Below are 51,328 nucleotides of genomic sequence, written 5' to 3'. Positions count from 1 at the left end.
CTCGAGTGACTTTGGACGGTCTCTCGAAGAATCACGCGATGACCCTTATCTAGCCGGCTGCGACACGCCGGTCCTCAACTCACGGCCCGACTGATACACCACTTTGGTGGACGCAACCTTGAGCCCGATTCGTTGCGCAGGTGGGCTTCGTTCGCCAACGGCCGACGCTCAGATAGAACCGCGGCGTTTCTGGCGCTTCATGCGATGGCCCGCAGTGACGGTCGAGCTGACTGAACGGCGACGGAGCCCTGTTCGCTTACGGCGCCGGCCGGCACTCGATTAAGTAGCTCGCTACTTAAACAGGTGACGCCGCCACCCGCGAGGCTGATTAGGCGATGTCCAGTCACCTCGATAGCGGGGGTACCTATGTCCTACTTGATAGCGGCGCCGGAATTAATCAGCGCGGCCGCATCGAATCTGGCAACCCTTGAAGCGGCGATCGAGGCAGCTAATAGCGCAGTCACCGCTGCGACCACGGTAGTGCTGGCCGCGGGGGCCGACGAGGTGTCGGCGATCATCGCCGGGTTGTTTTCCGCGCACGGCAGGTCCTATCAGGTGCTGAGCGCCCAGGCGGCGGGTTTCCATCAACAGTTCGTGCGGGCGTTGGTTGCGGGCGTGGATTCCTACATCGGCGTCGAGGCTGCCGCCGCACGGTCTTTGCCCGCCGCCAGCCTGCAGGAGACGCTGATGAATCTCGGCATCGGGAACAAGGGCACGATGAATCTCGGCGGCGGCAACACCGGCAACGGCAATGTGGGCAACGGGAACATCGGCAGTCAGAATTTTGGGGGTGGCAACGCCGGCGACGGCAACGTTGGCAGTGGAAATTACGGCGGCGGCAACATAGGTTCTGGCAACTTCGGTAGCAACAACATCGGCTTCGGCAACATCGGCAACGGCATCTTTGAGCCGGGCTATCGCAACATCGGCATAGGCAACACCGGCAACGATAACGTCGGGCTCGGCAACACCGGCGTCGGCAACCACGGCGGTGGAAATTTCGGCAATTTCAACACCGGAGCGGGCAATACCGGCAATGGAAATTTCGGCTTCGGGAACACGGGCAACAACAACATCGGGATCGGGCTCACCGGCGATAACAAAGTGGGCGTGAATCTTCTTGGCTTGCTGAACTCGGGGAACGGCAACATCGGTTTCGGGAACTCCGGGACCAACAACATCGGCCTCTTCAACTCAGGCACCGGGAACGTCGGCATCTTCAACAGCGGCATGCCGGACCCGCAACTTCCCGGAGTGCACAACAACTTTGGCATCGGGAACTCCGGTATAGACAACTTCGGCATTGGCAACGCGGGGGTGCTCAACACCGGCGCCGGGAATTCCGGTTCCGTTAACACCGGCTTTGCCAACGCCGGCAGTTACAACACCGGCACGGGTAACGCCGGCTCCGCCAACTCCGGTTCCTGGAATGCCGGCTACTACAACACCGGAGACGGGAACTCGGGCGACACAAATACTGGGTGGTTGAACTCGGGCAGCGTAAACACCGCGATCGGATCGTCGACAAATACCGGACTGGCTAACTCGGGATTCAACAACTCGGGTAACCAGGTCTCGGGCATCGGGAACACCGGGGAGCAAATGTCCGGCCTGTTCAATACGGCCAAAGGTGGCGGGGTGAACAACGGCGCCATCTCGGGAATCTCCAACCTTGCCGTCGGCGGCTCAGGCATCAACGGTGGCGTGTCTGGGTTCTTCAACACCACCGTCACCGCGGCGGTCCTCGGCAAACCAATCGGCTATTACAGTGCGTTCGCCTCCGGGTTCCTCAACTTGGCCTCTGGTGTGGCCGGTCTGTTCAACATCGGGCGCCTTTAGCCGTCACTCCGAGGGAGCAATCGTTGATGCGGTGCGGCCGCACCGAACTCAATGAGGGACCCCGACACCACCGTGCGAGGCGCCACGGCGCGGTAGCAGCGCCGCGAGCTCCTCGCGCGTCGTTGTTCCGGTCTTTGCCATCGCCCGATAAATGTGGCTTTCCACGGTGCGGACAGAAAGGGTCAGCCGCTCGGCGACGGCGCGGTTGGACAGCCCCTCCCCGATCAGCATGACAATCTCGCGTTCGCGATCCGTGAACGGCACGGGCTCACTGACCTGGCGCAGCGCCGGAGTCGTGATCCCTCCGCACTGCTCGGCCAGCACACCGGCCCGCGTCGCGCATCCCAGGGCGGACCCCCGTAAACCTTGGCTGCGATACACATTGGCGGCATGGGCGGCGGCATCAAGGGCTGCGACGATATCGCCCATCGACTCGAATGCCTTTGAGATGTCACTCAATTGAGCGCCATCACCGTCGGCCAAAGCAGCTGAGAAGCGTGCCGCAAGACCCGCGCGCGGTCCTTCCACGACGCATTCGACCTCGCGTAACCTGGCCGTCCCGGACCGGTCGCCGAACTGCGCAGCGGTCTGCAAGCACAGCACTTCGGCAGCGAATTGCCCCTTCGCCCGGGCATCTTCCGCACCGTCGGACAAGATGGTGATGGCCTGGCTGACGGCACCCTGTCCAGCGCACACCCACGCCCGGGCCAGAGTCCGTTCATAGGCCAGCGAGCGGAACGGGCGTTGCTGCTCATCGATGACATCTAGGATGTCGGTTGCCTCGGCCAGGGAGCCACGCATTCCGAGCGCGATCGCAAGCGCGATCTGATAGCGGTACCCCCAACCCAGGGCATGCGTAGCGGAAAGTCCCACTGCTGTCTGTTGGAGCCATTCGCTCGCGGCGTTCAGCTGCCCGCCGGCCAGGGCAGCGCGACCTGCGACCGCGGCGCCGAGCAACTGAGCCGCCCCTGGCAGGTCGCCCGCCTGGCGACGCACCTGCGCGGCGACATCGAAGGCCTCGGCAATGCGCCCGGACAGCATGAGCGCGCTGACGTGTGAATCGGCGATGTTGAAACCCATGTGCGGCGGATCAAGTGAGCGCGCGACCGCGCGATACCCCCACTCCGCCACCGCGACGGCGTCTGCGGTGCGTCCGGCATCGGCGGCGATGGTGGCAAGCACCCAGGCGATCTCGGCGCCGACGACGGCTGGAAGTTCTTCCAGGACGAGGCTTTTCGACGCTTGTTCCGCGCGCTCCGGCTGATCGGTGGCGAACCAGTAAACGGTGAGAAACGCGTCGATGTAGCGACGGCCCTGCGGCGCGGTGATGTGCGACGCCTCGTCGATGATCACCTTGGCGCCTGCGGGATCACCGAGTGCCCACAGCAGGTTGCTGGCCCGAAGGAACGCAAGCTGGGCACGCTCGGTCTCCGTCAACAATCCTTGATCCAGCGCAGCCAATACTGAGTCGGCCTCCTCCCCCCGCCCCGACCACGACAGTGCATGTGCGCGTATCAAACTCGCCTCGACTCCCGCTCCCGCCCGAACCGCCGCTTCGGCAAGACGATCCGCAAGGGGGAGGTTTGCCAGCCACACGGCGCCGTGTGCCGCCCTCACCATAAGTTCCGCGTCCGCGTTCAAATCGGAGTCAAGCATCAGCGTCGCGCGTCGCACCACGAGGTGGATGTCGTCATGATCGGGGCCGGCCGCCAGCTCGGCAGCGACGAGACCACGCAACCGGCGCAGGCGGGTGGGTGCAGCGCGCCGGCGCCGCACCTCGCCGTACAGCGGATGCGCCAGGCGCACTTGGACACCCCCGTCTGATGGCTCGAGCGTGATCAAGGCACGCGTGTCGGCCTCCTCGATGGCCGCCGGCTCGGCCAGACGTCTCAGACAACCCAATTCGACCGGTTCCGCCACTGCCACCGCGTCGACGACATCGCTCAACCCCGGCGGCAGGGCTCCGATCCGACACTCGATCAGCTCGACCAGGCCCGGAGGCATTTCGGGATCACCGATCCACCGCCAATATCCCTGTCGTTGTGCGAGTCGGCCGTCGGCGACCGCCTGTTCGACAATGTTCCGCAGGTACAACGTGTTGCCCCGAGTGAGTTCCCAAAGCCGTTGGTTCACACTGGGTTCCACTGGGCCGGCCAAGGCGGCCGAAAGGAGGTCCCCGGATTGGCCAAGAGTCAGCGGTTGCAGGTCTAACCGGTCGAATTGACCACCGGACCATATCTCCTGCGCTGCAGCCGAGATGGGCTCACCATCGCGGGCGGTGAGTATCACCTTCGCCGCGCCTCGGTGCACGATCTGATGCAAAACGAAGATGGACAAGTCGTCGAGCAGCTGCACGTCGTCAACGGCCAGCACCACGGTGACGCCGGGAGGGGCGGCCGTCACCGCGTCGATCACTCCGCGCAGCAGCGGCAGCGTGCCGCTCACCCCCGGTGGCGCCCACGCGGTGAAAGCCCCCAGCGGTATCGCCCGTGCAGTCGATGTGCCGACCACCCATCGGCCTTCGCAGCCTCGGGCGACGGCCGCCGCTAAAGCGTCCCGGGCGATCCGACTCTTACCCACGCCGGCTACACCGAAGATAACGACTCCGGCAACGTCCGAAGCCGCGAGCGCGGCCTCGATGATGTTGATTTCCTTCGAGCGGCTCACCAGTGGCCACGACAAGCGCACGTCCGCAGCGTACTGGCGATCACCTCACGTGCTGGGCACATCGGCGAAACGATCAAAGGCCGCTACCCAGGAATCATCCCGATGGCCTCCAAAACGATCGCTGAGAATAGCGCATGCCCAAAGGCAGCAAGCAAAGCCAGAAGTATGGGGGCATACACGTAGGTTCGCAAGGGGCCGGGTACGAAGTTTATCCAGGATTCTGACCAGACCAGGTACGCGGCCAACGCGTTGAGAATGGCGTTTTGTCCCTGGTGAAAAAGCGCCTCGAAGCCCTGCAGCAACGCACCGTTGACACTTTCGGCGCTGGCATATGTCATCGCGCTTGCACTCAGAGTCTGAGCGAATTGCTCCTGATACGTCGCGGCCCGCTGAGCCGTCGCGAAATAGTCCTCGGCGTGGCCGGAGAACAGGTGCGCGATATTCACCGACACCTCGTCGGCGGCCGCCGGTGCGACTGTAAGCGTCATAGGCGCCGTTGCGAGATGGGCCGCGTCGACCGTATCGGCCAGGGTTTCCAGATCCGCTACCGCGGCCGCCACCACATCGGGCGCAACTATCACGTGAGACACATTCGTCCCTCCCCACTGTCCAGGCGAGACCGGCAAGTACTCGCCGGCACCTTGAGCGTGGCCCGAATCCCAGGATGAGACTGCAGTAAGTGCCTACGTAATCCGATCCGATTTCGCTATGCCCGGGAGTATGGCACTTTTACTCGACCTTGACCGTGCGTTGAATCTTTTCCCCGACGATTGCGGACGTGGTTACGCTTCAAGACGTGGAACTGGGGGTTTTGGGACCTCTCCAAGTTCGGCAACGCGGCGCGTCCGTTTCGATACCGGGTGCCAAGCCGCGGGCCCTCCTCACCATGCTCGGCCTGCACGGCGGCTCGGTGGTTTCGGCTGAAGCGCTCGCCGAGATGCTTTGGGGAGAAAATCCCCCGCGCACCGCCGCGAAGGCCCTGCAGACGCACATCTCCCTGTTGCGCCGCATCTTGGGCGACGGCTTCGTGTTAACCGAGGGGGCGGGATGGGTCCTTTTGGGCAGCGAGATCGACGCCGTACGGCACCGGGCGGCCGCGCGGAAGGGACGCGAGGCCGTCGCCGCCGGTGACATCCGCCAAGCGGTTACCCACTTTGATGAAGCCGTGGCGCTGTGGCGCGCAATTCCGGAACTGCCCGACAGCCCACGAGGAACGGCCGAGAAGACGCGATGGATCGAGGCCCACGCCGCACTGGTGGAGGACCGCGCCGATGCGCTGCTCGCGACCGGTCGTGCCGCAGAGATCGTCGGTGAGCTCGAGGCCGCGGTGGCGGAAGCACCGCTGCGCGAAAGGCGTTGGGCGCAGCTGATGCTCGCGCTGTACCGTGCCGGGCGGCAGGGCGAGGCACTAGGCGCCTTCCAGAGAGCGCGCGCGCTGCTGGCCGATGAGTTGGGAGTCGACCCCGGGCACAACCTCCGGCGCCTCGAGGCAGCGATCGTTGCTCAGGATCCCGCCTTGGAAATCCCTGCGGCGCAACATTCTTCAGCCGTGACGCGAACGGTGACGTTCCTGCTGACCGACATCGAAGGGTCAACCGCTGCCTGGGAGGCAGAGCCCGACGCGATGGCACTAGCACTGGCGCGACACGATGAACTGGTCGAACAAGTCGTCACCGCACGCGGCGGACGTTTGATCAAGACCCGCGGCGAGGGCGATGCGACGTTCTCCGTGTTCGACCGCCCGTCAGCGGCGGCGGCCGCCGCAATCGAACTGCAGGAAGCTATCGCCCACGAGCCGTGGGCGCTGGCCGAACCCCTGCGGATCCGGGTCGCGTTGCACACCGGAGAAGTCGAACTCCGCGACGGCGACTACTTCGGGCGAGCGGTCAACCGCGCCGCCCGATTGCGGTCGCTGGCGGAAGGCGGGCAGATTCTGTGCTCGGGAGCCAGCGCGGAACTCGTCGTCGACTCACTGCCAGAGGACGTCGCACTAACCGACCTCGGCATGCGTCAACTACGCAATCTGGCGCGACCGGAGCACGTCTTCGAACTTCGGCTGGACCTTGATCGCTGCGAGGAAACCACTTCCGAGGCGCCGATAGACCGGCCCGCTCTGCCGTCGGTATTGATCGGACCCGGGCCATTCGTCGGCCGGGGCCCGGAACTGGAACACCTACTCTCCGCCGGGCAGACCGCCGGCACGCATGCGGTCCTCATCGCCGGGGAACCGGGCGTCGGCAAGACACGCCTGGCCGGTGAATGGTCCCAACGGGCCTATGAACAGGGCGCGATCGTCCTCTACGGCCGGTGCGACGAGGACCTCGGGGCGCCCTATCAACCCTTCGCGGAATCCCTGCGTTCCCTGGTGCCGTGCGTCGGCGCGGACCGGCTGCGAGGGTTGCGCGGCGCGGAAGCACTCCTGCCCCTGGTCCCCGGGTTGCCGGACGTCGTACCGGATTTGGCTTCACCTGCCCGCGCGGATCCGGACACCGAACGCTACGCGTTGTTCGACGCGGTCGTCGCGCTGCTCGAAATAGCTTCCGCCGCTTCGCAAGTCGTGCTGGTTCTCGATGATCTGCATTGGGCGGCCAAACCGACGCTGCTCCTCTTGCGGCACCTGCTGCGCTTCGGCGACCGCGCCCGGGTGCAGGTCGTCGGCACCTACCGCAGCACTGATCTGGACCGCTCCCACCCCCTGGCGGCGATGCTGGCTGATTTGCACCGTGACGGTACGGCCGACCGCGTGCACCTCAACGGACTCGACGCAGACGATGTGACCGCGTACGTCGCCGAGGCCGGCTACGACGACGAAGAACTTGCGCACGCGTTGGCTTCGGTTACGGGCGGAAACCCGTTCTTTTTGATCGAGGCCTTGCGCCACGTCGATGAAAGCGGCGGTGTGTGGGATCAGAGCACCCTACCGCAGGGTGTGCGAGAGGCGGTGAGCCGCCGGCTTTCTCGGCTTTCTCCGGAGGCCAACACAGCCCTGTCGGCGGCTGCGGTCGTCGGCAGTCGGTTCGAGCTGCAATTGGTCGAAGAGGTGATCGGCAGCGACCTCATCGACGCGTTCGACGAGGCGCGCCAAGCGGGACTGGTGCTTGAAGAGCATGGTGGCCGTTACCGATTCAACCACGCTATCGTCCGCCAGTCGTTGCTGGCCGAGCTCGCGTCGGTACGCCGGATGCGGTTGCACCAGCGGATCGCCACGACGCTGGAGGCCCTGCGCGGCGCCCAGGAGGAGCTACTGGCGGAACTCGCACACCACTACTTCGAATGCGCCTGGGCCGGCAACGCGGCCAAGGCCGTCGAGTACTGCCGTCGCGCCGCAGACCAGGCGATGGCCCGCCTGGCCTATGAGGGCGCGGCCGACCTGTACGACCGTGCTCTGCACGCGTTGGGAGATCTCGACGACGAGTTGTCCGACCGAGCGGGTCAAGCCACGGCATTGCTTGTCGCCCGCTGTGAGGCGCTGCTCGCCGCGGGCGACGTGACGTCGGCCACCGGAGCTGTCGCCCAATTGCACCAGGCGACAGTCAATTCGGCCAGATTGCGAGCATGGGCGACTTGTTTCGATGGCGAGCTGTCGATGCTGATTCACCCCGATCGACTCGACGAAATCGAGGTAGCGCTGAGTACGGCCGCCGAAGAACTCGCCGGTTTGGATGATGCCGCCGGCGAAGCCAAGGCGCACACCGTCCGCGCCGGATGCCTGGCGCGCCTCGGCCGTATCGGTGACTGTGAGGCGGCACTGGATGAGGCGCTGACAGCGGCGCGGCGTGCACGTGACCACCGCCGGGTGAACGCGGTTCTTGCTAATGCGCCGCTGGCGGCGCTCTGGGGACCCAACCCGGTGCCGCGTGCTGGTGGACGGTGCCTCGATGTCGTACGGCTGCTGCGAATCACGACCGACTCGCCCTCGGTCGAGGCCACCTCGACGCGATGTCAGGCCGTGCTGGAGGCCTTCCGCGGTCGCGCGCCCGCGGCCCGGCGGATGATCGATTCGGCCAGGCGCACGGTCACCGAGCTCGGCCTGCGTCACGCGCTGCTCGAGGTCGAGCAGTTCGCCGGCATCGTCGAGCTCGTCGCCGACAATGCCGCCGGCGCCGAGCCGCACCTTCGTCAGGCCTACAACGGCTTTCGGCGAATGCACCTCGACGCGGACACCGCTGAGACGGCGGCGCTGCTCGGACGGACCTGTCTGATGCTCGATCGAGACGCCGAGGCGGACGAATTATGCGTCGAGAGTGAACGTCTCGCGGGCCACGCATTGAAGCCCTCGATTGCATGGCGCACGCTGCGTGGACACTTGTTGTCACGCTGTCACGAACATGACGAGGCCCGTCAGGTCGCCGAGGATGCGATCCGCCTCGCCGAGCGCACCGACCTGCTGGTCGACCACGCCGACGCATGCCTGGGACTGGCAACGGTTTTGAACGCCGCCGGCGATGCCTTGGGAGCGCGCGCGGCCGCCGCGCACGCGGAGAGCCTGTACGAACAGAAAGGGGCCGCGGTACTGGCGGAGTTGGCGCGCACGTTCGTCGGCGAACGTGCTGTCACGCCGTCAACGATGGTGCCCGAACCGCCTAGCGAGGTCGTGGACAACGCATGCGTGCAGGTGGCGAAACGCCTGGCGCTCGCAGTCGAGCGGGCGGACTGGGACGAGTTCGACCGACTCTTCACACCCCACGTCGTCGTCGAGAGCCGACGAAAGATATTGAGGTTCACGCAAAGTGACCTTGCCGCTTCCGATTGGACCGATGCGCAAAAGCGCATGTTCGAGCACGGCAATGTCCGGTTCGACCAGAAAGTGCTGGCCGTGCGGGGTGAGCACCTGGCTCTCGCGCGACTGACCGTGCGGACTGTCGACGTGAGCCCTGGGGCGCCGGTTGACGAGTTCCTGCTGGTCTACGGAATAGATGAAGCGGGCCGACTGACCCTGGAGGTGTCATTCGACCTCGCAGACATCGACGCCGCATACGCCGAACTCGATGCCGCACACAGCCGTTTGGGGGAGCCTTCGCCGTCGAAACTGAAGAACGCAGCGAGCGGAGTAAGCCGACGCGTCGCGTCTTATTTCGTCGCCGACAACTGGGCAGCCGTCGCCGAGACGCTGGCCGACGACGTCATCCAGGATGACCGTCGGAAGGTGGTGGGCTCGGGATTTCGACAGGGCCGCGAAGCCGTGATGACAGAAATCTCGGTTGTGGCCAGGGCTGGCGTTAAGAGCATGGTTACCGACACCTTGGCAGTCCGCGGAGGCAGGCTCGCCATGAATCGCGTCCAATCCTCGTTCCGCGACGAGGATGCAGATGCTTTCGGCATAGATGTGCTGGACGTCGTCGAAGTCGATTCCGCCGAACGAGTGACCGCGCGTGTGGTGTTCGACCTCGAGGATTTCGATGCCGCAGTCGCCGAACTCGATCGCCGGTATCTGTCGGGCGAAGCCGCCAGCCACGCACGCACGTGGGCGGTGATCATCGCCGGCCCAGCCGCGCTCAACCGGGGCGAGACACCTCCGACCATGACAGACTGCGTCAGCGTCGACCACCGCCGGGGGGCGGCGGCGTTTGCACCCGGCGACCTGATCCCGTACCTGAGTTCCGGACTGGCCCACCTGACGTACAGCCGACTATACATCGAAGCCGTACACCGCCTTACGGACCAGGGTGCGGTGTGTACCCATGCGGCTCACGGCATTTCATCTCAGGGCTTTGGTGCCGAGTGGCGCAGTGTCGACCTGCAGATCATCGATGGCGACCGCGTCAAACACCTCGAGATCTTCGATGAGGCAGACCTCGACGTCGCGCTGGCCACGTTCGATCAGGTCGACCATGGGGTGCGGAGCCTGACAAACGCGGCAAGCATGGCAATTGACCGTTTCTTGACACATTTCCGGCATCGCGATTGGACCGCGATCGGTGAGATGCTGACCGATGACAGCTTCATCGACGATCGTCATGACCTCATGAATTCCGGCCTGTGGGCGGGCCGCGATGCCGTGATCGCGAACCTGAAGGCATTGGCGGAGGGGGCGCCGACGACCACGGACGTGATTGCCACTCGTGGCGAACGCCTCGTCCTTACCCGGATCTCTTCTCCCAACCGCGATCCGCGGCAGGGAGAATTCAGCGTTGAGATGCTGATCGTCGCCGAGGTCGACGCCGACGGGCGTGTTGCGGCGCAGGTAGCGTTCAATGCCGACGACTTCGGCACGGCTTTGGCGGAACTCGAAAGCCGGTACCTGGCCGGCGAGGCGGCACCTTATGCCGACACCTGGCGGGTCATCGTGGGAAGTTATGCATCTATCGGGCTCGACGAACTCCCCTCTCTGGCAGACGATCTTGTGGCGGTTGACCATCGCCGGGTGACAGCGTTCGCGGCCGGGGAGATGGTCGCGTACATGCGTGCCGGGTGGGATCTCGATCAACACGTTCGGCCCTACATCGAGACCGTGCATCGGCTGAGCAATCTCGGCGCAGTGGTCTCCTATACAGCCCAGGGAACTTCGCACGACGGCTTCGAGGGCGAGTGGCGAGGAGTTGTCGTTTCAATGGTCGACGGTGAAATGGTCAATCGTTTCGAGTTGTTCGACGAGGCAGACCTAGACGCCGCTCTCACGAGATTCGACGAATTGCACTCTCGAACAGTGCGGCTGGACAATGCCGCCAGCGGGTTGGCCGAGCGGTTCCGCACCTGCTTCATGACCCGTGATTGGGTTGCCATGACAGACCTACTCGCCGAAGACATCCGCACCGACGATCGCCGTCATGTCGTGGGCGCCGAAGGCGACCGTGGTCGAGATGTTGTCATGCGGCACTTAATGTCTGGTTACACCGACCCCGGCAATGGACGGGCCTCTGCCGATGTCGGCGTTACGAATATGGCGACAACGCTTATCGCAACCCGCGGAAACCACCTCGCGCTTAGCCGTTCCCGCATGTCGGGCCGCGATCAGGCACCCGCGGCCTTCCGCACCGATCTTCTGCACATAGTCGAAAGCAACGACGACGACCGAATCACCGCGCTCGCAATATTCGATCCCGACGACATGGACGCCGCGTTCGCGGAACTCGACGCGCGGTACCTGGCAGGCGAAGCGGCCACCCACGCGCACACGTGGTCGTTAATTGCACGGGAGTGCACCGACTTCAACCGGCGCGAAAGTCCCGCGGCGGACTGGACAATGGTCGACCACCGCAAATTCGCGATCATTGAAGCCGCTGATCTGCCGGCAGCCGTCCGCGGCATCTGGGACGTCACGCCAGACCTCGTCATGCGCATAGAGGCGGTGCATCACCTCTGCGACCTCGGGGCGATCGTTACCTATAGCGCGCTGGGGAGCTCGCCAGACGGCGTCGACGCCGAATGGCACGTCATCAACCTCCTCACGATCGAAGCGGGGCGGATCGATCGCTGCGAGATCTTCGACGAGGCAGACCTCGATGCAGCGCTCACCCGCTTCGACGAGCTCACGGCTCGGCAGGCGAGCTAGGTCCCCGATACCGGATGAAGGCCGGCGCAATAAGCGCCGCCACCACCACCCCGATCACGACCAGCACTCCACCGCCGGCCGCGGCCGCCGAGGTACCGACGACGGCAGCGGCGGCACCATGCAGCGTGTCGGCCAGCCGGGGACCGCCGCCCACCACCACGGCGAATACGCCTTGCAACCGTCCGATGACGTCGTCGGAGGCTGCCGTCTGCAAGATGGTGGACCGGAACGCCGCGGACACCATGTCCGCCGCGCCACCAAATGCCAGAAACGCCAATGCAATCCACAGCATTGGCCCGGCCCGACCGTGCGCCATCCCGCTGACCAGTCCAAAACCCACCATCGCCAGACCCCAGGCCAAGATCGCGACGACGATGGTCAGGCCCTGCCGCCGGATCCTCGGGAGCCACCCGGAGAACACCCCGCCGGCCACCGCGCCGACGGCGATGGCCGCCGACAACAGCGCCATCGCTGAGCCACCTTCGATCGGACCACCGAAGCTCTGGTGCGCCATCTGGGGGAACAACGCCCGCGGCATGCCCAGAATCATCGCGATCAGATCGACGACGAACGACATCAACACCACCGTGTTGCCGGCCAGGTAGCGGAAGCCCTCCAGCACCGCACCGATCCCCCATCGTCTGCCCTCGTCCGACTCCACCGCAGGCATCGGGGTCAGCCGTACGGTCGCCCAGATCGGCAACAGGCATGTCAGCGCGTCGAGCAGGTACAGCGTGGACAGGTCCACCCAGTTCAGCAGCACACCGGCCAGCAGCGGGCCGGCGATCGCACCGAACTGGCCCACGGTCATGTTCAGCGCGTTAGCGGCCGGCAGTTGCTCGCCGGGCACCATGCGCGGGATCGCCGCGGAGCGCGCAGGTGAGTTGACGGCGAAGAACGCCTGCTGAACCGCCAGCAGGCACAGCACCACCCACACGTCGTTCACCGCCAGCACGGCCTGCAACCACAACAGCAAGGACGCCAGCGCCAGCCCGCAGGAGGCGACGATCAACAGCGACCGCCGATCCATCGCGTCCGCCCAGGCGCCGCCCAGCAGGCCGAACACCACCAGCGGAACCAGCGAGAACAACCCCGCCAGACCGACATAGCCCGAGTTCTGGGTCAGCGCGTAGATCTGCACGGGAACCGCGAAGATCGTCAGATTGGCACCGATGACGGTCGGGATGCCGGCGACCCAGAGCCTGCGAAAATCGGGTGTGCGCAGCGGAGTGGTATCCGCGAAGAGAGACATCCCGGACGAGCGTAGTGGCTGGCGGGGCGACCCGAGGGTCAGGGCTGCAGGCGCTCTACCTGGCCGCCGATCACCCGAATCCGGTTGTGCACCCGGTCTTCCCGGCCCTGCCAGAATTCCACGACCTCGGGGGCGATCAGATAGCCGCCCCAGTTCGGCGGCACCGGCACCTGCTCGGAGTCGGCGAAGCGAGCGGTCACCTCGGCCAGTTGCTCGAGTAGCGCCGCGCGTGAGGCGATCGGCCGGGACTGGTGTGACGCCCAGGCACCCAGCTGCGAGCCCCGCGGGCGCTTGGACCAGTAATCCTTGGTGACCTGACGATCGACCCGGCTAACCGGTCCCCGGATATGTATCTGGCGGCCGAGCAGGTACCACGGAAAGGTGACCGCCGCGTACGGCGTCGCCGCCAACTCGAGCCCCTTGGCCGAGTCGTAGTTGGTGAAGAACGTGATGCCGGTTTCGTCCGCGTTCTTGCACAACACCGAGCGGCTGACGGGTCTGCCTTCTGCGACGGTGGCCAGCACCATGGCGTTGGGTTCGGCGATGCCCGCCCGCTCGGCGTCGGCCATCCAGGCCCGGAACAGCGCAAGCCAGCCATCGGCGAGCCAGTCCGCGTCGAGGTCGGGGCTACCGTCTTTCTCGGCGGATCCGTACTCGACCCGCATCCCGGCCAGGTGCCGCGCGTCAGGTCCCGTCACCGTCCCTAGGTTACTCGGCGGTCGGTTACCGGCCGGTAGCAGACGGCCCAGGGCCGGGTGCAACAATCTGCCCATGACTGTGGTCCCGGAGGATTTTGTCCCAGGCCTGGAAGGCGTGGTGGCGTTCACCACCAAGATTGCCGAGCCCGACAAGGACGGCGGTGCGCTGCGCTATCGGGGCGTCGACATCGAGGACCTGGTAGGTCGCGGCGTCACGTTCGGCGATGTGTGGGCGCTTTTGGTTGACGGTGATTTCGGTCGCGGTTTGCCGCCCGCCGAGCCGTTCCCGCTGCCGATCCACACCGGCGATGTGCGAGTCGATGTGCAAGCCGGCCTGGCCATGCTGGCACCCATCTGGGGCTACAAGCCGTTGTTGGACACCAACGAACCCACTGCCCGCGACCAACTCGCCCGGGCTTCGGTGATGGCGCTGTCCTATGTCGCGCAGTCCGGACGCGGCATCTACCAGCCCGCCGTCCCGCAGCGCATGATCGATGAGTGCCCCACCGTGACAGCACGTTTCATGACGCGCTGGAAGGGTGAGCCGGACCCCAAGCACATCGAGGCGATCGACGCCTACTGGGTGTCGGCGGCCGAGCACGGGATGAACGCCTCGACCTTCACCGCGCGGGTGATCGCCTCGACCGGAGCCGACGTGGCCGCGGCCCTGTCCGGGGCGATCGGGGCGATGAGCGGCCCGCTGCACGGCGGGGCTCCGGCACGTGTGCTGCCGATGATCGAAGAAGTCGAGCGCACCGACGATGCCCGCGGCCTGGTCAAGGGCATCTTGGACCGCAAAGAAAAGCTGATGGGCTTCGGGCACCGGGTCTATCGCGCCGAAGACCCGCGCGCCCGGGTCCTGCGGGCGACCGCCAAGCGGCTGGGCGCGCCGCGCTACGAGGTCGCTGCCGCCGTCGAGCAGGCCGCCCTGGCCGAGTTGCGGGAGCGGCGTCCGGACCGCGCGATCGAGACCAACGTCGAGTTCTGGGCCGCGGTCATCCTGGACTTCGCCGGAGTGCCGGCCAGCATGATGCCGGCCATGTTCACCTGTGGACGCACCGCCGGATGGTGTGCACACATCCTGGAACAGAAGCGCCTCGGCAAGCTGGTGCGCCCATCGGCGATCTACGTCGGCCCAGGTCCGCGCAGCCCGGAGTCCGTTTCGGGCTGGGACCACGTGGTCACTTCTGCGTAACCACCGCCATCGGCCGCTTATAGGTGCCAAACAGTCTGTCGCCGTAGGTCATTACCACCGATAGGTTTGTGGGCCGCTTCTCGGAGTGGTGCAGTTCGTGACCGGACGCGGCCGGCAGCAGCCAGCGTGGGTAGAGCTTCATGTCGTACCCGCTGTGCGTGATCACCATCGCCGTCGTGTTCAACACCGCGTACGCGACCACCACCAGCGGGTGTGCCCCGACGACCAACGGCGGAACGTAGAGGCACAGCATCACCATCAAACCCTCGACGGGATGCACGACGAAGTTGGTCCAGATGGTCAGTGGCGAGTGGACGCGATGATGCATGAAGTGCACCTTCTGGAAAACCCAGCGGCTGCCGTGCTCCAGCCGGTGCCACCAGTAGGTCAGGAACTCACCGATAACCATGAAGCAGACCAGCTGAGCGACGAAGGCGACCAAGGTGGGTGCCGCGGTGGGAACCTCGGCCACCCATGGTCGAAGCACACGGTGCAGCAAAAAGAACAAGACCGCGGCACCGACATATGTCGACATGATGCGCAGACCGAGTTTGGTAGCCGCTCTTGCCGAGATCCGTTGATAGACAGCGACGTCGAAGATCGAGTAGATGACTCCGGTCACCAGGACGACCGCGACGACGACGGGCAGGAAATATAATGGGAATTCGAAAAATCCCACCCCGAGGGTATCCCGCAGCCAGTCCCAAACCGGTTGCAGCGCTGTTTGATTCATTGTTCCTCCTGGTGGTCCCGGGACGGCAGCAGGCGCGACGCAGCCAGCCGAAGCTCGGTGATGCATTGTTCGACGGTGATGTCGCCGACTCCGAGCAACGCCAGATCGGCGAAGAAAACCCGACCCAGCACCGTCAGCGCCGGGTCGAGGGACAACGAGGGCGGCGCGTCGTCGACGGCACCGCCGACGAGGTCCAGAAACATCTGACGCACACCCATGCGGAACTGCTCGGCGACTGGGCCCTGGGCAAGGACCGAGGCCATGGTGGCGCGGACCATCGCCAGATCCGATGCTGCTTCCCGGACCACCTGCTCGATGGCCACGTCGATCGCCGCCGTCGGTTCCGCTGATGCGATCGCCTGCGGAATGCGCTGGGCAACCTGCTGCCCCCAGGCCAGGGCCGCTTCGCAGACCACGTGTTCCTTCGAGGCGAAATAGCGATAGGTGGTGGCCCTGGATACGCCGGCGGCCCCGGCGACCTGCTCCATCCGCACCACCTCGTGACCGTGTTCGCGGATCAGCTGGCGTGCCGCCTCCAGCAGTCGCTCACGCACATCGCGCTGGCGCGCGTCCAGCGTGCGGTGAATCGTCAGCGTCGTCCCGCCCACGCGAACTCCTTCACGGTCAGTGACTCGAGACGGCTGGTGAGACAGCTGTCTCGTCTCTAGTTGCGACGACTGTATCAGCAGCTATCTCGTTGCACAATGCCCGCTGAGGTGAGTGATCTGCCGCCTGTCGGTAGGTGGGTCTACCGTCCTGGTGTACGACCGAGTGCCGGCCCGCGATGAGAAATGCGGCCGGCCCCAGTCAGTACTCGTGAGCCCTGGGCGGGCACTACCAACAACAGAGGAGTAGATGATGGCCATCAACGTCGAACCTGCACTGTCCCCGCACCTCGTGGTCGACAATGCCGCGGCTGCGATCGACTTCTACGTCAAGGCGTTCGACGCAGTCGAGTTGGGCCGGGTGCCCGGCCCGGACGGTCGGCTTATCCATGCTGCGCTGCAGATCAACGGCTCCACGGTCATGCTCAACGACGACTTCCCCGAGACGTGCGGCGGCCGGTCGATGACGCCGAAGGCGCTCGGGGGCACACCGGTCACCATCCACCTCACCGTCACCGACGTCGAGACCAAGTTCCAACGGGCGATCGATGCGGGAGCCACGGTGGTCATGCCCCTGGAGGACCAGTTCTGGGGTGACCGCTACGGCGTGCTTGCCGATCCATTCGGACACAACTGGTCGTTGGGTCAGCCGGTGCGGGAGGTCAGCATGGAGGAATTGCGAGAGGCGATGTCCGCCCAGGCCGGCTAGACCAGCTCACGCAGCCGCGCCAGCAGGCGTCGTCCCTTGGTCGGCGCCTGCGGGGCGGTGGCCGCGACGGCGAGCATCTCGGTGGTGTCGGTGAACTTGTTGCGTGGGCGGCCGTCGATACCGCCGCGCGCAACTTCGGCGGAATCGATGGCGCGCCAGCCCGCGGAATCCACGACATTGGGCTGGCGGGCGGCGATCAATTCGGCCAACGCCGCAGGCTCGGCCGCCGGGTCGGTCAGTTTGCCCGCGTTGAAGTCGGCCACCAGCGCTTGAACGGTCTCGAAGGAGCACGACTTGTTGGTGCCGATGAAACCGGTCGGCCCGCGTTTGATCCAGCCGGCGACGTAGGTTCCGGTGACCGGTTCGCCGCTGCCAGGGTTGATGACGCGACCGCCGTCGTTGGGGACGACGGCTGCCGACTCGTCGAACGGTAGATCACCAATAGCTTTGCCGCGGTAGCCGATCGAGGTCAGCACCAGGCCGGCGTCGATCCGGTGCAGCTCGTCGGTGCCGGTGACCGAGAACTCCACCCCGCCGGCCCGCTGCCCACCCAGCACACGCTGCGGAGTCAATTCGAAGGCCAGCCGGATGCGTGGCCGCGTCACCGGCGCCGAACCGTCGCCCAGCGTGCTGAGGATCTCCAGCTTCTTCTTGCACAACGGGTCCGACACCGTCGCCAGGTCCCGACGCACGCGTTGGTGATCTTCGGGATCCAGCACCACGTCGGCGGCACCCGTCAGCCCGATCAACTCGGGCAAGGTGAAGGCCGCGTGGGCCGGACCACGGCGGGCGGCGATCACCACCTCACCTACCGCCGACTTGCGGAATGCTTTGAGGGCGTGATCGGCAATGTCGGTGCGCGCCAGAGCATCCGGGTCGGCGGTCAGCACGCGCGCAACATCGAGAGCGACGTTTCCGTTGCCGATGACCACGACCCGCTCGTGACTCAGATCGACCGCCAGCCCGGCGTAGTCGGGGTGACCGTTGATCCAGGCGACCAGCTCGGTGGCCGTACCAGTGCCCGGCATGCCCATGCCGTCGACTTCGAGCCGCCGGTCGTCGGGGGCGCCGACCGCGTACAGCACGGCATGATGATGAGCCAACAGTTCGGCGTGCGTCACGTGCTTGCCGACCTCGACGTTGAGGTAGAACCGGAACCGGCGGTGGCCGGTCACCCGATCGAACAGCCGGATGACCTTCTTGGTGTGCTGGTGGTCCGGAGCCACCCCCGAACGCACCAAACCGTAAGGCGTGGGCAACTTTTCGAAGACATTGACCCGCACACCGTGCTGAATGAGCAGCTCGTCGGCGGCATACATCGCCGCCGGGCCCGAGCCGACAATCGCCACCGTCAGCGGATGCCGGTGCGGGCGCAGCTCCGCGGCCGGGATCACCGGCGCGAGTTTTGATGTCGGCGGCAGCTTCACACCGGCCGGCCGCTCCGGGTAGAATGACGCATTGATCTCGACGAAGGGCAGCTGCCGGATGTCCAGTCGGCTGTCGGGAACGATCGCGCCGACGGGGCAGGCGCTCACACACGCGCCGCAGTCCACGCACGCCTCAGGGTCGATGTACAGCATCTCCGATGTGGCATAGCCCGGTTCGTCCGGTGACGGATGGATGCAATTGACCGGACATGCGAAGACGCAGGACCCGTCATTGCAGCACGACTGAGTTATCACGTGCGGCATGTGAACTAACCCTTCAAGGCCCGCCAGGGGCCGATTGACGTTACGCCGCGGTAACCGGAGCCAGGTGCTGGCGCTGCGGCTCGCTGCGGTAGCGCGACGGCTTGCCGTTGATCTTGCAGAGGCGCCACATCAGCCGAGCCGAGCGGTTCTCCATCAGCCCGGTGTCGTAGGCCAGCATGCGGACGTCGGAAAACATGTCGCGCAGCCACTTTCGTGATTCCGGCGACCGGAAGAAGAGCTCCTTCTTCACTGAGCGTGGGATGTCGAACTCGTCCCAGAAAGCCTTGGGCGGGATCAGGATCGCGTTGCACAAGCTCCGCATCGTCAGTGGGAAGTACAGCGAAACCCAGAACCGCTGCCATTTGGTCAAGTGCGGCAACCGCTTCCGAAGGAACTCATGGGCAAAGGAGATGTGTCGCGCTTCCTCGGCAACGTGAATGGCCATGACCCGCTCCATAATCGGGTGCAGCGACTTGCCTTCGCGCAGAACCTGTTTCTGAGTGTGGTCAATCGGCTCCTCACCGGCGAGCACACCGATGAAGAATGCCACCGGCAACGGCCCGGCCACCAGCGGAACCAGCGGCGAGACCCAGCGCAGCCGCCGCGGCATCCCCGGCACGTCGGCCCCCACCCGGTTCACCATCTCCTGGAACATCATGGTGTGGTTGCACTCTTCGACCGATTCGTGCAGGCAGTACCGGTACTCCGGCGACCCGTTGGGCACCCAGAAGGTGTAATTCATCAGTCCGCGGATCAGAATGGACTCGAAATGCAGCCCGACCTTGGCGACGTTGGCCTGCCGCCACATCCCGATCCTGATCTTTTTCTCGTCCGGTTGCGCCTGGTACCACGGGTGCCGGCCCAGCGGGTCGGTCGCCGGCAGGATCCACCGGGGATCATCGTCGGTGACCGCGAACTCCGGTGCATCCCAGTCGATGTCGGTGTAGGGGTTGAAATTGCGCCGCACCGACCCCTCAGACAGCGTGGCGAGCATCTCCACGTATTCGGTGTCGTCCCGCACTTCCATGTTGCGGCGCCACCGGCGAACCATGCGCGTCCTGGCCATTCAGAGCCTCCCCAGTGAGGTGTACATCGGACGGTTGAGAAATACGGTACCGGCGGTACTGGGAATTATCTAGACCTCCGGCCGCGGCTGTGGCCTGCGCAGCATCCATGCGACGAGTGTGGCCCACGTCACAGCACCGGCCCGTTCAGCTGGCGCGCAGCCTGGCTCACTACCCTGATCACCATGGCTGACCAGCTCCAGATCCCCGCCGACCTGAAACCTCGCGATGGCCGCTTCGGCTGCGGCCCCTCGAAGGTCCGACCCGAACAGCTGCAGGCGCTGACCACCAGCGCCGCCGAACTGTTCGGCACCTCACATCGGCAAGCGCCGGTAAAGAACCTGGTAGGACGGGTTCGCTCGGGGCTGGCTGAGCTGTTTTCGGCGCCGGACGGCTACGAGGTGGTACTGGGCAACGGCGGCGCGACCGCCTTCTGGGACGCGGCCGCCTTCGGCTTGATCGACAAGCGATCGCTGCACCTGACCTACGGCGAATTCAGCTCGAAGTTCGCTTCGGGCGTCGCCAAGAACCCCTTCGTCGGCGACCCGATCATCGTCAAGGCGGACCCGGGCAGCGCGCCCGAACCGCAGTCAGACCCATCGGTCGACGTGATCGCTTGGGCGCACAACGAGACGTCGACTGGGGTCGCCGTGCCAGTGCGGCGCCCCGCCAACTCCGGTGATGCGTTGGTCGTCATCGACGCCACATCGGGCGCGGGCGGCTTGCCGGTCGACATCACCGACGTCGACGCCTACTACTTCGCCCCGCAGAAGAACTTCGCCAGTGACGGCGGGCTGTGGCTGGCCGTCATGAGCCCGGCGGCGCTGGCTCGCGTCGAGGCCATCGCGGCGTCTGGGCGCTGGGTTCCGGATTTCTTGTCGCTGCCGATCGCGATCGAGAACAGCGTGAAGAACCAGACCTACAACACGCCGGCGATCGCGACGCTGGCGCTGATGGCCGAGCAGGTCGACTGGCTGCTCAGCAACGGTGGCCTGGATTGGGCGGTCAAGCGGACGGCGGATTCGTCGCAGCGGTTGTATTCGTGGGCCGAGGAGCGGTCCTACACCACCCCGTTCGTCGCCGACCCGGCACTGCGCTCGCAGGTTGTGGGCACCATCGACTTCGTCGACGACGTCGATGCCGGCGCCGTCGCCAAGACGCTGCGGGCAAACGGCATCGTCGACACCGAGCCCTACCGCAAGCTGGGCCGCAACCAGTTGCGGATCGCGATGTTCCCGGCCGTCGACCCCGATGACATCAGCGCGCTCATCGAGTGCATCGACTGGGTGGTCGAGCGGCTTTAACCGGCCCGTTATCAGCCCGCAACCATCCAGCGTGTCAGCACGGGTTGCGGGGGTTTGCTGCATTAAAGTGCGCACGTAACGGGTCCGGCGCTGATTGCTCGGAGCCTGCGAGGAGAAGCCATGCGGGAACTCAAAGTGGTTGGGCTCGACCCCGACGGCAAATACGTCCTCTGCGAGGGTGCCAGTTCTGCCGAGAAGTTCCGGTTACCGAACGACGAACGGTTGCGGGCCGTGCTGGCCGGCGAGCCGATCCCGCCGGAGCAACCGGCGCTGGACATCGTCGTCACGAACATGCTCAGCCCGAAAGAGATCCAAGCCAAGATCCGGGCCGGCGCTTCGGTCGAACAGGTGGCCGCCGCATCGGGCTCGGATGTGGCCCGCATCCAGCGGTTCGCCAACCCGGTACTGCTCGAACGCTTCCGGGCTGCCGAGCTCGCGACCGCCGCGCACCCCGTCCTGGCGGACGGTCCGGCGGTGCTGACCCTGCTGGAAACGGTCACCGCGGCGCTGGTGGCACGCGGCCTGAGCGGCGACAAGCTCAGCTGGGACGCCTGGCGCAACGAGGACAGCCGGTGGACGGTGCAGCTGGGATGGCAGGCCGGACGCTCGGACAACGTCGCGCATTTCCGGTTCACCCCGGGCGCGCACGGCGGCACGGTCACCGCGATCGACGACGCCGCCAGCGAGCTGATCGACCCTGACTTCAAGCCCAGGCAACTGGCGCCGGTGGCACGGCTGGCCTTCGAAACTCCGGACGCGGTCGCCGAACCGGCACCCCCGGCCGAACCCCCGGCACCGGCCGCTCCCACCCCGCCACCGGCCCAGCCCGAGCAGCCGGCCAGCCGGCGCGGCAAGCCGGCCATCCCCGCGTGGGAGGACGTGCTGCTCGGCGTGCGCTCAAGCGGTCAGCGCTAGCCACCCACCAGCGTCATTGCGAGCAGGGCCAGCCATGCCCCGGCGACACCGACCCCGGCGCCCAGCACAAACCACCGCAGCACCAATTTGCGTCGCCAGCCCCAGAACGTCGGCGCCAGCCCCCCGACCGCCACGACGTTGAGGCCCACCGCCAGCAGCGGGTGAACCCGGATCAGGCCGAGGCTCAACACCACGATCGCCGCGCCGGTGACCGCGGCGACGAAGCCGGCCACGGCCAAACCCGTTGCCCAAGGGACGGACTCGTCGTTCACCACACCCGACCCTAACCCGTCATCAGCGAGCGGGCCCGCTCGTAGAACGCGACCGCTGCCGCGGTCGCGACATTGAGCGAGTCGGTGCCACGCGACATCGGGATGCGTACCCGCATGTCGCTGATCCGCAGCGCGGCCCTGGTCAAGCCCGGTCCCTCCGCGCCGACCAGCAACGCGATGGGTTGGTCCCGTGCGGCGGCCACCGCCTGCGGCAGATCCAGGGCATCACCCTGGGGCGTCATCGCCAGCAGCCGAAACCCGCGGTCCTTCAGCTGCACGAGATCGGCGGGCCAGTCGCCGGCCCGGGCATAGGGAACCAGCAACGCGTGACCCATCGACACCCGCACGGCACGCCGGTAGAGCGGATCGGCGCAGCCGCTGCCGAACACCACGGCGTCCACCCCCAGGCCGGCGGCGTTGCGGAAGATCGACCCCAGATTCTCGTGGTCGTTCACGCCCTCGAGTACGGCGACGGTGCGGGCACCCTCGACCACTTCGACGACGCTGGGCTCCGGCACCCGGCTCGCGGCGGCCAACACGCCTCGGTTGAGGTGAAATCCCACGGCCTGCGCCATCACGTCGGCCGAGGTCCGGTAGTAGGGCACCGACACCCCGGCCAGGTCGTCCCTGAGCTCTTGCAGCCTGCGGTCGGTGCCCAACAGCGCGCGCGGATTGAACCGCGACGCCAGCATGCGCTGCACCACCAGCACACCCTCGGCGATCACCAGTCCCTTGCCGGTCGGCAGGTCGGGCCGGCGGTCGACGCTGTTCAGGTCTCGGAAATCATCGAGGCGTGGGTCGTCGGGATCGGTGACGTCCTGAACGTCGAGGTCGGGAGGAGATGCGGTCACGGGCTTTCGTCGACCAGGGCCGAGATCAGGTCGGCCGCATTGCGCAGGGTGTCGCGTTGCTCGTCGTTCAGGGTCGCCAACCGCTCGGCCAGCCACTCCTGCCGGGCCCGGCGGGCGGCTTTGACCAGCTCGGCGCCCGACTCGGACACCGAAACCAGCACCTGCCGGCCATCGACGGGGTGCGGGGCGCGATCGACCAAACCCTCGTCGGCCAGCGACGCGATCACCCGCGTCATCGACGGCGGGCGCACCCGTTCCCGGATCGCCAGCGCGCCGGGGGTCATGGCGCCCTCGTTGGCCAGCGTCGTCAATGCCGACAACTGCGACAACGACACCGGCGCCGACGGGTTGCGGAACCGGAGCTGGCGGGCCAACCGCATGACCGCCAACGACAAATCGGCAGCTAACCGCGCATCGCTGTCAGGCACAGCGCGAATCTACAACGGAAATTCGGAAACTTGGCTAAGAAACGGCGAACACCGCCGCTGTCGGCGCCGCCGGGCATCGGGACGCTGCGCTGCGGCGGCGGGCTATGTTGAAACGCGATGAGTGACCAGCCCGCGCCCGAACCACCGCCCCTGCCGGCTGCCCTACTGGCGGTCTGGCCGGTCATCGCGGTCGGCGCGCTGGGTTGGTTGGTCGCCGTCGCTGCCGCCTTCTTGATACCGAGCTTGCAGACGTGGCGACCGGTGTCGGTCGCCGGACTCGGGGTGGGCGTGCTGGGTACCAGCATCTTCGTCTGGCAGCTCGCCGCCGCCCGGCGCGGAGCCCGCGGCGCGCAATCCGGACTGGAAACGTATCTCGACAAGAAATGACATCTAGCAACGCGTAGGAGGACACATGGGGGCAGCCCCGCTGCTTCAGGCTTCGATCGATATCGACGCACCACCCGCGAAGGTCTGGAAGTTGATCTCAGACCTGCAACGCATGCCGGAGTGGAGCCCGCAGTGCCGCTGGCTACGCCAGTTCGGTCCGCTGCGCACCGGCACGCGGACGCTGAACATGAACCGGCGCAACCGGTTGTTCTGGCCCACCACCAGCACCGTCGTGGAGGTGATCCCCGAGCAGAAGCTGGCGTTCCGGGTGGACGTCAACCGAACCATTTGGAGCTATGAGCTCGAACCTCACGGGCAGGGCACCCGGGTGACCGAAAGCCGTCATGCCGAGAACGGAGTGAGCGCCTTTTCCAGCATGTCGGTCAATGCGCTGATGGGCGGGACGGAAAGCTTTGAGCGCGAGTTGGTCGAGGGTATGAACGCGTCGCTGGCGCGGATCAAGGCCGCCGCCGAGCGGAGTTAGTCGCCGGAGTCGCCGGACTCCCCACCGGCGTCGCCGGCATCGCTGACGGGGTCGCCGGAGTCGCCGTCCTCAGCCGCGTCGACCGCCTCGGCCGAGTCGCCGGCGTCACCCGGTTCGGCAGGCTCAGGCTCGACCGGCTCGGCCGCCTCAGCAGGCTCGACCGGCTCGGCCGCCTCAGCAGGCTCAACCTGCTCAGCCGCCTCAACGACCGGCTTATCCACGACGTCGAGAACGCCATCGTCGAACGGCTCGTACATCGGCGATCCGGTGCCTGCCGGCGCCGGGGTATCGGAATGCGCACCGCAGCCGTAGTGCTTGTCGACGACATGTCCGTCCGCGGACAGCTCGTTCCCGCAAACCCCGAACATGGCACCCAGCGATCCGGCCAGCGGAAGGAAGAACCCGCAATCGCGGCACACCCGCTTCGTCGAGCGCGACATCGCCGAGTGGGGGCCGAAATCGCCCTCGTGCCAGCGCTCGGCCGCATCGGCGCGACCCCAGGCACTCATCACCCAACGACGGCCCAGCCCGAGCTCGGCGGCGACGTCGTCGACCTCTGGGTCACCGCTGGCGGTGTAGCCGGGCACCAGTCGCGGGTCGTCCTTCGCCGGAGCCAACAGGTCGCCCGGGCTCAGGTCCCCGGCCCGCACCCGCTGCTCCCACGGCACCCATTCGGGCGCCAACAGCGCGGTCGGTCCCGGGATCAGCACCACTTCACTGATCGTGGCGTGGTCAGATCCGGCGTACCCAGCAACGACGACCGCCCACTGCCAGCCCTGGTAGCCCGGCACATGCGCCAGGAACCGATGGGTGGCGGCGTTCGGGTCTTCATAGGTGACGCCCAGATAGTCGCCGACGGCGTCGGCCCCACTGAACTCCGCCACGGCGGCGCGGGCTTGCTCGGCCGCACCGGTCAGCACGCCCGCCAGCTCCTCAGGCCACTCGGCCACCGTCACGGCGCCGCCCTGCTGGGCGGTCTCGTCACTGGGTCCGGTCACGGACACAGCTTAACGTCACCGCACTCGCTGCCTTTCCTAATGCACCGGCCTTCCGAGAGACACGGAGTTCGAGCCACACCCGGTTTCCTCCGCAGCGAGGCGGCATAGGACAGAATTGAATGGTGTCCGCACGGCGAGGTGACCATCCGGGCCGAATGGCCCCACCGCCGGGCCGCCGACCCCCCAAGGGACCACCGAGGTCCCACCAAGAGCATCCGGGTATGGCGAACTACCCGGCCCACGACGATCGCGACGGTGACTATCGGCGCCGCCGGCCCCCGCCGATGCCCAGCGCCAACCGCTACCTACCCCCGCTGGGTGAGGAGCCGCCACCGGAGCGCTCCAGCGAGCCGCCGCCGCAGCGTGGTTACACCAACGGTGAGCGGATCACCGTCACCCGCGCCGCCGCCATGCGCAGCCGCGAAATGGGATCCCGGATGTACTGGATGGTGCAGCGCGCCGCCACCGCCGACGGCGCCGACAAGTCGGGGCTCACAGCGCTGACCTGGCCGGTGATGGCCAACTTCGCCGTCGACTCCGCGATGGCGGTGGCCCTGGCCAACACACTGTTCTTCGCGGCGGCCAGCGGCGAGAGCAAATCCAAAGTCGCGCTCTACCTGCTGATCACCATCGCACCGTTCGCCGTCATCGCCCCGCTGATCGGGCCGGCGCTGGACAAACTGCAGCATGGCCGGCGGGTGGCGCTCGCCTTGTCCTTCGCGCTGCGCACGGCGTTGGCGTTGATCCTGATCATGAATTACGACGGGGCCAGCGGCAGTTTCCCGCCCTGGGTGCTGTATCCCTGCGCGCTGGCCATGATGGTTTTCTCGAAGTCATTCAGCGTGCTGCGCAGCGCGGTGACGCCGCGAGTCATGCCACCGAGCATCGACCTGGTCCGGGTCAATTCGCGGCTGACCGTCTTCGGCCTGCTCGGTGGGACCATCGCCGGCGGAGCCATCGCCGCCGGAGTGGAGTTCGCCTGCACCCATCTGTTCAAGCTGCCCGGCGCCCTGTTCGTCGTCGTCGGCATCACCATCGTCGGCGCCCTGCTGTCGATGCGGATCCCGAGTTGGGTGGAGGTGACCGCGGGCGAAGTGCCGGCAACGTTGAGCTATCACCGCCACAGCGACGCGCTGCACCTCAGTTGGCAGGAGGAACCCAACCAGGTCGGCGGCAAGCTGCGGCAGCCGTTGGGCCGCAACATCATCACCTCGTTGTGGGGCAACTGCACCATCAAGGTGATGGTCGGTTTCCTGTTTCTGTACCCGGCATTCGTCGCCAAGGCCCACGACGCCGACGGCTGGGTGCAGCTGGCCATGCTCGGGATCATCGGCGCCGCCGCGGCGATCGGTAACTTCGCCGGGAACTTCGCCAGCGCCCGGCTCAAACTGGGCCGCCCGGCCGTGCTGGTGGTCCGCTGCACCGTGGTGGTCACCGCGTTCGCGCTGGCCGCCGCGGTGGCCGGCAATTTGGTCCTCACCGCGGTGGCCACCCTGATCACGTCCGGATCGAGCGCCATCGCGAAGGCCTCGCTGGATGCTTCGCTGCAGCACGATCTGCCCGAGGAGGCACGCGCCTCCGGTTTCGGGCGATCGGAATCCACCCTGCAGCTGGCCTGGGTGCTGGGCGGTGCGGTCGGGGTGTTGGTGTACACCGAGTTGTGGGTCGGGTTCACCGCGGTCAGCGCCCTGTTGATTCTCGGCCTGGCCCAGACGATCGTCAGTTTCCGGGGTGACTCGCTCATTCCTGGCCTCGGCGGCAACCGGCCGGTGATGGTCGAGCAGGAGGGTCAGCGCCGCGGCGCTTCGACGACGAGCGCGATGCCACGGTGAAACGCTCTGGAGCCGTGCTGCTAACGGTCGTCGTGCTGGTGCTGGCCATCGGGGCGGGAATCGGAACGTGGCTGGTGCTGCGGCCGTCAGGTCCGCATTGGCCGACGATCAGCGCCTACTCACACGGCCACTCCACCCGGGTGGGCCCCTACATGTACTGCAACGTGCTCAACCTCAACGACTGCCAAACTCCGCAGTCACAGGGCGAACTCCGGGTCAGTGAGCGTTATCCCGTGCAACTCTCGGTGCCCGACGCCATCGGCCGGGCACCCTGGCGGCTGCTCCAGATCTACGACGATCCCACCAACACCGCAACGACATTCTTTCGCCCCAATTCCCGCTTGGCTCTTACCATTCCGACCGTCGACCCGCATCGGGGACGGCTGGCGGGACTGGTCGTGCAGTTGCTGACGCTGGTCGTCGACAACGGCGAACTACGCGAGGCTCCGCATGCGGAATGGTCGGTGCGCCTGACGTTTTGACACCGGGCCAAGGCACGCCTACGCGCCGTGTCCGGGCGGTACCCGTTCCCCTTCGCGGGTGGGTCCGGGTGGGGTTCCGTCGCCGAACGGTCTGCCACCCAGTTCCTCTCGACCGTGCGGAGTCCGCCACCCCGCCAGGTCCGGCCCCTTGGGCACGATGCCGGTCGGGTTGATGTCGGCGTGCACGATGTAGTAGTGCTGCTTGATCTGCACGAAGTCGATGGTGTCGCCGAAACCCGGAGTCTGGAACAGATCCCGGGCATAGGCCCAGAGCACCGGCATCTCCGTCAGCTTGGTGCGATTGCACTTGAAGTGACCGTGATACACCGGGTCGAAGCGCGCCAGCGTGGTGAACAGCCGCACGTCCGCCTCGGTGATGGTGTCCCCCACCAGGAACCGCTGGCGGGCCAGCCGGTCACTCACCCAGTCCAGCGCGGTGAACAACCGGTCGTAGGCCTTGCCGTAGGCGTCCTGTGAGCCGGCGAAGCCGCACCGGTAGACGCCGTTGTTGATCTCGGTGTAGATCCGGGTGCTCACCTCGTCGATCTCGTCCCGCAATTCCTCCGGATACAGCTGCGGCGCGCCATCGCGGTGGTACGCGGTCCACTCGGTGGAGAAGTCGAGGGTCATCTGCGCGAAGTCGTTGGTGACCACCGCCCCGGTGGGGATGTCGACGATCGCCGGCACCGTGATCCCCTTTTCGTAGTTGGGGATCCGCTTGAAAAAGGCGTCCTGCAACCGCGGAATCTTGAGCACCGGATCCACGCCACCTGGGTCGAGATCGAATGTCCAGCTGCGCTCGTCGTGGGTGGGTCCACAAAACCCAATAGAGAGAACGGATTCCAGACCTAACAGCCGCCGAACGATGATGGTGCGATTGGCCCACGGGCAAGCCCGGGCGACCACCAGCCGGTAACGGTCTGGCTCCACCGGGTAGCCGTCGCGGCCGTCGGCCGTGATGCGGGTGGTGATGTAGTTGGTGTCACGGTTGAATTCGCCAGTGCCGGCAACATAGCTACCCATCAAGCCGCCTTACACGCTCGCCGCGGTCGGTTCCGAGCCGGTGGTGAACCGCCGGGCCAGATTCGTTTCGGTCGACGGGCCCGGCTCCCACGCTGCGATCCATGGCCCCGTCCCCTCCGATTGGTCGAGGATGCCGTCTTCCAGCCAGCGGTAGCGGCCCTCGAGTACATCGTTGGTCAACCGTACATCGCCGCTGTCGGTATTGCTCCACAAGGCCTCGAACAGCGCCTCAACCCGTAAAGTCGCTTGCTCGCAGAACAATTCGGCCAACTCGTAGGCCTGCTCACCGACCACCGGATCCGCTGCCCGCTGCGCTTCCGCGCGCACGCACACTGCGGCCATCGCAAACAACTCGGCACCGACGTCGACGATGCGCCCCAGGAAACCCTGCTTCTGCTCCAGCTTGGCCTGCCAGCGCGCCATCCCGTAGAAGGTGTTACGGGCCAGTTTCCGGCTGGAACGTTCGATGAACCGCAGGTGTGACGCCAACGGGCCGAATTCACCGTATGCCGTAGGTCGCTGGCCTTCACCGAATACCAACTTGGGCAACCACTTTGCGTAGAACCCGCTCGCACCGACGGCGGCCGCGGCCTTCTGCCGCAGGTCGGCGTCGGGCTTGGCCAGGTCACCGGCTGCGGCCAGGTGCGCATCGACGGCTTCGCGGGCGATGAGCAGCCGCATGATCTCACTGGCCCCTTCGAAGATGCGGTTGATCCGCAGGTCGCGCAGGGACTGCTCCACCTGTGCGGCACGCTCGCCGCGCGCCGCGAGCGACTCGGCCGTCTCATACCCACGGCCGCCGCGAATCTGCATCAGGTCATCGGCGATGACACAGGTCATTTCGCTGCACCAGAGCTTCGCCAGCGCCGCCTCGATCCGAATGTCGTTGCGCCCTTCGTCGGCCATCTGACCGGACAACTCCACCACCGCGTCGAGGGCATAGGTGGTGGCCGCCATAAACGCGATCTTGCGGGCCACCGCTTCATGTTTGCCGACCGGCTTGCCCCACTGCACGCGCTCGCGCGACCATTCTCGCGCAATCTTCAACGACCACTTGGCCGAACCGGTCACCATGGCGGGCAACGCCAGTCGTCCGACGTTGAGGGTGGTCAACGCGATTCGCAACCCGTCACCCTCCCGGCCGATCAGATTCTCGGCCGGAACACGCACCTTGTGCATCCGGGTCAAGCCGTTCTCAATGCCGCGCAGACCCATGAACTGGTTACGCCGCTCGACGGTGATCCCGGGCGAATCGGCCTCCACGACAAAGGCACTGATGCCGCCGCGATGCCCGTCGCTCTTGGGCACGCGAGCCATCACCACGAGCAGATCGGCGACCACCCCGTTGGTGGTCCAAAGTTTTACGCCTTCGAGTTCGTAGGCCCGACCGTCGTCCACCGGTGTCGCAGTGGAGCCCAACCGGGCGGGGTCGGATCCCACGTCCGGTTCGGTGAGCAGGAACGCCGACACCGCGCCGGCGGCGCACCGCGGCAGGAACTTTCGCTTCTGCTCTTCACTCCCGGCCAGCTTGAGTGGCTCGGGCACACCGATCGACTGGTGCGCCGACAGCAAAGCTCCCAGGCTGGGATGCACGGTCGTCACCAGCATCAGCGCGCGGTTGTAGGCAACCTGCGACATGCCGAGACCGCCGTACTCGGTCGGGATCTTCATGCCGAAGCAGCCCAGATCGGCCAGACCCTTGACGTATTCGTCGGGAATGCGTGCCTCGCGCTCGATGACGTTGCCCTCGACGCCGGTCAGAAACTCCTTGAGCTTGCCCAGAAACTCCTTGGTGCGCGCCTCCTCGGCGGCGGCCGGCGTGGGGAACGGGTGAATCAGCTCGAGCGGGAAGCGTCCCAGGAACAGCTCTTTGGCAAAAGATGGCTTGTCCCAACCGCTTTCGCGGGATTCCTCGGCGACGGCTCGCGCTTGTTCCTCGGTGACCTCTTGCTGTGCCATTGCCGCCTCCTCGCCGATGCATCCCGACTAAATCGGGATACCCGCTTCGGGTGAGGATACGCCGGGGCAGGCGCGCCCAGACGCGCTAAGCCTCGAACTCCCGGGCGACCGCCTTCACCACTTCGGAGACCTGGCGCGCGGTTTTGCGGTCCGGGTAGCGGCCCTTGCGCAACTCCGGCTGCACCTTGTCCTCGAGGAAGGTGATCAGATCCGCAAGCATGCCGTGCAGTTCGTCAGGGCTGTGCTTGTGTTCGGCCGGTGCCTGACGTGCTGCCTCGCGACGGGTCCTGGTGAGGCTGGGCGGCGGGTCGATCAGCTTGAGGCTCAGCGCTTGCGGTCCGCGCCGACCGGAGGCGATGCCGAACTCGACGCGCTGACCAGCTTTGAGGCCCTCGACACCTTCGGGCAACGCCGAAGAGCGGACGTATACGTCTTCGCCGTCCTCCTGCGACAGGAAGCCGAACCCCTTTTCGGGGTCGTACCACTTCACTTTGCCGGTCGGCACTGCTCTCACCTGCTTGTCTGACGGGTCACTGGGTATGCAACATAAAACGCGTCCCGCATACACAGGACGCGATGACGATCTCAGATCCTACTCGCGCGGTTCACTACCGAGCACCCCGGTTTACCCGCCACTCGGTACGCTGGTCTTACCGCTGGAGGAGATATGCGCCTGATTCTGAATGTCATCTGGCTGGTTTTCGGTGGCCTCTGGTTGGCCCTCGGATACCTGCTCGCTGCGCTTGTCTGCTTCCTGCTCATCGTCACCATCCCGTTCGGCTTCGCGTCGCTGCGCATCGCGTCCTACGCGCTGTGGCCGTTCGGCCGGACGATCGTCGAGAAGCCGGGCGCTGGGACGGGCGCGTTGATCGGCAACGTCATCTGGGTGCTGCTGTTCGGAATCTGGCTGGCGATCGGGCATCTGGCGAGCGCGCTGGCAATGGCCGTGACGATCATCGGGATTCCCTTGGCGCTGGCGAACCTGAAACTGATCCCGGTGTCGCTGGTGCCGCTGGGCAAGGAAATCGTTCCCGCCGATGCGCCGGGTCGGTACGGGGTGTCGGCATGACCCTGACCGCGCTGGGCCTGCCCACGGTGCCGGGTCCTCGTTCGAGTAGGTCGGCGGAGGGTGCCCCTACGCAGGGCCCGCTGATCGATACCTACGGCCGGGTCGCCACCGACCTGCGGGTGTCCCTCACCGACCGCTGCAATCTGCGGTGCACCTACTGCATGCCCGAGCATGGCCTGGATTGGCTGCCCCGCGACGAGCTGCTCACCCCGGAGGAACTGACCCGGCTGATGCGCATCGCCGTGACCCGGTTGGGCGTCACCAGCGTGCGGTTCACCGGCGGTGAGCCGCTACTGGTGCGCCACCTCGAAGAAGTCATTGCCGGAGCCGCGAGCCTCACTCCCCGACCGGAGATCTCCCTGACCACCAACGGGGTGGGGTTGGCCCGACGGGCGGCCGCATTGGCCGCGGCCGGTCTGGACCGGGTCAACGTGTCGCTGGACAGCATCAACCCCGACCACTTCGCCGCCATCACCCGCCGGAACCGCCTCGACGACGTGCTGGCCGGGCTGACGGCCGCCAGCGGGGCCGGACTCGGACCGGTCAAGGTGAACGCCGTGCTGGACCCCGCCACCGGCCGCGAGGACGTCGTCGAACTATTGCGGTACTGCCTCGGGCTGGGCTATCAGTTGCGCGTCATCGAGCAGATGCCGCTCGACGCCGGCCATCAGTGGCGCCGCGGTGCCGGGCTGAGCGCCGACGATGTCCTCGCAGCCTTACGGCCGCATTTCCGGCTCCGGCCCGACCCGGCGCCGCGGGGTTCGGCGCCCGCCGAGCTTTGGTTGGTCGACACGGGCCCGAACACCCCATCCGGAAAGTTCGGCGTCATCGCCTCGGTGTCGCACGCGTTCTGTTCGGCGTGTGACCGCACCCGGCTGACCGCCGACGGACAGATTCGCAGCTGCCTGTTCGCCACCGAGGAGACCGACCTCCGCGGGTTGCTGCGCGGCGGCGCCGACGATCAGGCCATCGAGGCGACTTGGCGCGCGGCAATGTGGGGCAAGCCCGCCGGCCACGGCATCAACGACCCCGGCTTCGTCCAGCCCGACCGACCGATGAGTGCGATCGGTGGCTGAGACATCCGCCGCGGATCAGATCGCGGTCACCGTTCGCTATTTCGCGGCTGCCCGCGCGGCAGCAGGTATCGAGTCGGAAACGCTCGCGTTGCGAGCAGGTACCACGGTGGCGGAGTTGATTAAGGAACTTGCGAATCGGGGTACTCCGCTCGCCACGGTGTTGAGCCGCTGCTCCTATCTACTGGACGGAATTGCCGTCCGAGATGAGACGTCGACGTTATCCGCCGGAAACACGGTTGACGTACTTCCGCCCTTCGCCGGCGGTTAAAACTGTGACATATCTCACGTAACGGAAAGATAACAACGCGGCCACGCTCCGATTTCGGGTGCTATGAGCTGGGCAAACGTCGACCGTTCCTGGCGTTTTGCGCGACGGCTGTGACCAAAACGCCCGTTTTTCCCAGACGTGACGAGATCGCTTGAACCCGCTAGCGTCTCGGGGGGTTCGTCAAACCAACCCGAATGACGAGCCCTCCCTTACCTATAACGCGCCGAGCTCCATCCAGTAGGTGAGGGATTCCGACCCGCGGATGGAGGCGGGGGACCCACCAGGTCCGCCGAGATCGGACCGGGCCCTACGGCCCTAGGGGTGAAGCCGACGTTGCGTCAACGGTGACCGATGCGGCCGGGTGACCTCTCCCACCCGAACCCGACAGCTGACCTCGCAGGCGTGCACACGAGAGGAATTTCCGAGCGTATGAGTGGACGGCACCGTAAGCCCACTACCTCCAGCGTCAGCGTCGCCAAGGTCGCCTTCACCGGCGCCGTGCTGGGCGGCGGCAGCATCGCCATGGCCGCCCAGGCAGCCGCCGCGACGGACCAGGAATGGGACCGCGTCGCTGCTTGCGAGTCCGGCGGCAACTGGTCGATCAACACCGGTAACGGGTTCTACGGCGGCGTTCAGTTCGCGGCCGGCACCTGGGCCTCGCACGGCGGCAGCGAGTTCGCGCCCTCGGCCCAGCTGGCCACCAAGGACCAGCAGATCGCCATCGCCGAGCGCGTGCTGGCCAGCCAGGGCCGCGGCGCCTGGCCGGTCTGCGGCACCGGGCTGTCGGGCCCCACGCCCCGCAACGTACTTCCCCAGCCGGCCGGCCTCGACCAGCCGCTGGACGCCCCCGGGCTGAACGGCGAACTGGCCCCTCCGCCGGGAGACGTGCCACCGCCCGCCGAGGCGCCCGCCCCCGAGGTGCAGCTGGCCGGCAACGACCTGCCTGCTCCCGCCGAGGTGACCCCCGCGTCCGTCGAACTGGCACCGGCTCCGGCCGAACTGCCGCCTGCGCCGGCCGAACTCCCGCCCGCGCCTGCCGAACTCGCGCCAGCTCCCGCCGAGTTGCCGCCCGCGCCCGCCGAGGAGCTGCCGCCGGCGCCTGCCGAGCTGCCGCCGGCCCCCGAGGAACTCGCACCGGCGCCCGGCGACGTGCCGCCCGCCCTGGAGGTCGCTCCCCCGGTTATCGAGGCAGGCTTCCAGCCCGCCGAGGTGCCGCCGGCGCCTGCCGAGGCCCCGGCGCCCGTCACGATCCACGAGGTTTCAACCGTCGGCTACACCCAGCAGCTGTGGCAGGCGATCGTCGACCAGGGTGTTGCCGGTAACGACGCGCTCGACGCGTTCGCCGCGGGCCCGGTCAGCTGAGGTGGCGGCCTGAGCCCAGCCGGTTCAGGCCGAACCCACCCACTCCTCACCGCCGTCATCGAAGAACTGGTGCTTCCACACCGGTAGTCGTTCCTTGATGGTGTCCACCAGCTCCGCGCAGGTGCTGAAGGCTGCCTGGCGATGGTCTGCGGCTACGGCGGCCACCAACGCGGCCTCCCCGATGTGCAGTACCCCGATGCGGTGGCTGGCCGCGACCGCGCGCACACCGCTGGCCCGCTCGGCGATGTCGGCGACTACCTCGGCGAACACTTGCTGAGCCGACGGGTGCGCGGAGTACTCGAGCCGCACCACCTGCCGTCCGCCGTCGTGGTCTCGGATCATGCCGACGAAGCCGACGACGGCACCCGCGGACTGGTGGCCGACCAGGGCCTCGTGTTCGGCGAGCGAGATCGGCTGCTCGGTCACTGCGGCGCGCAGGACCAGCGTCATCGTCGGTGATCTTTGCCGGCGAGCTGATCCAGCGCATGGTGGAGCACCTCGGCGAGCACCCCGAGGCCGTCCCGAACGCCGCCGGGTGACCCCGGCAGGTTGATGATCAGCGTCTGGCCCGCCACCCCGCACACCCCGCGCGACAACGCGGACGTCGGCACCTTCGACTCGCCCGCGCGCCGGATGGCGTCGGCCAGCCCGGGAATGACGAAGTCCAGCACGGCCACCGTCTGTTCCGGGGTGCTGTCGGTGGGCGAGATGCCGGTGCCGCCGGAGGTGATCACCAGGTCGACACCGTCGTCGAGGGCGTCGTTCAATGCCTCGCCGACCGGGTTGCCGTCGGCGACCACCTGAGGCTGCACGGGCAGAAATCCCTGCTTTTCCAGCCATTCCGCGATGATCGGCCCGGTTTCGTCGGCGTAGGTACCGCTGGCGGCTCGGGTGCTGGCGATGATGACGCGCGCGGTGCGGCTCACGGCCGCACCCAGCTTCCGCTGCGACCGCCCTCTTTGCGCAGCACCCGGATGTCGTCGATGCGAGCGGCCGGGTCGACCGCCTTGATCATGTCGTACAGGGTCAGGGCCGCCACACTCACCGCGGTCAACGCCTCCATCTCCACCCCCGTTCGGTCGGTGCTGCGCACCATAGCAGTGATCTCGATCTCCGCTTTGCCGACGGTGAAATCGACGTCCACCCCGGTGAGGGCCAGCTGATGGCACAACGGGATCAGGTCACTGGTGCGCTTGGCCGCCAGGATGCCCGCTACCCGGGCGGTGGCCAGCGCATCACCCTTGGGCAGACCACCACTGGAGATCAGGCCCACCACCTCCGCAGAGGTGCGCAAGACCCCGGCCGCCACGGCGGTACGTCGCGTCGTTCCCTTTTCGGTGACGTCGACCATGTGCGCCGCCCCTCGCTCGTCGAGGTGAGACAGCGCGTTCACCGGGGCTTCAGACGGCCCGGCCGCCCCGGACATGCCGATGACCTACCAGGTCGCGTCGGTCACCGGATGGACATAGGGCAGCTCGTCGGCGGGCACCGGGAACACCACCTCACCAAAGGGTGAGAGCGCACCGGTGCGGTCTGTGACGAGTTCGCTCACCGCGTGGTCGTCCGGGTCGGTGGTCGGCCAGCCGTTGTCCACGTACTTTGCTTTGCCTCTGTCAGCCACGCGCTCCATTCTGACAGGTCGTCGCACCGTCTGCGGCGGAAGGCTGCCGGTCGCGCCTAGGCTTGATCAGCAATGACCGAACATTCCCCGGATATTCCGCTGGGGTCCTGGCTGGCCGACTTGCCCGACGAGCGGCTGATCCTGCTGCTGGAGCTGCGACCGGACCTCGCTCAGCCGCCGCCCGGCAGCATCGCGGCGCTGGCCGCGCGCGCCCAGGCGCGTCAGTCGGTCAAGGCTGCCACCGACGATCTGGATTTCCTGCGGCTGGCCGTACTCGACGCGTTGTTGGTGCTGCAGGCCGACGCCGAGCCGGTGCCGGTCTCGAAATTGCTGACGTTGCTCGGGGACCACGCAGCCGAGGACGACGTGGCCGCAGCGCTGGACGATCTCCGGGACCGTGCGCTGGTGTGGGGCGAGAACACGGTGCGCGTGGCCGCCGATGCGGGGACGGCCCTGCCGTGGCATCCCGGCCAGGTCACGCTCGAGGACCGCACCCATACCGGGGATGAGATCGCCGCCCTGATCGCATCGGTCGACGATGCACAACGCGAGGTCCTCGAGAAGCTCCTCGAAGGGTCTCCGATGGGACGCACCCGCGACGCGGCGCCCGGGGCTCCGCCGGACCGGCCGGTGCCCCGGTTGCTGGCGACGGGCCTGCTGCGGCGCATCGATGCCGAGACGGTGATCCTGCCGCGCCACGTGGCGCAGGTGTTGCGCGGTGAGAGTCCGGGCCCGATGCGGCTCACTCAGCCGGATCCGACCGTCTCGAAAACCAAAGTCGCGGACGTCGACGCGGCGGCCGCCGGAGCCGTCATCGATCTGCTGCGCGAGGTCGATGTGCTGCTCGAAAACCTGGGTACCGCACCGGTTGCCGAGCTACGCAGCGGCGGCTTGGGGGTTCGCGATCTCAAACGACTGGCGAAGACTACGGGAATCGACGAGCCGCGCCTTGGGCTGGTGCTGGAACTCTCGGCCGCGGCGGGACTGATCGCCAGCGGCATCCCGGACCCCGAGCCTTCGCATGGTGACGGGCCGTACTGGGCGCCGACCACGACGGCTGACCGGTTCACCACGCTCGGCGCCGCCGACCGCTGGTACCTGCTGGCCGGCACCTGGCTGGAGCTTCCGGGCCGGCCGGCGCTTATCGGCACCAGAGGTCCCGACGCCAAACCGTATGGCGCCCTGTCGGATTCGCTGTTCTCCACCGCCGCGCCGTTGGACCGGCGGCTGTTGCTGGGCATGCTGGCCGCCCTGCCACCGGGCGCCGGGGTCGACGCGAACAGCGCGTCGGCGGCTTTGATCTGGCACCGCCCGCGCTGGGCCCGTCGGCTACAGCCCGAACCCATCGCCGATCTGCTCGCCGAAAGCCACGCGCTGGGCCTGGTGGGGCGCGGAGCGATCAGCACGCCCGGTCGCGCCCTACTCGCAGACGACGCCGATCCCGGTGCCGTCGTCGACGCGATGACGCGTGCGTTGCCCGAACCGATCGACCACTTCCTGCTCCAAGCCGACCTCACCGTTGTGGTGCCGGGGCCGCTGGAGCGTGACCTCGCCGACGAACTGGCTGCCGTCGCTACCGTCGAATCCGCCGGCGCGGCAATGGTTTACCGGATCAGCGAGCAGTCGATCCGGCATGCACTCGACGTCGGCAAGACCCGCGACTGGATGCACGCGTTCTTTGCCCATCACTCGAAAACCCCGGTGCCGCAAGGACTCACCTACCTGATTGACGACGTGGCCCGCCGCCACGGCCAGCTGCGCATCGGTATGGCCGCATCGTTTGTACGCTGCGAGGATCCGGCGCTGCTGGCTCAGGCGATCGCGGCGCCGGCGGCCGAAGGGTTGCATTTGCGCGCGCTGGCGCCGACCGTGGCGGTCTCGCCGGCTCCGATCGCCGACGTATTGGTGGCGTTGCGTTCGGCGGGGTTCGCGCCGGCTGCCGAGGATTCCACCGGAGCGATCGTGGACATGCGCAGCCGCGGCGCGCGGGTGCCCGTGCCGCAGCAACGCCGGCCGTACCGGCCCGCGCAGCGGCCCAGCACCGAGACGCTGCACGCCGTGGTCGCGGTGTTGCGCAAGGTGACCGCGGCGCCGTTCGGGAATAACCGTGTGGACCCGGCGGTTGCAATGTCGTTGCTGCAGCGAGCCGCCCAGGACCAGGAGACGGTGCTGATCGGATACCTGGACGCCGCGGGCGTGGCTACCCAGCGGGTGGTGGCTCCGGTCGTCGTCAAGGGTGGTCAGCTGGTGGCGTTCGATTCGGCTTCGGGGCGGATGCGTGATTTCGCGATCCACCGCATCACGTCGGTAATGGCGGCCGAGGACTAGTGGAGAGGAGTTGCAGGTGGCCGACGGGCCGTTGATCGTGCAGTCGGACAAGACCGTGCTGCTCGAGGTGGACCATGAATTGGCCGGCGCCGCGCGCGCCGCCATCGCGCCGTTCGCCGAGCTGGAGCGCGCGCCCGAACATGTCCACACCTACCGCATCACGCCGCTGGCGCTGTGGAATGCGCGCGCCGCCGGCCACGACGCCGAGCAGGTTGTCGACGCGCTGGTCAGCTTCTCCCGCTATGCCGTCCCGCAGCCTTTGCTGGTCGACATCGTCGACACCATGGCCCGTTACGGCCGCCTGCAATTGGTGAAGCATCCCGCGCACGGGCTGACGTTGGTGAGCCTGGACCGCGCGGTGCTCGAGGAAGTGCTGCGCAACAAGAAGATCGCTCCGATGCTGGGGGCCCGCATTGACGACGACACCGTCGTGGTCCATCCCAGCGAGCGGGGCCGGGTAAAGCAGATGCTGCTCAAGATCGGTTGGCCCGCTGAGGATCTCGCCGGCTACGTAGACGGCGAGGCGCATCCGATCAGTCTGCAGCCCGACGGCTGGGAACTACGCGACTACCAACAGCTGGCCACCGAGTCGTTCTGGGCGGGTGGCTCGGGCGTGGTGGTGCTCCCCTGCGGCGCCGGCAAGACGCTGGTCGGCGCGGCCGCGATGGCCAAAGCTCAAGCCACCACGCTGATCCTGGTCACCAACATCGTCGCCGCGCGACAGTGGAAGCGTGAACTGGTGGCGCGTACTTCGCTGACCGAGGACGAGATCGGTGAATACTCCGGCGAGCGCAAAGAGATTCGGCCCGTCACCATCTCGACGTACCAGATGGTCACCCGTCGCACCAAGGGCGAATACCGCCACCTGGAGCTCTTCGACAGCCGCGACTGGGGCCTGATCATCTACGACGAGGTGCATCTGTTGCCGGCGCCGGTGTTCCGGATGACCGCCGACCTGCAATCCAAACGGCGACTGGGGCTGACCGCCACGCTGATCCGCGAAGACGGCCGCGAGGGCGACGTCTTCTCGTTGATCGGGCCGAAACGCTATGACGCGCCGTGGAAGGACATCGAGGCACAGGGCTGGATCGCCCCGGCCGAGTGCGTGGAAGTACGCGTCACGATGACCGACAACGAGCGGATGATGTACGCCACCGCCGAGCCGGAGGAACGCTACCGGCTGTGCTCGACGGTGCACACCAAAATCGCTGTGGTCAAATCGATTCTGAAGAACCACCCGGGCGAACAGACGCTGGTGATCGGCGCCTACCTCGACCAGCTCGACGAGCTCGGCGCCGAGCTGGACGCGCCGGTGATTCAGGGCGCCACCAAAACCAAGGAACGCGAAGCGCTGTTCGATGCCTTCCGTCGGGGTGAGATCTCTACCCTGGTGGTCTCGAAGGTGGCCAACTTCTCCATTGACCTTCCGGAAGCGTCTGTGGCAGTTCAAGTTTCGGGTACCTTCGGCTCCCGGCAGGAGGAGGCCCAGCGGTTGGGCCGGCTACTGCGACCCAAGGCCGACGGTGGCGGCGCAATCTTCTATTCGGTGGTCGCGCGCGACAGCCTCGACGCTGAATACGCCGCACACCGGCAGCGCTTCCTCGCCGAACAGGGCTACGGCTACATCATCCGCGACGCCGACGACCTACTGGGCCCGGCCATCTAGCTGTGGCGAGCAGACGCGCTGAACTAGAGGGACAAGATCGTCGCCGACGCAGTGCCCGGCGCCCCGTAGACCTGCGCCAAGCCAACCCGCGGGTTGCCCGGCACCTGACGTTCGCCGGCCTCCCCCCGCAATTGCCGCACCAGCTCATGCATCTGCCGCAATCCGGAGGCCCCGATCGGCTCGCCATTGGCGATCAGACCGCCGTCGGTGTTGACCGGTAGCGAGCCGTGGATCTCGGTGGCGCCGTCGGCCAGCAGCTTCTCCTGCTCACCGTCGGCACACAGGCCCGTCTCGGCCATATGGATCACCTCGTTGCCGGCGTCGGTGTCCTGCAACTGGGCGACATCGACGTCCTCGGGCCCGATGCCCGCCGCCTCGTAGGCAGCCTTCGCGGCATAGACGGTCGGCGAGACATCCTCGTCCAGCGGGGCGAAGGTGGCATGCACTTCGTAGGCGCCGTAACGGCGGGTGCGGATCTCACAGGCACGCACGTACACCGGCTTGTCGGTGAACTTGTGCGCCATGTCGGCGCGGCACATGACGACTGCCGCGGCCCCCTCGTCGGGCGCACAGAACATGTACTGCGTCAGGGGATAATTCAGCACGGCCGAGTTCAGGATCTCTTCCTCGGAAATCGCCTTGCGCCGGAAGGCATTCGGGTTCAGCGCACCGTTGCGGAAGTTCTTGGCCGCCACCTTGGCCAGGGTGGCCTGCGAGATGTTGTGGTCGTGCAGGTACTTGTTGGCCTTCATGCCGAAGAACTTGGTCGTGACGAATTGGCCGTTCTGGGCATACCACTGCGGCAGCGCCAACTTGGCGGGGTCGTCGGTGAACGCACCGCGCGGGTGCTTGTCCAGGCCGATCGCGATGCCGAGGTCGTACTTGCCCAGCCGGATCGTGTCCGCCGTCTGCTGGATGGCGCTGGCGGCGGTGGCACAAGCGTTGAACACGTTGGTGAAGGTGATGCCCGTCAACCCGACCAGGCGGGTCACGGCGTCGGGGTTCGACACCTCGTGGCTACCGCCGAAGCCGAATTGGATGTCGCTCCACTGGACGCCAGCGTCGGTCAGCGCGGCCTGGATCGCCTCGGCGCCCATTTGCATCGCGGTCTTTTCGAACCGGCCGAACGGGTGCAGCCCGACGCCGATGATCGCCACATCGTTGGTCATCTCACGCCCCCTCGGAAACAGGTTCGAAGGCGAAGGTCAAGATCTCGTTGCCTTCTTCGTCGGTGGTCAGCGGGACGAACGTCAGGTCCACCTGTTGGCCGAATTGCAGCTTGGCCGGGTCGTTCTCGGTAAGGCGGCCCTCAACGCGAATGATGTCACCCAGCTGGACCAGGCCGACCCCGAACGGGACGAAGTCCTTTCCCGTCGGCCCGGCATAGGGAGCGCCCGGCGGAAATCCCTGGGTCGTCCATGCCACCAGACTGCCGCGCCGCGGCAACAGCACCTCGCTCATTTCCCCGAGGCTGCAGCGCGGACACCACTCCTGCACCGGGAATGTCGTGGCCCCACAGCTGCCGCATCGACTGCCGATGAGCTGCGGGTTCTCGTCAGGCCAGGTCGAGATATCGGGGGCAAGTACCTTCTGCATCGAGGTCCTCCATCAGGCACGAGAAAAGTGCGACTCACCAAACGGTACAACAGCGTTCCATAAAACCGGAAATTGCATTCTCGCTCCTGATTGCGGGTCCGTCGCGTACATAGGGTCCTGCCCTATCGAGAGCAATTACGATTTGGCCATGTCCCTCAAGGTTGGCCAGGTATTCGCCGGATACACGATCCTGCGGATACTGGGCGCCGGCGGCATGGGCCGGGTGTATTTGGCGACGCACCCACGACTGCCGCGTGACGACGCACTGAAGGTGCTGCCCGCGGAGTTCACCGACGATCCCGAATACCGGGCCCGGTTCGCCCGCGAAGCCGACCTGGCGGCCGGCCTTTCCCATCCGCACATCGTGCGCATCTACGACCGCGGTGAGAATGACGGCCTGCTGTGGATTTCGATGGACTACGTGGCCGGCACCGACGTCGCCAATCTGCTGGCTGAGCGCTACCAGGGCGGCATGCCCGTTGACGAAGTGGTTTCGACCATCAGCGCCGTCGCCTCGGCGCTGGATTACGCCCATCACCGTGGCCTGTTGCACCGCGACGTCAAACCCGCCAACATCCTGCTCACCCACCCCGACGGCGGGCAGGACCGACGCATCTATCTCGCCGATTTCGGCATCGCGCGACGCATGGACGACGGGACGGGTATCACCGCAGCCGACGTGGCGGTGGGAACGGTTGCCTACGCCGCCCCCGAGCAACTCAAGGGCGGGCCGATCGACGGGCGCGCCGACCAATACGCGTTGGCCTGCACCGCTTTTCACCTGCTGACCGGCGCTCCGCCGTTCGACCACACCAATCCCACGGTGGTGATCACCCAGCACATCGGCACCCCGCCGCCCTCGATCGGCGACCGTCGCCCCGAACTCGCTGGACTGAACCCCGTGTTTGCCAGAGCACTGGCCAAGGAACCGGCCGACCGGTTCGCTAACTGCGGTGAGTTCGCGTTGGCGCTGAGCAAGCACCTCACCCCATATCAATACGACACTCCAATTGCGTTGCACGCCCAGCACACTCAGCCGTCAATCCCCCTTCCCGTGCCGACCCGTAGGGGCTGGGCTCAGCGCCCCGCGGTACTCATCGGCGCCCTTGTCGCGGTAGCGTTGCTGCTGGTCGGCGGGGTGTTCGCCGGCGTCAAGCTCACCCAATCATCGCGCCAGCCCACCAGCACCGCCGCGCCCCAACCTGCCAACCCCGCGCCGTCCAATTCGTCTGCTACGCCCGCGGGCCCGTTCACCGGGACCTATCGCGCCGACTTCGGGCCCCTCACCGATCTGGACGGCAATCCTTCTCCCGATGCCGAGCCGTCCACCGGAACCTACGGCGTGCGGTCGGTATGCGGAGCGACTGGGTGCGTAGCGACGGCGTCGCGACTGAAAGGTGAACCGCACTTCGCCTCGACCATGGTGTTCGACCAGGTCGGCGGAACCTGGCTGGCAGTGGCACTTTCAACGAATCCGTGCCGGAACAGCACCGGCGAGATCTGGGAGGTGTTCCGGCTGCAAGCCCGTCCGGACGGCACGCTGAGCGGCGAGCACACCCGCACGGCCCGTAACAACTGCCAGGAGAAGCGGACCGTGACGTTCACCCGGACGGGCGACGTCGCCCCCGGCCTCCCTGACCCAGCCACCCTGCCGCCGCGGGTGGTATCAGTTGCTGAGGGACTCCGGGGTCACTATCAGCTGACTCGAAAATTCGTCGGTGGAGACGCCCAGCAGATGGGCAACTCCGAGATCACCACGAATTGTCTACGCACCGGCGATCGGTGCATGAGTTACTTTTCCGCCAAATCCGGTGACGTGCCATTGATTTACGCCGCCGGGATGTGGACGTGGACCGACACGAACAGCGGCAAGTGCCCGGACGGCAATCCCGCAACGCTCAACGCCAACGCCCAGTTTCCGCTGCCACAACCGGTGCAGGACCCGATACCGACCCTCAACGGCAACGGGCACTGGACGCAGACGGGGTCGTGTGCGGTGGATATCGACTTCAGCGAAGTGTTCACGCGCACCGGTGATTAACGCAGTGCGGAAATCACTTCCCGTTCGAACAACTCGATACCGGAGCGGTCGTAGGCGGCCTCGGGGAAGTAGCAGATCGCGTATTCGCAGCCAAGCTCACGGATCTTGGCCAGCCGTTCGATGACCTGCTCCGGAGTGCCGGTTGCCGAGTCCGGGATGCCCGCGACCATGGATTCCGCCAGGGCCTCGGGCACATAACCGGCCAACCGGTCGCGCGCCCGCTGTTGGCGGTCTTTGACCTCCGCGTCTGACGTGCCCACGATGGCAGTGAAGTTGGCTGATCGCACGATGGCGTCGAAGTCGGTGCCGACGTTGCGACAGTGCTCGGCAAGCACTTCGGATTTGTGAGCGAATGCCTCGGGTTCGGGGGTGAAATTGGTGTATTGGGCGTACTGCGCGGCGATCCGCAACGTCACCTTTTCGCCGCCTCCCGCGATCCACAGCGGAATACCGTTGTCTTGCAACGGCTTTGGAGACACGATCGCACCGTCAACCTGGTAGTGCTTGCCGTCGAAGCTGACTTTGCCCTCCCGCCAGGCATCCCGCATGATTTGTACGCCTTCGTCGAGCCGAGCCAGCCGCACCCCTGCCGACGGGAATCCGTAGCCGTAGGCACGCCATTCGTGTTCGTACCAGCCGCCGCCGATGCCCATCTGGACGCGGCCGCCGGAGATGATGTCGGTGGTGGCCGCGACCTTGGCCAGGTAGACCGGGTTGCGGTAGCTCATGGCGGTGCACATCTGGCCCAGCTTGATCCGTGAGGCGACGGCGGCATAGGCCGCCATCAACGACCACGCCTCGTGCGTCGCTTCGTCGCTCGGCAGCGGCACGGTGTGGAAGTGGTCGTAGACCCAGAGTGAATCCCAGGCGCCGCCGTCGGCGTAGGTGGCCAGATCTCGCATCACCGCCCAGTGCCGCTCGGGTTCGATGCCGACGAGGTCCATTCGCCAGCCTTGCGGGATGAAGAGACCAAAGCGCATGCGGTGACTTTAGCCCGGCGACGATGCGGCCCGGCACGGGCCGCGGAGGAGGCGGGCAATTGGGTACAGCCCGGCGACGATGCGGCCCGGCACGGGCCGCGGAGGAGGCGGGCAATCGGGTACAGCCCGGCGACGATGCGGCCCGGCACGGGCCGCGGAGGAGGCGGGCAATCGGGTACAGCCCGGCGACGATGCGGCCCGGCACGGGCCGCGGGAGTCGCTGCGATGCGGGCAACGACGCACCCGTCAACACCTATCCTTGACAGACGCGAAGTAGGGGGTCGCCGTGCGCGTTCTGATCTCCGGAGCCAGCATCTACGGGCCAGTGCTCGCCTACTGGCTCAACCGGTACGGCTTCGAGGTCACCGTCGTGGAGCGCTCGCCGACACTGCGCAAGACCGGCGGCCACGCGGTCGACCTGTTCCGGCCGGCGATGGAAATCTCGGAGAAGATGGGCGTGCTGCCCCAGATCGAGGCGTTGGCCACCGGTACGTCGCACTTGACCATCCACCCACAGGGCGCCAAGCGCCCCATCGCCGTCGACGTCTCGAAGCTCGTCGCGGCCGCCTCGGATCGGCACGTCGAGATCATGCGCGACGACCTCAGCGAGGCGTACTACGGCGCCGGGCAAGACCACATCGAGTACCTGTTCGGAGACTCGATCACCCAGTTGCAACTAGACACCTGGTCGCGTAGCCGGGTGACGCTGGTCGGGGACGCAGGATATTGCCCAGGGCCCGCCGTCGGCGGCAGCACCAGCTTGTCGGTCTTCGGCGCCTAAGTCCTCGCCGGTGAAATGGCTCAGGCCCGCGGCGATTACACGCGCGCATTCGCCGAATACGAGCGGCAGCTGGCCGATCCGGTCCGGCGTAGCCGGGCCTTCGCGCGGGTCACCGCCAAACGTCTGATTCCAGACTCGACAAGAGGCATGTGGGCTCTGACGCGAGCGGCACAGTTGATGTCGGTGCTACCCACCGGCGTAACCCGGGCAATCATGAGGTTGAACTCCAAGAGCGTGCGGGTATTCGACTCGATGCAGTTCAAGGATTACTCGCGCGTCTGACGGCGTTTCGCAAAGTGGTCAAAAAGCATCGAACGAGAGGAAAGATCTGCATGGAGCTCACTGGTATCGGCGTGTGGAGTGGCCAGCTACGCTACAACGACCCATCCGAAGCCGCCGATGCCGCAGCCGAATTGGACGAACTCGGTTACGCCGCGCTGTGGATTCCCGATGTCGGCGGGCAGTCGGTGCTCGACGCCGTGGGCAACCTGCTCGGCGCAACCAAGCGCACCGTTATCGCCACCGGAATCTTGAACCTCTGGATGCATGAACCGCAGGACGTGGCCGCCGAGTACGCCGCACTCACCGATCAGCACGGTGATCGGTTCCTGCTCGGCATCGGAGTCAGCCATGCACCGCTGATCGACTCCCGCGAACCCGGCCGGTACCGCAAACCGCTCGCGGCCACGGCGTCATTTCTGGACGGGTTGGATGCCGCCGAGCGGCCGGTACCGACCGAGAGCCGCGTGCTGGCGGCGCTGGGCCCAAAGATGTTGCAGCTGTCGGCGACCCGCGCCCGCGGCGCGCACCCTTACCTAGTCACCACCGAGCACACCGCCTCGGCTCGAAAGACATTGGGCGAGGGCCCGTTGCTGCTGCCCGAGCAGACCGCCATCCTCACCGATGACGCCGACGAAGCGCGCCGCATCGGAACCGATTGGCTGCGTTCGTATTTGGCCTTGCCCAACTACGCCAACAACCTGTTGCGCAGCGGCTTTACCGAAGACGATGTGCAGCAGGTCAGCCAACGTCTTTTCGACGCGATTATCGTGTGGGGCGACGAGGGCGCGATCCTGCGCAGGGTCGCCGAGCATCACAAAGCCGGCGCTGACCATGTCTGCGTGCAGGTGCTCACCGAGGACCCGAAACAGTTCCCGCGCGAGCAATGGCGGCGCATCGCCGCGGCCTGGTAAACGGGGGACTGGTAATAGGCAACGCAAAAGCCCCCGAAACCACGCTGTTTCGGGGGCTTTTGCGTAACGCCGAGCAGACGCGTAAGCACCTCATTTCGGCACGAAATGGGGGCTTTCGCGTCTGCTCGCGCCAGCTACGTGAGTGAGTCCGGGGGCAGGAATCGGTCGCCGTACTTCTCGGCCAGCTCCCGGGCCCGGGCCACAAAGGCTTCCTTGCCCCTGCCGAGCGGTCCCTCGTAGCCCACGATGAACTGCGCGCTACCTCCGGTCCACGGCGGGAAACCGATGCCCATGATCGAACCGATGTTGGCGTCGGCCGTCGACGTGAGCACGCCCTCGTCCAGGCACTTCTGCGTCTCGAGCGCCTCGGCGAACAGCATCCGGTCGATCATGTCCTGCAACGGCGGCTCGGACGAACCGGACTTGAACGCCTCCCGCAGGCCCGGCCACAACCCGGACCGCTTGCCGTCGGGGTACTCGTAGAAGCCGGCGCCCTTCAAGCGTCCCGACCGGCCGAGCTCAATCATCTTCTCCACCACGGCTTCTGCCGGGTGCGGCTCGTAGGTTCCGCCGGCCTCCTCGACACCCTTACGGGTCGCGACGGCGATCTTGTGCATCAGCTCCAGATTGAGCTCGTCAGACAGCTGCAGCGGCGGCGCTGGGTAACCGGCCTGCGAACCGGCCTGCTCGATGCTGGCCGGTTCCACACCCTCGCCGAGCATCGCCAGCGCCTCGTTGACGAAGGTGCCGATGACCCGCGAGGTAAAGAAACCGCGGCTGTCGTTGACCACAATCGGGGTCTTGCCGATTGCCAGGGTGTAGTCGAACACCCGGGCCAGCGCCTCGTCAGAGGTCTTCTCGCCCTTGATGATTTCCACCAGCGGCATCTTGTCGACCGGGGAGAAGAAGTGGATCCCGATGAAGTCCTCCTGCCGCTTGACGCCGGTCGCCAGACCGGTGATCGGCAAGGTGGAGGTGTTGGATCCCAGCACCGCGTTGGGCTCGACGACGTCCTCGATCTCCTGGAACACCTTGTGCTTGAGTTCCTGGTTCTCGAACACCGCCTCGATGACGAAGTCGACGCCCTTGAGGTCAGCCGGGTCGGCCGTCGGGGTGATACGCCCCAGCAGTGCGTCACTCTTCTCCTGCGTGGTGCGACCCCGCTCCAGCGCCTTGGCTTCGAGCTTTTCGGAGTAGCCCTTGCCCTTCTGGGCCGCTTCGATCGAAACATCCTTGAGCACCACGTCGTAACCCGCCTTGGCGGAGACGTACGCGATGCCCGCGCCCATCATGCCGGCGCCGAGCACACCGATCTTGTTGATCTTCACTGGCTCGATGCCCTCGGGCCGCGATCCACCGTTGTTGATGGTCTGCAGGTCGAAGAAGAACGCCTGGATCATATTCTTCGAGACCTGGCCGGTGACCAGCGTGGTGAAGTAACGGCTTTCGATGCGGCTGGCGGTGTCGAAGTCGACCTGTGCACCCTCGACCGCGGCCGACAGGATGGCCTTCGGCGCCGGCATCGGCGCGCCCTTGATCTGCTTGCGCAGCAAGGCCGGGAACGACGGCAGGATCGACGCCAGAGCCGGCGACGACGGGGTCCCGCCGGGCATCTTGTAGCCCTTCTTGTCCCACGGCTGTTCGTGCGCGTCCGGGTTGGCCTTGATCCACGCCTTGGCGGCGGGAACCAATTCCTCGACGGTGGGCAGCAATTCGTCGATCAGGCCCAGTTCCTTGGCCTTGGCCGGCTTGAACCGGGTGCCCTGCGACAGGATGTTGACGAACGCGTTCTGGATGCCGAACATGCGCACCGAGCGGGTGACCCCACCGGCGCCGGGCAGCAGGCCCAGCGTCGCCTCGGGGAAGCCGAACTGCGACCCCTTCACGTCGGCGGCGATGCGGTGATGGCACGCCAGCGCGATCTCCAGGCCACCACCGAGCGCGGCGCCGTTGAGGGCGGCCACCACCGGCTTGCCCAGGGTCTCAAGGGTGCGCAACTGCTTCTTGACGTTCTCGACCAGATCGAATGCCTCACCGGCGTTTTCCGGCCCGATCTGGATCATGCTCTTGACGTCACCGCCGGCGAAGAAGGTCTTCTTGGCGCTGGTGATCACCACACCGGTGATCGAATCCTTCTCGGCGACAAGACGATCGACGGCCTTGCCCATCGACTCGATGTAGGCCTCGTTCATGACGTTCGCCGACCCGGACGGGTCGTCCAACGTCAGCGTGACGATACCGTCGTCGTCCTTGTCCCACTGAATGGTGTTGTCGGCCATTGCTGTTCGAAACCCTCTCAGACTCGTTCTACGATCGTCGCGACACCCATGCCGCCGCCAATACACAGCGTCACCAACGCGCGCCGGGCGTTGCGCCGCTCCAGCTCGTCGACCATGGTGCCCAGAATCATGGCGCCGGTCGCACCCAGTGGGTGGCCCATGGCGATCGCGCCGCCGTTGACGTTCAGCTTCTCGTCCGGGATGTTCAGATCCTTCTGGAACTTGAGCACCACCGACGCGAAGGCCTCATTGAGCTCGAACAGGTCGATGTCGTCAACGGTCAGGCCCGCACGGTCCAGCACCTTCTTGGTGGCCGGGGTGGGGCCGGTCAGCATGATCACCGGGTCGGCACCGCTGGTGGCGGTTGCGACGATGCGAGCCCGCGGGGTGGCGTTGATGGCCGTGCCCGCCTTCTCCGACCCGATCATCACCAGCGCCGCGCCGTCGACGATCCCGGAGGAGTTACCACCGGTGTGGACGTGGTTGATCTTCTCGACGTAGTGGTACTTCTGCAGCGCCACGTCGTCGAAGCCACCCATCGCGGCGAGGGCCTCGAAGGCCGGCTTCAACTTGCCCAGGCCTTCCTTGGTGGTGTCGGGCCGCATGTGCTCGTCGTGGTCGAGGATCAGCAGACCGTTCTGGTCGCGGACCGGCACCACGGACTTGGCGAAGTAGCCGCCCGACCACGCCTCGGCGGCCTTCTCCTGGCTGCGCAGCGCGTAGTTGTCCACGTCGTCACGCGAGAAGCCCTCGATGGTGGCGATCAAGTCGGCGCCGATGCCCTGCGGAACGAACATCACGTCGTAGTTGGTCGCTGGGTCGAGACCCATCGCGCCGCCGTCGGATCCCATCGGCACCCGGCTCATGGACTCCACGCCGCCGGCCAGTACCAGGTCGTCCCAGCCCGAGCGCACCTTCTGGGCTGCGGTGTTGACGGCCTCGAGGCCAGACGCGCAGAAGCGGTTGAGTTGCACGCCGCCGGAGGTGACCGGCATACCCGAGGCCAGCACCGCGGCCCGGGCGATGTCGCCGCCCTGGTCGCCGACCGGGGAGACGCAGCCCAGGATGACGTCGCTGATCAGGTTCTCGTCGAGATCGGGGTTGCGCCGGCGGAGCTCTTCGATCAAGCCCACGACCAGGCTCAATGGCTTGACTTCGTTCAGGGAGCCGTTGCGTTGCTTACCGCGGGGCGTACGGATGGCCTCATAGATGAAGGCTTCTTCGGACATGTCGATTTCCTGTTCCAAAAGGGAGGGTTTGGATCCGTCTTACAGACTAGGTCCAGTACAGGCACACTAACAGGGCGCTCGGCCAACCTGTTGGTTGGGAGGGAGTTCGCAGGTCAGGGCCGGTTGAGGGCGAAATGTCTGCGAGGCGGGTTCGGCCAGCGGGCTGCGCAACACCCGGGGATTCCGCCGCATACTGCCGCCGATCGTCACACCAGCGTGGCGTTCAACGTCGAGCGTCACGCCAGCGTGGCGTTCGGTCAGCTACCAATCGCTTGATTATCTGCATTCACTTGGAATTCAATGTGTGTCTGGAAAGAAACCGCGGTTGGGCGGGCAGTGGATACGGTGTGGCGTCAACCGGGTTGAGGCGGTCCGAAGGAGACAATGGTGTCTTTGCTGACGGTGGTGCCCGAGGCAGTGGATGCGGCGGCGACGACGATCGCCGGCTTCGGTGCGATGGTCGATACCGCCAGCGCCTCGGCAGCAACGGCCACCACCATCGTGGCCGCCGCCGGCGCCGATGAGGTGTCGGCGGCGATCGCGTCGCTGTTCGGCACTCACGGGCAGGCCTACCAGCAGGCAGCCGCGCAGGTCAGGGTGGTTCACCAGCGGTTTCTGCAAGCTTTGACCACCAGCGCGCGAGCCTACGCAGCCGCCGAAGCAAACAACGTCAATCCCCTGCAGGCCCTCGGGCAAGAGTTGCTGCAGGTGATCAACACCCCCACCCAGGTGCTACTCGGACGCCCGCTGATCGGCGACGGCGCCACCGGCACCGCAGCCCACCCCACCGGCGGGGACGGTGGTTTGCTGCTCGGCAATGGCGGCGCCGGCTACAGCAGCACCAGCGCCGGGGTGGCCGGGGGCAACGGCGGTGCGGCCGGGCTGATCGGCAACGGCGGCAGCGTTGTTCTCGTTCTGAACCAGCGGTGACGAAGGCGTCATCCGGGCCGGCGTCGTCG

The 51,328-nt window shown here is 66.5% G+C and carries 41 protein-coding genes, 3 pseudogenes and 1 riboswitch; of the genes and pseudogenes, 20 read left to right on the top strand and 24 right to left on the bottom strand.

Annotation, left to right across the window (positions count from 1 at the left end):
• The first annotated feature begins 366 nt into the window (after nt 1-366).
• Nucleotides 367-1,839, top strand: a complete 1,473-nt coding sequence (locus tag A9X01_RS20540) for a PE domain-containing protein (protein WP_065122511.1) — start codon at nt 367-369, stop codon at nt 1,837-1,839.
• Between the two features lie 48 nt (nt 1,840-1,887).
• Here A9X01_RS20540 and A9X01_RS20535 read toward each other — a convergent pair whose 3' ends face one another.
• Both A9X01_RS20535 and A9X01_RS20530 read right to left on the bottom strand, forming a co-directional pair.
• A complete protein-coding gene (locus A9X01_RS20535) occupies nt 1,888-4,527 on the bottom strand; it encodes a helix-turn-helix transcriptional regulator (RefSeq protein WP_065122510.1) in 2,640 nt (879 codons plus the stop codon).
• Between the two features lie 62 nt (nt 4,528-4,589).
• On the bottom strand, nt 4,590-5,087 hold the full coding sequence (locus A9X01_RS20530; protein WP_065122509.1) for a PE family protein: 498 nt from the start codon (nt 5,085-5,087) through the stop codon (nt 4,590-4,592).
• Between the two features lie 215 nt (nt 5,088-5,302).
• Between A9X01_RS20530 and A9X01_RS20525 the strand changes: the two genes are divergently transcribed.
• Nucleotides 5,303-11,998 (top strand): ATP-binding protein, encoded by a 6,696-nt coding sequence (locus A9X01_RS20525; protein WP_081282506.1) that lies wholly within the window; start codon nt 5,303-5,305, stop codon nt 11,996-11,998.
• On the opposite strand, the gene A9X01_RS20520 is transcribed toward A9X01_RS20525, so the two are convergent.
• Together A9X01_RS20520 and pdxH are read right to left on the bottom strand one after the other, a co-directional pair.
• Nucleotides 11,976-13,250, bottom strand: a complete 1,275-nt coding sequence (locus A9X01_RS20520; RefSeq protein WP_065122507.1) for an MFS transporter — start codon at nt 13,248-13,250, stop codon at nt 11,976-11,978. The genes A9X01_RS20525 and A9X01_RS20520 overlap by 23 nt on opposite strands.
• 38 nt (nt 13,251-13,288) lie before the next feature.
• Nucleotides 13,289-13,915, bottom strand: coding sequence for a pyridoxamine 5'-phosphate oxidase (gene pdxH / locus A9X01_RS20515; RefSeq protein ID WP_065122506.1), 627 nt, complete (start codon nt 13,913-13,915; stop codon nt 13,289-13,291).
• A gap of 106 nt (nt 13,916-14,021) precedes the next feature.
• Here pdxH and A9X01_RS20510 point away from each other — a divergent pair, with 106 nt between their 5' ends.
• The gene (locus tag A9X01_RS20510) at nt 14,022-15,143 is read left to right on the top strand and encodes a citrate synthase 2 (protein WP_065122505.1); all 1,122 of its coding nucleotides are present in this window, start codon (nt 14,022-14,024) and stop codon (nt 15,141-15,143) included.
• Here A9X01_RS20510 and A9X01_RS20505 read toward each other — a convergent pair.
• Nucleotides 15,130-15,876 (bottom strand): sterol desaturase family protein, encoded by a 747-nt coding sequence (locus A9X01_RS20505; protein ID WP_065122504.1) that lies wholly within the window; start codon nt 15,874-15,876, stop codon nt 15,130-15,132. The genes A9X01_RS20510 and A9X01_RS20505 overlap by 14 nt on opposite strands.
• On the bottom strand, nt 15,873-16,484 hold the full coding sequence (locus tag A9X01_RS20500; protein WP_065122503.1) for a TetR/AcrR family transcriptional regulator: 612 nt from the start codon (nt 16,482-16,484) through the stop codon (nt 15,873-15,875). Before A9X01_RS20500 ends, A9X01_RS20505 begins: the two co-directional genes overlap by 4 nt.
• 250 nt (nt 16,485-16,734) lie before the next feature.
• Here A9X01_RS20500 and A9X01_RS20495 point away from each other — a divergent pair, with 250 nt between their 5' ends.
• A complete protein-coding gene (locus A9X01_RS20495) occupies nt 16,735-17,190 on the top strand; it encodes a VOC family protein (RefSeq protein ID WP_065122515.1) in 456 nt (151 codons plus the stop codon).
• Here the strand turns inward: A9X01_RS20495 and A9X01_RS20490 are convergent.
• Nucleotides 17,187-18,881, bottom strand: a complete 1,695-nt coding sequence (locus A9X01_RS20490; protein ID WP_065122502.1) for a 4Fe-4S binding protein — start codon at nt 18,879-18,881, stop codon at nt 17,187-17,189. The two genes, A9X01_RS20495 and A9X01_RS20490, sit on opposite strands and share 4 nt — an antisense overlap.
• A 40-nt stretch (nt 18,882-18,921) precedes the next feature.
• A complete protein-coding gene (locus tag A9X01_RS20485) occupies nt 18,922-19,947 on the bottom strand; it encodes an AurF N-oxygenase family protein (RefSeq protein ID WP_065122501.1) in 1,026 nt (341 codons plus the stop codon).
• A 183-nt stretch (nt 19,948-20,130) separates the two neighbouring features.
• Here A9X01_RS20485 and serC point away from each other — a divergent pair, with 183 nt between their 5' ends.
• Nucleotides 20,131-21,249, top strand: coding sequence for a phosphoserine transaminase (serC, locus tag A9X01_RS20480; RefSeq protein WP_065122500.1), 1,119 nt, complete (start codon nt 20,131-20,133; stop codon nt 21,247-21,249).
• A 120-nt stretch (nt 21,250-21,369) separates the two neighbouring features.
• The gene (sepH, locus tag A9X01_RS20475) at nt 21,370-22,164 is read left to right on the top strand and encodes a septation protein SepH (RefSeq protein WP_065122499.1); all 795 of its coding nucleotides are present in this window, start codon (nt 21,370-21,372) and stop codon (nt 22,162-22,164) included.
• On the opposite strand, the gene A9X01_RS20470 is transcribed toward sepH, so the two are convergent.
• Genes A9X01_RS20470 through A9X01_RS20460 form a run of 3 tightly spaced genes read right to left on the bottom strand, consistent with a single transcriptional unit; the run spans nt 22,161 to nt 23,715 of the window.
• The gene (locus A9X01_RS20470) at nt 22,161-22,436 is read right to left on the bottom strand and encodes a DUF2537 domain-containing protein (RefSeq protein ID WP_065122514.1); all 276 of its coding nucleotides are present in this window, start codon (nt 22,434-22,436) and stop codon (nt 22,161-22,163) included. The genes sepH and A9X01_RS20470 overlap by 4 nt on opposite strands.
• 11 nt (nt 22,437-22,447) lie before the next feature.
• Nucleotides 22,448-23,287 (bottom strand): TrmH family RNA methyltransferase, encoded by an 840-nt coding sequence (locus A9X01_RS20465; RefSeq protein WP_065122498.1) that lies wholly within the window; start codon nt 23,285-23,287, stop codon nt 22,448-22,450.
• Entirely contained in the window at nt 23,284-23,715 is a 432-nt protein-coding gene (locus A9X01_RS20460) for an Rv0880 family HTH-type transcriptional regulator (RefSeq protein WP_065122497.1), read from the bottom strand. Before A9X01_RS20460 ends, A9X01_RS20465 begins: the two co-directional genes overlap by 4 nt.
• 117 nt (nt 23,716-23,832) lie before the next feature.
• Between A9X01_RS20460 and A9X01_RS20455 the strand changes: the two genes are divergently transcribed.
• Together A9X01_RS20455 and A9X01_RS20450 are read left to right on the top strand one after the other, a co-directional pair.
• Complete coding sequence (locus A9X01_RS20455; protein ID WP_065122496.1) at nt 23,833-24,102, top strand: DUF2530 domain-containing protein; 270 nt, start codon at nt 23,833-23,835, stop codon at nt 24,100-24,102.
• A gap of 25 nt (nt 24,103-24,127) precedes the next feature.
• A complete protein-coding gene (locus A9X01_RS20450; RefSeq protein ID WP_065122495.1) occupies nt 24,128-24,586 on the top strand; it encodes an SRPBCC family protein in 459 nt (152 codons plus the stop codon).
• A 209-nt stretch (nt 24,587-24,795) separates the two neighbouring features.
• On the opposite strand, the pseudogene A9X01_RS20445 reads toward A9X01_RS20450, so the two are convergent.
• Nucleotides 24,796-25,584: pseudogene (locus A9X01_RS20445) on the bottom strand (DUF3027 domain-containing protein); the annotation flags it as partial.
• A 155-nt stretch (nt 25,585-25,739) separates the two neighbouring features.
• Here A9X01_RS20445 and A9X01_RS20440 point away from each other — a divergent pair.
• The gene (locus A9X01_RS20440; protein WP_065122494.1) at nt 25,740-27,416 is read left to right on the top strand and encodes an MFS transporter; all 1,677 of its coding nucleotides are present in this window, start codon (nt 25,740-25,742) and stop codon (nt 27,414-27,416) included.
• Nucleotides 27,413-27,898, top strand: a complete 486-nt coding sequence (locus tag A9X01_RS20435; RefSeq protein WP_065122493.1) for a DUF2771 domain-containing protein — start codon at nt 27,413-27,415, stop codon at nt 27,896-27,898. The genes A9X01_RS20440 and A9X01_RS20435 overlap by 4 nt, the downstream gene beginning before the upstream one ends.
• Nucleotides 27,899-27,916: 18 nt before the next feature.
• Here A9X01_RS20435 and A9X01_RS20430 read toward each other — a convergent pair whose 3' ends face one another.
• The 3 genes from A9X01_RS20430 to A9X01_RS20420 all read right to left on the bottom strand — a co-directional run bounded on the left by A9X01_RS20430 (nt 27,917) and on the right by A9X01_RS20420 (nt 31,385).
• Nucleotides 27,917-28,921 carry a glutathione S-transferase family protein gene (locus A9X01_RS20430; protein ID WP_065122492.1) on the bottom strand — a complete coding sequence of 335 codons (1,005 nt, stop codon included), beginning with the start codon at nt 28,919-28,921 and terminating at the stop codon, nt 27,917-27,919.
• Nucleotides 28,922-28,930: 9 nt separating this feature from the next.
• Nucleotides 28,931-30,880, bottom strand: a complete 1,950-nt coding sequence (locus A9X01_RS20425; RefSeq protein WP_065122491.1) for an acyl-CoA dehydrogenase family protein — start codon at nt 30,878-30,880, stop codon at nt 28,931-28,933.
• Nucleotides 30,881-30,965: 85 nt separating this feature from the next.
• The gene (locus A9X01_RS20420) at nt 30,966-31,385 is read right to left on the bottom strand and encodes a cold-shock protein (protein WP_036364984.1); all 420 of its coding nucleotides are present in this window, start codon (nt 31,383-31,385) and stop codon (nt 30,966-30,968) included.
• A 162-nt stretch (nt 31,386-31,547) separates the two neighbouring features.
• Here A9X01_RS20420 and A9X01_RS20415 point away from each other — a divergent pair, with 162 nt between their 5' ends.
• The 4 genes from A9X01_RS20415 (at nt 31,548) to A9X01_RS20400 (ending at nt 34,655) form a co-directional block, all read left to right on the top strand.
• A complete protein-coding gene (locus A9X01_RS20415; protein ID WP_065122490.1) occupies nt 31,548-31,949 on the top strand; it encodes a YccF domain-containing protein in 402 nt (133 codons plus the stop codon).
• On the top strand, nt 31,946-33,025 hold the full coding sequence (gene moaA, locus A9X01_RS20410; RefSeq protein WP_065122489.1) for a GTP 3',8-cyclase MoaA: 1,080 nt from the start codon (nt 31,946-31,948) through the stop codon (nt 33,023-33,025). The genes A9X01_RS20415 and moaA overlap by 4 nt, the downstream gene beginning before the upstream one ends.
• Complete coding sequence (locus tag A9X01_RS20405) at nt 33,018-33,293, top strand: MoaD/ThiS family protein (RefSeq protein ID WP_065122488.1); 276 nt, start codon at nt 33,018-33,020, stop codon at nt 33,291-33,293. The genes moaA and A9X01_RS20405 overlap by 8 nt, the downstream gene beginning before the upstream one ends.
• 216 nt (nt 33,294-33,509) lie before the next feature.
• Nucleotides 33,510-33,713: riboswitch (cyclic di-AMP (ydaO/yuaA leader) on the top strand.
• 9 nt (nt 33,714-33,722) lie between these two features.
• The gene (locus tag A9X01_RS20400) at nt 33,723-34,655 is read left to right on the top strand and encodes a transglycosylase family protein (protein WP_065122487.1); all 933 of its coding nucleotides are present in this window, start codon (nt 33,723-33,725) and stop codon (nt 34,653-34,655) included.
• 24 nt (nt 34,656-34,679) lie between these two features.
• Here A9X01_RS20400 and A9X01_RS20395 read toward each other — a convergent pair whose 3' ends face one another.
• The 4 genes from A9X01_RS20395 to A9X01_RS20380 are packed head-to-tail and all read right to left on the bottom strand — an operon-like array spanning nt 34,680 to nt 36,285.
• Entirely contained in the window at nt 34,680-35,105 is a 426-nt protein-coding gene (locus A9X01_RS20395) for a molybdenum cofactor biosynthesis protein MoaE (RefSeq protein ID WP_065122486.1), read from the bottom strand.
• A complete protein-coding gene (locus tag A9X01_RS20390) occupies nt 35,102-35,593 on the bottom strand; it encodes a MogA/MoaB family molybdenum cofactor biosynthesis protein (RefSeq protein ID WP_065122513.1) in 492 nt (163 codons plus the stop codon). Before A9X01_RS20390 ends, A9X01_RS20395 begins: the two co-directional genes overlap by 4 nt.
• Entirely contained in the window at nt 35,578-36,081 is a 504-nt protein-coding gene (gene moaC, locus A9X01_RS20385; protein ID WP_065122485.1) for a cyclic pyranopterin monophosphate synthase MoaC, read from the bottom strand. The genes A9X01_RS20390 and moaC overlap by 16 nt, the downstream gene beginning before the upstream one ends.
• Nucleotides 36,082-36,090: 9 nt before the next feature.
• The gene (locus A9X01_RS20380; RefSeq protein ID WP_036365005.1) at nt 36,091-36,285 is read right to left on the bottom strand and encodes a hypothetical protein; all 195 of its coding nucleotides are present in this window, start codon (nt 36,283-36,285) and stop codon (nt 36,091-36,093) included.
• A gap of 63 nt (nt 36,286-36,348) precedes the next feature.
• On the opposite strand from A9X01_RS20380, the gene A9X01_RS20375 reads away from it, so the two are divergent.
• Both A9X01_RS20375 and A9X01_RS20370 read left to right on the top strand, forming a co-directional pair.
• On the top strand, nt 36,349-38,604 hold the full coding sequence (locus A9X01_RS20375) for a helicase-associated domain-containing protein (RefSeq protein ID WP_065122484.1): 2,256 nt from the start codon (nt 36,349-36,351) through the stop codon (nt 38,602-38,604).
• 16 nt (nt 38,605-38,620) lie between these two features.
• Entirely contained in the window at nt 38,621-40,270 is a 1,650-nt protein-coding gene (locus A9X01_RS20370) for a DNA repair helicase XPB (protein ID WP_065122512.1), read from the top strand.
• A 23-nt stretch (nt 40,271-40,293) separates the two neighbouring features.
• On the opposite strand, the gene A9X01_RS20365 is transcribed toward A9X01_RS20370, so the two are convergent.
• Together A9X01_RS20365 and A9X01_RS20360 are read right to left on the bottom strand one after the other, a co-directional pair.
• Entirely contained in the window at nt 40,294-41,439 is a 1,146-nt protein-coding gene (locus A9X01_RS20365; protein ID WP_065122483.1) for a thiolase family protein, read from the bottom strand.
• 1 nt (nt 41,440) lies between these two features.
• Complete coding sequence (locus A9X01_RS20360; RefSeq protein WP_065122482.1) at nt 41,441-41,866, bottom strand: Zn-ribbon domain-containing OB-fold protein; 426 nt, start codon at nt 41,864-41,866, stop codon at nt 41,441-41,443.
• A 148-nt stretch (nt 41,867-42,014) separates the two neighbouring features.
• Here A9X01_RS20360 and A9X01_RS31910 point away from each other — a divergent pair, with 148 nt between their 5' ends.
• Nucleotides 42,015-43,907: a serine/threonine-protein kinase gene (locus A9X01_RS31910; protein ID WP_065122481.1), complete on the top strand. Its 1,893-nt coding sequence runs from the start codon at nt 42,015-42,017 to the stop codon at nt 43,905-43,907.
• Here A9X01_RS31910 and A9X01_RS20350 read toward each other — a convergent pair.
• The gene (locus A9X01_RS20350; protein ID WP_065122480.1) at nt 43,904-44,887 is read right to left on the bottom strand and encodes an LLM class F420-dependent oxidoreductase; all 984 of its coding nucleotides are present in this window, start codon (nt 44,885-44,887) and stop codon (nt 43,904-43,906) included. The two genes, A9X01_RS31910 and A9X01_RS20350, sit on opposite strands and share 4 nt — an antisense overlap.
• A gap of 286 nt (nt 44,888-45,173) precedes the next feature.
• Here A9X01_RS20350 and A9X01_RS20345 point away from each other — a divergent pair.
• A pseudogene (locus A9X01_RS20345) lies at nt 45,174-45,950 on the top strand (FAD-dependent monooxygenase).
• Between the two features lie 50 nt (nt 45,951-46,000).
• Nucleotides 46,001-46,861: an LLM class F420-dependent oxidoreductase gene (locus A9X01_RS20340; RefSeq protein WP_065122479.1), complete on the top strand. Its 861-nt coding sequence runs from the start codon at nt 46,001-46,003 to the stop codon at nt 46,859-46,861.
• A gap of 134 nt (nt 46,862-46,995) precedes the next feature.
• Here the strand turns inward: A9X01_RS20340 and A9X01_RS20335 are convergent, their stop codons facing one another.
• Nucleotides 46,996-49,140, bottom strand: coding sequence for a 3-hydroxyacyl-CoA dehydrogenase NAD-binding domain-containing protein (locus A9X01_RS20335; RefSeq protein ID WP_065122478.1), 2,145 nt, complete (start codon nt 49,138-49,140; stop codon nt 46,996-46,998).
• A 17-nt stretch (nt 49,141-49,157) separates the two neighbouring features.
• On the bottom strand, nt 49,158-50,369 hold the full coding sequence (locus A9X01_RS20330; RefSeq protein ID WP_065122477.1) for an acetyl-CoA C-acetyltransferase: 1,212 nt from the start codon (nt 50,367-50,369) through the stop codon (nt 49,158-49,160).
• A gap of 387 nt (nt 50,370-50,756) precedes the next feature.
• On the opposite strand from A9X01_RS20330, the pseudogene A9X01_RS20325 reads away from it, so the two are divergent.
• Nucleotides 50,757-51,272 (top strand): annotated as a pseudogene (locus A9X01_RS20325) (PE family protein); the annotation flags it as partial.
• Nucleotides 51,273-51,328: the final 56 nt, after the last annotated feature.

It is taken from the genome of Mycobacterium asiaticum, assembly GCF_001668675.1.
GTDB classification, from domain to species: Bacteria; Actinomycetota; Actinomycetes; order Mycobacteriales; family Mycobacteriaceae; genus Mycobacterium; species Mycobacterium asiaticum_D.
This window is presented reverse-complemented; position numbering and strand designations above follow the sequence as displayed.

Excerpts from the sequence above, each read along its gene's own strand:
- A9X01_RS20540 (WP_065122511.1), top strand. The coding sequence starts at position 367 with ATGTCCTACTTGATAGCGGCGCCGGAATTAATCAGCGCGGCCGCATCG.
- A9X01_RS20520 (WP_065122507.1), bottom strand. The coding sequence starts at position 13,250 with ATGTCTCTCTTCGCGGATACCACTCCGCTGCGCACACCCGATTTTCGC.
- pdxH (WP_065122506.1), bottom strand. The coding sequence starts at position 13,915 with ATGCGGGTCGAGTACGGATCCGCCGAGAAAGACGGTAGCCCCGACCTC.
- A9X01_RS20510 (WP_065122505.1), top strand. The coding sequence starts at position 14,022 with ATGACTGTGGTCCCGGAGGATTTTGTCCCAGGCCTGGAAGGCGTGGTG.
- A9X01_RS20505 (WP_065122504.1), bottom strand. The coding sequence starts at position 15,876 with ATGAATCAAACAGCGCTGCAACCGGTTTGGGACTGGCTGCGGGATACC.
- A9X01_RS20495 (WP_065122515.1), top strand. The coding sequence starts at position 16,735 with ATGGCCATCAACGTCGAACCTGCACTGTCCCCGCACCTCGTGGTCGAC.
- A9X01_RS20490 (WP_065122502.1), bottom strand. The coding sequence starts at position 18,881 with ATGCCGCACGTGATAACTCAGTCGTGCTGCAATGACGGGTCCTGCGTC.
- A9X01_RS20485 (WP_065122501.1), bottom strand. The coding sequence starts at position 19,947 with ATGGCCAGGACGCGCATGGTTCGCCGGTGGCGCCGCAACATGGAAGTG.
- serC (WP_065122500.1), top strand. The coding sequence starts at position 20,131 with ATGGCTGACCAGCTCCAGATCCCCGCCGACCTGAAACCTCGCGATGGC.
- sepH (WP_065122499.1), top strand. The coding sequence starts at position 21,370 with ATGCGGGAACTCAAAGTGGTTGGGCTCGACCCCGACGGCAAATACGTC.
- A9X01_RS20455 (WP_065122496.1), top strand. The coding sequence starts at position 23,833 with ATGAGTGACCAGCCCGCGCCCGAACCACCGCCCCTGCCGGCTGCCCTA.
- A9X01_RS20450 (WP_065122495.1), top strand. The coding sequence starts at position 24,128 with ATGGGGGCAGCCCCGCTGCTTCAGGCTTCGATCGATATCGACGCACCA.
- A9X01_RS20440 (WP_065122494.1), top strand. The coding sequence starts at position 25,740 with ATGGCCCCACCGCCGGGCCGCCGACCCCCCAAGGGACCACCGAGGTCC.
- A9X01_RS20430 (WP_065122492.1), bottom strand. The coding sequence starts at position 28,921 with ATGGGTAGCTATGTTGCCGGCACTGGCGAATTCAACCGTGACACCAAC.
- A9X01_RS20425 (WP_065122491.1), bottom strand. The coding sequence starts at position 30,880 with ATGGCACAGCAAGAGGTCACCGAGGAACAAGCGCGAGCCGTCGCCGAG.
- A9X01_RS20415 (WP_065122490.1), top strand. The coding sequence starts at position 31,548 with ATGCGCCTGATTCTGAATGTCATCTGGCTGGTTTTCGGTGGCCTCTGG.
- moaA (WP_065122489.1), top strand. The coding sequence starts at position 31,946 with ATGACCCTGACCGCGCTGGGCCTGCCCACGGTGCCGGGTCCTCGTTCG.
- A9X01_RS20400 (WP_065122487.1), top strand. The coding sequence starts at position 33,723 with ATGAGTGGACGGCACCGTAAGCCCACTACCTCCAGCGTCAGCGTCGCC.
- A9X01_RS20395 (WP_065122486.1), bottom strand. The coding sequence starts at position 35,105 with ATGACGCTGGTCCTGCGCGCCGCAGTGACCGAGCAGCCGATCTCGCTC.
- moaC (WP_065122485.1), bottom strand. The coding sequence starts at position 36,081 with ATGTCCGGGGCGGCCGGGCCGTCTGAAGCCCCGGTGAACGCGCTGTCT.
- A9X01_RS20380 (WP_036365005.1), bottom strand. The coding sequence starts at position 36,285 with ATGGAGCGCGTGGCTGACAGAGGCAAAGCAAAGTACGTGGACAACGGC.
- A9X01_RS20375 (WP_065122484.1), top strand. The coding sequence starts at position 36,349 with ATGACCGAACATTCCCCGGATATTCCGCTGGGGTCCTGGCTGGCCGAC.
- A9X01_RS20365 (WP_065122483.1), bottom strand. The coding sequence starts at position 41,439 with ATGACCAACGATGTGGCGATCATCGGCGTCGGGCTGCACCCGTTCGGC.
- A9X01_RS20360 (WP_065122482.1), bottom strand. The coding sequence starts at position 41,866 with ATGCAGAAGGTACTTGCCCCCGATATCTCGACCTGGCCTGACGAGAAC.
- A9X01_RS31910 (WP_065122481.1), top strand. The coding sequence starts at position 42,015 with ATGTCCCTCAAGGTTGGCCAGGTATTCGCCGGATACACGATCCTGCGG.
- A9X01_RS20350 (WP_065122480.1), bottom strand. The coding sequence starts at position 44,887 with ATGCGCTTTGGTCTCTTCATCCCGCAAGGCTGGCGAATGGACCTCGTC.
- A9X01_RS20340 (WP_065122479.1), top strand. The coding sequence starts at position 46,001 with ATGGAGCTCACTGGTATCGGCGTGTGGAGTGGCCAGCTACGCTACAAC.
- A9X01_RS20335 (WP_065122478.1), bottom strand. The coding sequence starts at position 49,140 with ATGGCCGACAACACCATTCAGTGGGACAAGGACGACGACGGTATCGTC.
- A9X01_RS20330 (WP_065122477.1), bottom strand. The coding sequence starts at position 50,369 with ATGTCCGAAGAAGCCTTCATCTATGAGGCCATCCGTACGCCCCGCGGT.